Here is a 56,390-nt window from a genome sequence, read left to right on the forward strand (position 1 = left end):
ACTACCCCCGGTACCCGATATCCGCACCGGTCGGTACTCGATACCGCCCTACCGGTACTAAATAGCGTCGCGCGTCAAAACAGATCCCGGTTCCGCAGGTAATTCTTTAAGAGCTTTCTCGGAGCAATTGAAATGGCTCTACGACAGTCTTGCTCGTGAAGCACGAGGCTTTGAAGCCCAAGAAGCTGCAAATAGTAGGGCGATGGATATCGCGGACGCTGGCGGTGAGATTGGCGTTGAATCGATGCCGATTATGGACCAGCCGGAGCCAGGGTATAGCCCGTTTATGTTTACTCCGCCTGTAGTTAACGTCGGCACATCGATTACTAAGCTGGCAACGGACTTGATGTCTACGCAGATTTGGAGCGTATCCGAAGCTAATGCGCGGTGGAAGTCCTTAGGCTCCGAGGTTCGGGAGATCGTTAGTGGGCTTGAAAAAGCCGCGGGATCGTTGGAAAACGAGAATGACAGCGAAACGACGTCGCGAGCGGCAGCGAAGATCCGAGAGGTAGCGGCCTCGGGGAAGCACTTTGTAGCCAATGCGGAAGCAATGGGAGAAAAGCTCACTGGTTTCCACTCGCGATTGATGATGATTCAGCCGTCGGCAATGGCAATGGCGATGGATATTATGAAGATTTCTGACCCGGCCGAACGAAAAATCGCAGAGACTGCGGCGTTGGCAAAGCTCCAACCGGATCTTCAAAGGTTTGCCATCGACGCAATGCCTAATCAGCATGCGTTAATGGAACAGTCGCCAGCTTCCGGAGGGGGCGGTATTGATGCCGGTTTGTCTGGTGTGGATGGCGATGGCCAGAAGTATAGAACCGACAGTGTTGCGTGGCCGCGCGCGATTCAGGAAGCTATTGCCCGCGGTGATGTGGGACCGGGAAACTTCGACGTGGCAAATGGTACGGTCCACGATTTGGAGTCGGTGGGCATGACTCCAGAGGAAACCGCTGCGTTCCAAGAGCAATTGCATGCGGACGGCAGAAAGGCTCTTTCCCAACTAGGCGTGGGCGACGGAATGGATATCAGCGGTCGCGATGTCGCAACCAGTGGGGCCTCACTTCCTGGGACGACGGCGCCGCATAGTCAGTTAGGTTCTACGTCAATGGCTGGCGGTGGGCCCGGTGCTACGGGTATGGGCACTGGGGCCGGGTTAGGTCCCGGAACTGGAATTGCAAGTGCCACGGGTACTCCTACCTTCGGCGGGCGAGCTGGAAGTGGAAATCCTGGCGCGCTCCGCGGTGGCGGATTCAATCCACTGACCGGGCTCGGCGGCGGGGCCTTGGGCACGGGTGGAAGGCCTGGTTCTGGAGTAGGCGGAAACATGGGTGCACTCGTAAATTCCGCTCTAGGACTAGGTGCTGGCGGAACCACTGCGCGCGGCGGAGCTGCTTTGCGTGGTGGCTCCGGTGAGAGCGTCGGCGCTCGCGGTGTGGGAGGTGCGCTTCCTCGCGGGGCAGGCGAATCTGCTGGCAATAGCAGCGGCGGTAACGGTAACCGGGGACACCTTGAAAGGGGAGCTGTGCGCGAAGCCGTGGTGCGCGGGGGAGGCGCCATCAATAGCACCGGTGCCAAATCTGGCGCCGCAAGGCCGGCAGCAGGTATGCGAGCCTTTGCGCCAATGATGGGAACCCGGGGTCAGGGAAATGACAAGAACCGGGTGAAGGCGGTAACGACTCAAGTTGAGCGCGATCCTAATAAGCGAGATCTGTTGGGAGAACCACCGGCTGTTGTGCCTGGGGTCATCGGCAATTGGGCGCGAGAATCCTAGGCAGCGAATCGGGAAAGAAAAAGGCTGAGGGATACTATCCTTCAGCCCATTTCTTTTATTGCGGCAGTTGTGTCGCGGTGGCGTTTGGCTGCTGCACAGGTTCCTCGACCCCGTTCTGCAGGCCCTCCGAATCCACCCCGGGTTCGGTGGTGGCAGCAGATGAAGACGTCTCGGCATTCTTCTGCGCCGGCGCCTCGCCGGTGAAGGTCGATGCGTTGTCGATCTTGCCGGATTCAGAATCCTGTTCGTTCGGCGGGTGGCATGCGGCCAAGGAAAGGCCGGCGGTAAAAACTAAACCAGCGGTGGCGAAACGGGAGAATTTCTTCATGGGGATGTGCTCTTTCTCCAGAGTAGTGAAGGCGGTAGTGGGGTGGGAGGAGGAATTTAGGATTCGCGCGGGGTGGCGGCCTTGGCGGAATCGTATGGGGCAGCCGATTCGATGGTTACCGAAATGGTCTTTCCGTTTGGTGCGGAGTACTCGCGGGTTTCACCCTCCTGCGCACCGATGATGGCGGCGCCCAGTGGGGACTGCTCGGAGTAGGTCTCTAGGTCCTTGTTATCGGTCGCAGCGGCGCGGGTACCGATGAGGAAGGTTTCCTTATCGTTCTTGTCGCCGTTGTAGTACACGTGAACAACGCTGCCGGTGTAGGCAACGCCTTCCTGCATAGTGCCACGCTCGGTGGTGGAGTTGGCCAGCAGCTCAGAAATCTGCTTGATGCGGGCCTCTTCCTGGTCCTGCATCTCGCGGGCGGCGTCGTAGCCGGCGTTTTCTTTCAGGTCGCCTTCTTCGCGGCGCTCATTGATTTCCGCTGCCACCTCTGGGCGGTGATCGATGAGTTCCTGCAGCTCGGTCTCGAGCTTTGCCTTGGTTTCTGGGGTGATGTACTGCTTTTGCTGCTCAGCCATTCTAAAACCTTCCGTGCTGTGGAATAGTGGTCAAAGTCCTGCGATGATGGCGGGACCGAAGTTAAGTATGCAACCAGGCAATTGCCCAGTTCTAGGCTGTACAAATCCTAGCACATGGGGCTAGCGACTTTCCGCGTAGTCGGGATTGTCCATATCCAGGTAATCCGGGATATTGCCGGAGCAGCCATAGACTCCACCGGCGACGGCGCGGGCATTGGTGGGGACATCGACGGCAATGCGATGCGTCTCATTTCCGCCAGCGGGAACGGCAAACTCGCGGCGGCCTACCTCGGATTTGGAATAATCGTAAGCCTGCACGATGCAGTAAGCATCCTCATCGGTGTGATTGCGGGTTACGTCGACCCAGACGCGCGTGGTGTCATCGCTCAGAACCTCTTGAGTGACCATAGAAATCTGGGCATTGACGGATTCTTTTTCCCGAAAATACTGGAAGCCGTAGTAGAGAAGGGTGACGAGCATGGCGGCGAAAATCAACACCAGCGCCTTATTGGCCCAGCTACCAGAGTTCTTTTGTGATTTATCGCGCGAGCCGTAGCGCGCGGCGGGGCGAGAATTTCCGGCGGAAGTCATAGCCCTACTTTAACCGAGGAGTACCATTTTCCCATTATCTACTAAGATAGTGATTTGTTCTAAAAGCTAGTTTTAAAGGGGATGGATTTTCAGTGAGCGACTTTCGCCTCCTAGCAATCCACGCACACCCGGATGATGAATCCTCCAAGGGTGCTGCGACAACGGCCCGTTACGCAGCAGAAGGTGCGGATGTAATGGTGCTGACCTGCACCGGTGGTGAACGCGGTGACATTATTAACCCGGCTATGGACCGTCCTGGCGTCAAGGAAAACATGGCTGAGGTGCGCCGCGAGGAAATGGCTAAGGCAGCCCGCGCGCTTGGGGTTCAACACCAGTGGTTAGGCCACGTTGATTCCGGCCTGCCAGATCCTGAGGAAGGCAAGAGCATGGAAGAGCTCTTGCCGGAAGGCTGCTTTGCCCTGATGGGCGATGATGCAGCGGCCCAGGAAATGGTGCGCGTTATCCGTTCATTCCGCCCGCAGGTCATCATTACCTATGACGAAAATGGCGGCTACCCGCACCCAGACCACCTCATGGTTCACCGAGCCTCCATGATTGCGTGGGAAAAGGCCGGTGACGCCTCTTACCACCCAGAACTGGGCGAGCCCTTCGAGCCGCTGAAGCTGTACTATTCGCATGGCTTTGTGTACCAGCGTATGAAGATGTTCCACGATCTTCTCCTTGAGGAGGGAAAGCCCAGCCCGTACGGTCCTATGCTGGCGCGTTGGGACACGGCTTTCGGCGATATTATGGCCCGCGTTACCACGCAGGTGGAGTGCGCCGAGTACTTCCAAAACCGTGATGATGCGCTGCGGGCGCACGCGACGCAGATCGATCCTGCGGGCGCATTCTTGGCAACCTCCGTGGAGGTCCAACAGCGCTTGTGGCCAACGGAGGAGTTTGAATTAGCCAAGACCAGGGTATCGACCTCGCTGCCGGAAAATGATTTATTTGCGGGCATTGAAAAGAACGAGGAGACTTAAAGCATGAGCGTCTATGACTCCCTTTTCTTGGCTGCGCACGATGTCACTGTTCTTGCGCAAGGCACAGAAGGTGTAGAGGGCGGGCCGATGGGTCCCGAGTTTGGTAAAGCCTCGCCCATCGGGCTGCTTATCTTGGCTATCTTGGGCGTTGCCGTGCTGGTAGCGGGTTGGAATTTCCACCGTCGCTTTTCGCGCTTCCGTCGGCGCACTATGTTCGCTGAAGACCACGGAATCGATCCATTCGACGAAGAGGCAGTGGATGCGGCGCTCAAGGAAGCTGGCCTTTACGATAACCGCAAGAAGTCGATTTTCTAGCCGGCTGGAGTAATCAACGTGACATTTCTCAAGCGGCTGATGTACCCCTTGTATGAAGCACGCCTCGTGCGGCTTATCAAGGGCAGACCGCAGCCGAAGCACGTGGCGATCATGGCTGACGGCAACCGCCGCTGGGCGCGGGAAGCCGGTTTTACGGATATCAGCCACGGTCACCGCCAGGGGGCGAAGAAAATTGGGGAGATGATCGCGTGGTGCCGTGATACCGATATTGAGGTAGTCACCATCTACCTCTTGTCCACGGAGAACTTGAAGCGCAGCCAGCAGGAAGTGCAGCTGCTTTTTAACATCATCTCTGATGTGGTCACGCATTTGTCCCAGGGGGATTTGGATTGCCAGGTGCGCCTTGTGGGTAACTTAGATTTATTGCCCGCGCCGGTAACCCAGCGCATGGTTGACGCCGCTGAGGAAACCAAGGATAACCAAGGCGTCATCGTCAATGTGGCCGTGGGCTACGGTGGGCGCCAAGAAATCGTTGATGCCGTTCAGAAGCTGGTGCGCAGCGAGGCCGAAAAGGGCACGAGCGCGGCCGAGATGGCGGACCGAGTCACCGCGGATTCGATTACGGAACACCTTTATACCAAGGGCCTGCCGGACCCGGACTTGGTGATCCGCACCTCCGGTGAGCAGCGACTTTCCGGATTCCTCCTGTGGCAAGCAGCCTATTCAGAAATTTGGTTCACCGATACCTATTGGCCGGCGTTCCGGAAGGTAGATTTCCTGCGCGCGCTGCGTGATTATTCGCAGCGTTCGCGCCGCTTTGGCAAATAGCGGCTAGATTTTTCGCATCCGCACCTTTTCGACGAGGTGATGCGAGCCCTTTTTCAATACCAGGGATGCGCGCACGCGGGTGGGCAGGATATTTTCCACCAAATTTGGCAGGTTAATGGATTGCCAAATCTCGCGGGCTTGGGCGCGCGCCTGCTCATCGTTCATATCGGCATAAGCAGCGAAGTGAGCATTGGGCCTGCGGAATTCGGTGTGGCGCAGCGTGAGGAAGCGGTCGATGTACCACTGCTCAATATCGTCCGTGCGGGCATCGACGTAGACGGAGAAATCAAAAAGATCCGCGATGGTTAAGGTGGGGCTGGTTTGGAGGACGTTGAGGCCTTCCAAGATTAAGATATCCGGCTGGTTGACCTCTTGATAGCGATCTTTGACGATGTCATAGGTGATATGCGAATACAGCGGCGCTTTAACCACGGGTTTTCCGGATTTGACGTCGGTAACAAAGCGCATAAGTGCGCGGCGGTCATAGGATTCGGGGAAACCCTTGCGCTTCATCAGTCCGCGGTCTTTAAGCGTTTGGGTGGGAAAGAGGAACCCGTCCGTGGTCACCAGGTCCACCTTCGGGTGAGAGTCCCAGCGCTGTAGGAGCACTTGGAGGAGGCGGGCGGTGGTGGATTTACCAACGGCCACGGAACCGCCTACGCCGATGACGAAAGGCACGTGCGTGGGAGGGTTGCCCAAGAAGGCTTCGGTGGCGGCGGTGAGTTGTTGCCGGGCGGTGACCTGCATGTGGATAAGGCGGGAGAGGGGGAGGTAGACGTCTGCCACCTCGTCCAAATCAATGCGATCGCCGATGCCGCGTAGCTCTTCTAGTTCGTTTTCTGTCAACACCTGTGGCATGGATTTGCGAAGATCACGCCAGGTTTCGCGGTCAAAGTCGAGGTAGGGGCTTGAATCCAGGTTGCGCGCCATAGCCTAATTGTCGCACGCGATGATAAGGGAATTAAAATTTTGCCCCCTGTAAGGTAGCCGAAAGGTTATGATATGTAATAGTTCATACTGCTTCCTACCGAGAAGAGGACTAGTCTTATATGGCTTCTTTCAATACTGACCTGCGCGATCTTGACCCCGATGTTTTCGGCGCTATCCAGGGAGAAATTTCCCGCCAGCGCGAAACTCTAGAAATGATCGCTTCTGAAAACTTCGTGCCGCGCGCCGTCTTGCAGGCACAAGGTTCTGTCCTGACCAATAAGTACGCCGAGGGATACCCAGGGCGTCGTTACTACGGCGGCTGTGAGCACGTCGATATTGTTGAGGATCTCGCCCGCGACCGTGCGAAGGCGCTCTTCAACGCGGAATTTGCCAACGTGCAGCCACACTCCGGCGCGCAGGCTAATGCCGCAGTCCTGGCCAGCATCGCGGAGCCGGGCGATAAGATCCTCGGCCTGTCCTTGGCGCATGGTGGACACCTGACCCACGGGATGAAGCTGAACTTCTCCGGCAAGCTTTACGATGTCGCGGCGTATGGTGTGGACCCAGAGACCATGCGCGTGGACATGGATAAGCTGCGCGAACAGGCGCTAAAGGAGAAGCCAAAGGTCATCATCGGCGGTTGGTCCGCTTACCCGCGCACCCTGGATTTCGCGGCCTTCCGCGAGATTGCCGATGAGGTGGGCGCTTACCTGTGGGTTGACATGGCCCACTTCGCGGGTCTGGTTGCCGCAGGCCTGCACCCGAACCCAGTGGAGCACGCCGATATCGTCTCCACCACCGTGCACAAGACCCTGGGCGGTCCGCGATCCGGCATGATCTTGGCCAAGCAGGAATACGCAAAGAAGCTGAACTCCAATGTCTTCCCAGGCCAGCAGGGTGGACCGTTGATGCACGCGGTGGCTGCAAAGGCTATTTCTATGAAGATTGCGGCCAGCGAGGAATTCAAGGAGCGCCAGGAGCGCACCCTTGAGGGCGCCCGCATTCTGGCTGATCGCCTCTTGGCGGAAGATACGCAGGCAGCTGGCGTGGACGTTGTGTCCGGTGGCACTGATGTCCACCTCGTCCTGGTTGATCTGCGCAATTCGCAGCTCGATGGTCAGCAGGCAGAAGACCTGCTGCACCAGGTAGGAATCACCGTCAACCGCAATGCGGTCCCGAACGATCCTCGCCCGCCGATGGTCACCTCGGGCCTGCGCATCGGCACCTCCGCCCTGGCCACCCGCGGCCTTGATGCGGAAGCCTTCACCGAGGTTGCCGATGTCATCGGCACCGCTTTGGCACAGGGCAATAGCGCCGATGTTGAGGCACTTCGCCGTCGCGTCGATAAGATCGCCGAGCACTACCCGCTGTATGAAGGCCTCGAGGACTGGAAGCTAGTTTAGTCCTTATCCTCAGTGGCGTCCTTGTGGACGTCGTGGCCGCGGGCCTGCGCCAACGTGGCGCGGGCTTGCTGCAGCCACTCAGGCTGCTTTTCCAAAAGCTCGCTGATCTCCGCGGTGGTCAGCGGCTTATCCATGTCATTTTTCTTTAATGCGGTGACAGAAATGCCCAGTTTGTGGGCAACTTCCTGCCGGGGGTGGGGGCCTTCGCGGCGCAGCGTTTGCAGCCACTGTGGGGGATTGTGCTGCAATTCGCGCAGTTCTTCGTGGCTTACCGCGCTATTTTGAAATTCTTCGGGCGCGGCGGGCAGATAGATATTCAGCTTTTTAGCGGCGGTCTGCGCGCGCATTGCGGTACCGGACGGTTGCTGTTGGTTATGTTGTTCACTCACGGTTTAACCGTAGCACTTTCAGTAGACTGTGCTCCATGCTGCGCTTAGCCTTTGTTACCGGTACACAACCTGGAAAATGGTTTCAGAGATTTCAGGACAATACTGCGCACGGCGGTTTATCCACCATTGATGCGGATGACAGCATAGCGGAAGTGCTCGCCGGTCACGTGGATGTGGCGCTAACTCGCCTGCCGGATGCGCGCGTGGATGACTCCTTCCATGTGGTCCGCCTCTATGAGGAGGCGCCAGGCATTGCGGTTCCAAAGGACTCAGTCTATGCGGAGGTGGGCGAGGCGCTGGCGCTTGCCGATGTCTCCGATGAGCACCTCAACTACCGCCTCACCGATGCCGGTGAGGTCGATATCGCCGCCGTACGCGAAGCCCTGCAGGTGGTTGCAGCCAATGTGGGGATCGCCATCGCACCGCTGCCGCTATTAAAAATCCTCAGCAAGAAACAGGTGGTCCCGCTCGCGCTGAAGGATAACGAGGTGCCGGTCACCGAAATTGCGTTGGTCTGGAGAAAGGCGGAGGATGGCGAGGCCATCCAGGACTTTGTGGGCATCGCTAAGGGCCGCACCGCCCGTTCCTCCAGGCAGGAAAAACCGAAACGCACAGCCCGCGAAAAAGCTAAAGCCAAACAGTCTCGAAGGATTGTTAACAATCCGTTACAAAAGCAGAAGAAGAGTCCTAAGCAGCGCAAACGGCGATGAACTGAAAGCTGATCCGCTCAATCCCCGGTGCACACAGTGGCGCGGCAGTGCAGATCGCTATACGGTTGGTTGCGCTCGCCACAATGGCGGCTGAAAACTACAGTGAACTAATTTTTCGGCTGAAAAGCGAAAGGTAGATTTAGAAATGCGCAAGATTACTCGTCGTATTGCAGGTGGCTTCGCGGCCGCAACCCTCTCCGTTGCTCTCGTTGCATGCTCGGACGCAGAGGATACCGTTGATGACGCCAAGGATACCGCTGGCTCCGTAGCCGCAGACGCATCGGATGCTGCCGGCTCTGCCGCAGCCGATGCCACCGACGCCGCAGGTTCCGCTGCCGCAGAGGCAACTGGCTCCAAGGACGATAATGCAGAGGGCGCCAAGGGCGATACCCAGACCGTCACTACTGCAAATGGCGAGGAAGAAGTTCCCGCTGACCTTGCAGCCGCCATCGAGGAAAAGCAGGCAGAGTGGGGGGACGTGCAGAGCGTAGAGTCCTCCGATAAGGGCACCTTGGCTACCTTCGAGGGCGGCAAGCACCTGGTCTACTCTGAGGAGACTGGTGCACAGCCGGTCATCGGCAAGATTGCTGAAACCTGGGTAAACGAGGGTGGCCTCGACTCTTCCGTTGGCCTGCCTACCAAGCCAGAGGCTGACGCAACCGAGGCGAACGGCTGGACCCAAGAGTTTAGCAACGGCACCATCTCCTGGACTGAGGGTGAAGACGGCCAATTCAAGGCTGATATTGAGGCCTAAGAGCTAAAAGTCGGCACCCACCCAAACGGTAGGCCGATTATCTCTCGTCACTTTCCCTGCGGGTTGTCCCGCAGGGATTTGTCGTTTTCTTAAAGTTCATCTTCCACCCATGTGATTTCAACCTTGGGTGCTTAGGTTGGGTGGCAGCCCCCAAGAGATCGCAGCACTAGCGGTATTGGGGGACAGACAAGGAAGAACAGCTTTCTACCGTTTCACAAAGGAAGATTCCTGCCACCATGACTCGCCCCTCTGTACTTTCTACTCCACTAGGCACCACCGATAATGACGTCGCTACCAAGACCTATGTCCTCGATACTTCGGTCTTATTATCTGACCCGTGGGCGCTGCGAAAATTCGCTGAACACGAGGTCGTCCTTCCCGTCGTGGTTATCTCTGAATTAGAAGGAAAACGTCATCACCCGGAGCTTGGCTGGTTCGCCCGCCAAGCTCTTCGCTTTTTGGAAGAACTGCGCGCTACCTATGAGGCGCTCGACCAACCCGTTCCGGTTAATGTAGCTGGCGGTACTTTGCGGGTAGAGCTTAACCACCAAGACCAGTCGCTCTTGCCGGCCGCATTCCGCGGGCCGGAAGGGGACCACCGCATCTTGGCCTGCGCCTTGAACCTGGCGCACGAGGGCAAGGACACGGTCTTAGTCACCAAAGACGTACCGCTGCGCGTCAAAGCCGGCGCCGTGGGCGTGCAGGCCGATGAATACCACGCCCAAGACGTCATTTTGACCGGGTACTCCGGCATGGCTACCGCCTATACCACCACAGATGTCATCGACGCCCTCTACAGCGATGGGGAAGTGCTGCTAGACGGGGTTGTCACGGACGATGACACCCCGGTTGAAGACTTGCCGGTGCACTGCGGCATCACCTTGATTGCCGGCGCGCAATCTGCCTTGGGGCGCATCATGCCGGACGGGGCGGTGCGCTTGGTGCGCGGCGATCGCAATGCCTTCGGCGTGCAGGGGCGTTCGGCGGAACAACGCATTGCCTTGGATCTGCTGCTGGATCCGGAGGTTGGCATCGTTTCCATCGGCGGTAGGGCCGGTACCGGTAAATCAGCGCTGGCATTGTGCGCAGGCTTGGAGGCTGTCTTGGAACGCGGGGAGCACCGCCGCATTGTGGTCTTCCGGCCCATGTACGCCGTCGGCGGGCAGTCGCTGGGGTACCTGCCGGGCTCTGAATCAGAGAAGATGAACCCTTGGGCCCAAGCGGTCTATGACACCTTGGAAGGCCTAGTCTCTGACAACGTCCTAGAAGAGATTCACGAACGTGGGCTCATTGAGGTCCTGCCACTGACCCATATCCGTGGCCGGTCCCTGCACGATGCCTTCGTCATCGTGGACGAGGCGCAGTCATTGGAGCGCAATGTTTTGCTCACCGTGCTCTCGCGCTTGGGGGAAGGCTCGCGAGTAGTGCTCACCCACGACGTTGCCCAGCGCGATAACCTGCGGGTGGGCCGCCACGATGGGGTACAGGCGGTCATCGAAAAGCTCAAGGGCCACGAGCTCTTCTCGCACATTACCCTTAAGCGTTCGGAGCGCTCCGCCATTGCGGAACTGGTAACCGATCTATTAGAAGGCAACGACTAAGTGAGGGCCGGATGAAAGCGATTTCGCAGACAGCGAATTTAATGAATTCTTTATAGAAAAAATCACCCAAGACCAGTAATAATGGTGCTTATGAGCGAGAACGCCAAGAAGACGTCTGCGGACGATAAGAAAAAGGATTTCCGTATTCGGCCCTTCACTTCGGCCGATTACCCGCAGATGCGGGAAATCTACGAGCAGGGCCTGCAAACCGGCCATGCCACCTATGAAACCCGATCCTTGACCTACGAGGAGTTTACGAGCTCCAAGATCATGGCCTCGGTGCACGTAGCCGTTGAGGCGGACGATGATTCCAAGGTATTGGGGTGGGTTTCGGCCGCCCCGATTTCCTCGCGCACCGTCTTCCACGGCGTCGTGGAGGATTCCATTTACTTGGGATCTGATGCCCAAGGCCGTGGCATTGCAGGGGCCTTGCTCGATTGCCTCATTGAAGTGTGCAAGGACCTGCACAAGTGGGCCATCCACTCTTGGATCTTCCCGGAAAATGAAGGTTCTGCGGGCCTTCACAAGTCCCGCGGTTTTGAAAAGGTCGGCACCTACTCACACATGGCCAAGATGACCTATGGTGAGTTGGCCGGGCAGTGGCGCAATACCGATGTCTACGAGCTCCTGCTTCCCAAGCCGGAGGAAAAGAACAGTTAAAGGGCACTCAGCCTTTTCGTCACGAAGGCCGTAGCGCTGCCGGGGGGAATAAATCATCCCGGCGGCGCTACGGCCTTTATTTGTTTTTCCCAAGCTAGGCGATCAACCAGGCGGGGGAGCAAAAGTGCGCTCCTAGACTGCGGGTACCTCCCAGCGCCCAAACCAACTCTGTGCTTGGGGCCGCATGGAATCGCTCAGGCGGCTAAAGGGCGGCACTTTGATGCCTTGGCGCTCTGCCAAGGCCACGAGGTAATCGCGGGTGCGCCATACCTCGATGGGGCTTGCCTCAATATCGAGCACCTCCGCGAGGCCGCCAGCCTGGTAGCCGAGGGAGGAGTTGATGGGGGCATCGGCAAGCGGCAGGCTATCGCGCAGCGCATGGAGCTCCCTACTGGTGGCGGCGGTTTCTGCGGGGTTGAGCGACATTAATCGATCGTCTCCTTCAGGCGCTCTTCACGCAGGGGAAGCAGGACCAAGAGGGCGACGATGACGAGCGGGACCATCAGCGCGATGACCGGGGTGAGTCCGTCATTATAGGAATTTAATACTGCCTGCCTGAGCGGCTCTGGCAGGGAAGACACCAAGTCCGGGGTCAGGCTATTGGCATTGCCCTCGCCATTGCCAAACTTCTCGGCATAGGCCGCGCCCTCAGGTCCCAGCTGCTGGATGGCCTGCGGCAGGCGGTTGGCCATCTCATCCTGCATGTTGTTAATGAACATGGAACCGACCAGGGAAGCACCTAGGGCAGAACCGATCTGGCGGAAGAAGTTATTCGCCGCGGTTGCCGTACCCACCTGGGAGAGCGGGAAGGAGTTCTGGACGATGAGAACGAGCACCTGCATGACCATGCCCAGGCCGATGCCGAAGGCGAGGAACTCGAAGCCGAGTTGCGTGAGCGATGTGTCTACCGACAAGCGGGACATCCAAAAGAGTGCACCGGCGGTAATGGCCAAGCCGATAACGGGGTAGATTTTGTAGCGGCCGGTGCGGGCGATGATGAAACCGACGCCGGTGGAGGTGCCGATAAGGCCAATCATCATCGGAATCATCATTAGGCCAGCGTTAGTGGGTGATAGGGTGTGGACCATTTGCAGGTAGGTGGGCATATAGCCCAGCACCCCGAACATGGCCAGGCCCAAGATGACGCCGGATAGGGTAGTCAGGGCCATGTTGCGGTTCTTGAAGAGGCGAACCGGGATAAGCGGTTCGGCAGCGCGCAATTCCACGATGGTGGTAATGATCGCGCCGATGAGGGTAATGGCGCCGAGAGTGAGGATCATGGTGGAATCCCAGTCGTACTCGGTGCCGCCCCAAGTGGTCATGAGGATAAGGGAAGCGGTAGTAATGGCGATGAAGGTGGCGCCGAGCCAGTCAAAGCGCTTCATATCGGCTTGGCCCACGCGCAGGTTGAGCACCAGGATGCAGACCACCATGGCCAGCAGGCCGAGTGGAATATTCATCCACATGCCCCAACGCCAGCCGGGGCCATCAGTAAACCAGCCGCCCAAGACGGGGCCGAGGACGGAGGACAGTCCGAATACGCCACCCATGATGCCCATGAACTTGCCGCGCTCACGGGAGGAGGTGACCTCGGCGATGATGGACTGCGAGGAAATCATCATGAACCCAGCACCGAAGCCTTGCACGGCGCGGGCGATGATGAGAACCGTCATGGAATCGGCAAAACCACCGATGGCAGAGCCCACGACGAAGACGGCGATGCCGCCAATGTAGAGCCACTTGCGGCCCAACATGTCACCCAGCTTGCCGGAAATTGGCATGGCGATGGTCATGGTGACAAGGAATGCGGAGATGACCCAGCTCATGTGGTCAACGCCGCCAAGCTCACCAACGATCGTTGGCAAAGCGGAAGAGAAAATCATTTGGCCCAGCGAGCTCATCAACATGGTGAGCACTAGCGCAGAGAAAATGAGCCCCAGGTTATCCGCCCGCGACTGGCCCTGCGCAGGAGCCTTTTCGGCTGTATCTACCATCGGATTCCTTTCATAACATCATTAATCAACTTCAGTGAATCATTAAGACGCGAACTCAGGGCGTCGCTGCAATCGCTATCAGGGGCGGCGATGGAAAGCCACAGGGCCTCGCGGACTACACCGGCGATGACCATGGCCTCCGTTGCCGCTGAATGGCCCTCGAGGATGCGCAATTCCGGTTCTTGGTTAAGGCGCTCCTCAATGAGCCCAATAAGCTCGATGGATTTCGCACGCTTGCGGCTAATGGAGGCGGCGGCCGCCTCTGGGTCATTAGCAATGCGTTTGCGTCTCTCCCGAATCGTGGGATTAACGTGATGGCCCTCCATGTGCTGTTCCACCAGGTTAAGGACTAATTCCATGATGTTGGTGGTGGGTTCATGGAGGAAATACTCGCGCATTTCCGCGGTGAAGTCAGCACTTGGTGCCCCAAGCACGGCGGATTCCTTCGAATCAAAATAGTTAAAAAACGTGCGCCGAGAAATACCGGCTAGTTCGCAGATCTCTTCAATAGTGACCTCGCCAAAGGAATGCTTGTCCACCAACTCGGTGGCAGCATCCTCGATGCGTAGCCGCGTTTCTAGGCGTTTCTGCTCGCGTAGTGATAGTTCTTCTTGCACAGAATGCAACGTTACACTCGGTGCAAACTTGCACCAAGTGCAAAATGGGTGATTTTGTAGATGTGTACGCCGAATCTATGTTGTAGGTCACAGCATACGCTTGCCGATGCCCCCTTTCTTTACCCGCGCTTACCATGCCTGGCAAGCGCGTCGAGGCATGCGAAAACCCCGCTCAGAGGCGATTTCCGAGCGGGGGTCGTAGCGCTAAACGCGGACTAGATTAAATATTGTCGCGCTCGCGGTTGGTCATGCTCAATACGTCCAAGCGCTTGTCCAGCTCTTCCTCAGTGAGGTTCTCGCCGTCAACAAAGCCCAAGTCGATAACGGCCTGGCGGACGGTGATCTTCTCATTGAGGGCGTGCTTTGCGGCCTTAGCGGCGTTCTCGTAGCCGATGGCGGAGTTCAGCGGGGTCACGATGGAAGTGGAGGACTCCGCGAAGTGCTTCATGCGCTCCTCGTTGGCCTCGATGTGGTCGACGCACTTCTCAGCAAAGACGCGGGAGGAGTTAGCCAGCAGGCGAGCGGACTCGAGCACGTTGCGCGCCATCATTGGGATGAAGACGTTGAGCTCGAACTGGCCTTGCGCGCCGCCGAAGGCAACGGCTGCGTCATTGCCCACAACCTGGCCGGCCACCATGGTGACTGCCTCAGGGATAACCGGGTTGACCTTGCCCGGCATGATGGAAGAACCAGGCTGCAGGTCCTTCAGGTGGATTTCTGCCAGGCCGGTCAGCGGGCCGGAGCCCAGCATGCGCAGGTCATTGGCAATCTTGTTGAAGGATACAGCCACCGAGCGCATGGCGCCGGAGAACTCTACAAGGCCGTCGCGGTTAGCCTGTGCCTCGAAGTGGTTTTCAGCTTCCTTCAGGTTCTCAACGCCGGTGAGCTTCTTGAGCTCCTCGGTTACCTTGCCGCCGAACTCAGCGGAGGTGTTCAGGCCGGTGCCGGTGGCGGTACCACCGATGGCCAGCTCGCCCAAGCGCGGGAGGGTAGCCTCGATGCGCTCGATGCCGAGCTCCACCTGGCGGGCGTAGCCGCTGAACTCCTGGCCCAGGGTGATTGGGGTGGCGTCCATGAGGTGGGTGCGGCCGGCCTTGACAACGTCCGCGAATTCCTTCGCCTTCTTGGACAAGGACTCGTGCAGCACCTTCAGGCCCGGAATGAGGTCATTGACGGCTGCTTCCGTGGCCGCCACGTGGGTAGCGGTGGGGAAGGTGTCATTGGAGGACTGGCCCATGTTGACGTCATCGTTCGGGTGAACCTCTACGCCCTGCTTCTGTGCCAAGGAGGCGATGACCTCGTTGGTGTTCATATTGGAGGAGGTACCGGAGCCGGTCTGGAACACATCGATGGGGAAGGCATCGTTGTGCTTGCCTTCCGCGATTTCCTTCGCAGCGGCGATAATGGCGTCTGCCTTTTCCGCATCTAGGCTGCCGGAGTCCTTGTTGACCTGTGCGCATGCCGCCTTGAGCAGGCCGAGTGCGCGGATTTGCGCATCTTCTAGGCCGCGGCCGGAGATGGGGAAGTTGTCTACCGCGCGCTGGGTCTGTGCGCGCCACAGGGCATCAGCGGGAACTTTAACCTCGCCCATAGTGTCATGTTCGGTACGGTATTCGGTCATGAAAATCACCTCGGTTAATTGATTGTGTGCGTCTACCCCCAGTATGGCGAAAAGCTAAAAACTAGAGCACGAAAAGCCCGAGCCCGCCCCGCCATTTGGGGGTGAGGTTTAGTTCTTGGTGGGGTCCGAGTAGTCCACGACGGAGTATTCCTGCAGCTTTGCCAGCTTGTGGAAGGAATCGACGTAGCGGATGGTGCCGGACTTGGAACGCATGACCAGCGAACGGGTGGAGGCGCCGTTATTGCGGTAGGAAACCCCGCTCAGCATGTCACCGTTGGTCACGCCGGTAGCGGCGAAGTAGCAGTTCTTGGACGAGACCAAGTCATTGGTGCCCAAGACCTTGTCCAAGTCGTGGCCAGCGGCGCGGGCCTTTTCTGCTTCCTCTTCGTCCTTTGGCCACAGCTTGCCCTGGATTTCGCCACCCATGCACCGCATAGCGCAGGCGGTGATGATGCCCTCAGGGGTACCGCCAATGCCCATCATCATATCGATGGAGGTGGAATCCTGGCAGGTGGCGATGGCGCCTGCCACATCGCCGTCCATGATGAGGCGTACCTTGGCTCCTGCCTCACGGATCTCTTGGATGAGCTTATCGTGGCGCGGACGGTCCAATACCACCACGGTGATATCTGCGGTGCGCAGGCCCTTTGCCTTGGCAACAGATTCGATATTCCACTGCACGGACTGGTTGATGTCGATGGATCCGACAGCTTCAGGTCCAACGGCGATCTTTTCCATGTAGAAAACCGCGGATGGGTCATACATGGTGCCGCGCTCTGCAGCGGCGATTACGGAAATGGCATTGGGGCGGCCTTCGGCCATCAGCCGCGTGCCATCTACGGGGTCTACGGCAATGTCCATCGCCGCACCCTCGCCGGTGCCGACCTCTTCGCCGTTGAAGAGCATTGGGGCCTCATCCTTTTCGCCCTCACCAATGACAACAACGCCCTTCATTGCCACGGAGTTAATCAGCTTGCGCATGGCATCGACTGCCGCGCCATCGCCCTCATTCTTCATGCCACGACCAACCCAGCGGCCAGAGGCCAGGGCGGCGGCTTCGGTCACGCGCACCAGCTCCATGGCCAAGTTACGGTCGGGCAAATAAGAAGTATTTTCGGACATGTGTAGTGGTTGCCTTCCATGTTTTCTCACCGTGGGGGTAATTCCCACGCGCTTAGTGTTCTACTTTTCCTATTCTGGCACTTTTTGGTGTCAATAGGTCCGATTTGGGGCCCCTTTTGTGGGGATTTTCCTCTCTCGGGGGAGCATTATCGGCGCGAATGTGCGCACGCGGGAGGCATGTGGCACTTTCACGGCGGCTCATGCGATACTAAGGCGCGTGGCAGCAGAACAAAGACCGAAGATTTTCGAAGGCGCTCGCGACATCATTTTGTCCCTTTCCATAGTGGTCCTCATGATGTTGCTTGTGGTGGGCGCAACCGGGCTTTGCTCGGTGAATCCGGAAACAGCGCAAGGCCCAGTCCAAGAGGTAGACGAGGAGACCTTCCTGGATACGCAGGCCCGCGCCGGTGTTGGCGCCATCCGAGATCCCCAGATGCCCGAAGGCTGGCAGGCCAATGCGGCCCGACGTTCGCAGCTAGGAGGCGAGACAGCCACCGTCGTCAGCTGGCTTACCGCAGATGGAAACTACGTGGAATCCACCCAAACCCAGGTGTCTGCAGAAGACGCGGGCGAAAAATACGACGCTAACTATCGCGGGCTGAACTCCACGCGCGAGGTAGCCGGCCACCAAGTGCGCGTGCTGGCAAGCGACGACGATTCGGTGCGCCGCTTGTGGATCGCCGACCTAGGCGATGCCCGCCTCATCATCTCCGGTGCGGCCCCCGATGAAGAATTCGCCGCCGCGACCGAGGCCTTCATCAAGGCCAAGCCTATAAGCGGAAAGTAACCTCGCTGAGCCCCTCATCGTCTGCTTTCACCGTGATTCCCTCAGTATCACCGGCGGTTTCTTCCAAGGCAGCCGCATCTAGCCCGCTCAGGCGCGTCTTTTCTAGGTAGACGTCCACGCGCTCGCGCTGGGAACGCTGCGGGTAGATGGAGACTTGGACCACCTTGGCATCGGCAAGCAGCAGCACGATGGACTGGGAAAAGTAACTCAGTTCCTCCTCGGTGGTCGAAACCTGGGTGATGGTATGCGCCGGCCCGAAAAATTCCTCCACCAACGCGCGGGAATCGCCGCCCATGATGGAGCCTGCCGATGCCGATTTGGATACGAAATCAATCCTCTTTCCCGGGTAACCATAAATCTGCATTACTCTTCACCCTCCTCGGCCTGCTGCTCGTTGTTTTCCGCCTTTTCGAGGGCATCTTCCACGCGCTTGGAGGCGCCATCCAAGTGGGATTCGCACGTGCGAGCAAGTGCCTCGCCGCGCTCCCAGTACTTCAGGGACTCGTCCAAGCCCATTTGGCCGAGCTCTAGAATCTTGACGGTTTCAATGAGCTCATCGCGCGCCTGCTCGTAGCTCAATTCCTCTACGGGAGTAAAGGCATCCTGGCCCGGCTGGCCGGAACCAATGGTTTCATCTGACATCAGCATTTCTCCTACTATTTCTGGCTAATCGGCGGCCTGGGAGGCCATGGATACGGCGGTGATGGAACCATCGCCCACGCGAATGCGCAATTGCGCGCCGGGCGGTGATTGCTCATAGGAGCTAACTACCTCCGGATCGCTGCCATCTTTGGGCAAGACTTGAACAATAGAATACCCACGGGCAAGCGTCGCCGAAGGGCCTAAAGCAGAAACCCGTGCGCGAAGGGACTCCACGTGCCGGGTCTCGCGGTCTAACAACACCCGCAATTCGCGGCGCATACTCGTACGCATGCGCTCGACTTCTTCACGCCGGGCGCGGATCGGGGTCATCGGATCGGCCAATACCGGCCGGGAACAGATATTATCTAATCCACGGCGCTCGCGTTCTACCCAGCCGCGCAACGCCGCTGCCATGCGGGAACGTGCCTCTGCGATAACCGCCCGTTCCTCTGCCACCGAAGGGACCACGCGCTTGGCGGCGTCCGTGGGTGTAGCCGCGCGCAAATCTGCGACATTATCCAGCACCGGGCTATCCGGCTCGTGGCCAATCGCGGAGACCACCGGCGTGCTGGCGGCCACGACGGCACGTTGCAGGGCTTCTTCAGAAAAAGGCAAAAGGTCTTCGACAGAACCGCCGCCACGGGCGATGATGATGACATCGATCTCCGCATCGGCGTCGAGCTCCTGCAGGGCCGAAACCACTTCGGGGACGGTATTTGCCCCCTGAACCGCGGTATTGATGACGCGGAATTGCACGGCCGGCCACCGGTCGCGGGCGACCGCCATGACATCGCGCTCGGCGGCAGAACCGCGGCCAGTAATCAGGCCGATCTTCTGCGGGAGATAGGGAAGTGGGCGCTTGCGCGCGGGATCAAAGAGGCCTTCTGCGGCGAGCTGCGCGCGTAGCTTTTCGATGCGCGCCAATAAATCGCCGATGCCCACGTGCCGGATCTCTGTGGTCCACAGGGAAAAGGATCCGCGGCCTGCATAAAAGGCGGGCTTGCCGTGCACGATGACGCGGTCGCCATCTTTTAGCGGCGTGGGCAAGTTGTGCAGCATTGAGGACGAGCAGGTCAATTGCACCGACTTTTCCTGCTGCACATCGCGTAGGGTGAGATAAGACAGCTTCCACGTGGGCTTGTAATTGATCTGCGTTAATTGGCCTTCCACCCACAGATATCCAAGGCGCTCGATCCACCCCTTCACCTGGTCATTGACCTGGCCTACAGGCCACGGGGTCTCTGGAGTATTTGCCGGTTGGTTCACGCAGCCACCCTTTCCATCTACAGCACCATACGGTGCCTTTTAGTGTAGGTGCTCCGGACAAGCACCGCCCCGCTTGGGTGGCCTAGATGGGCGCTTTTGCTGCTGGATAGCCCTTACTATTGTTTTGCTTTACCTTTCGATACTCTGGGAGGCATGACTGATGGTAAAAATGTTCTCCTCGCGGCACCGCGCGGTTACTGCGCTGGAGTGGACCGCGCCGTCGAGACTGTAGAAAAGGCGCTAGAAAAATACGGCGCACCCATTTATGTGCGCAAGCAAATCGTCCACAACCGTTATGTCGTTGAATCTCTGGCCAAGCGCGGAGTCATCTTCGTTGAAGAGGCATCCGAAGCCCCAGAGGGTGCTCACCTCGTATTCTCTGCCCACGGCATCTCCCCGGCGGTGCGCAATCAGGCGCAAGAGCGCAAGCAATTGACCCTGGATGCCACCTGCCCCTTGGTTACCAAGGTGCACAAGGAAGCCCAGCGCTTCGAGCGCGATGGTTACCACATCCTCCTCGTAGGTCATGAAGGCCACGAAGAGGTAGAGGGCACCGCGGGAGAGGCCCCCGATGTCACGCACCTGGTCGATGGCGTCGACGGCGTGGACAAGCTGCCAGATTACTTGCAGGATGAAAAACTCATCTGGCTTTCGCAGACCACGCTCTCGGTGGATGAGACCGTCGTCATCGTTAATAAACTGCGCGAGCGTTTCCCGCACCTGGAAAACCCGCCATCAGATGATATTTGCTACGCCACCCAAAACCGGCAAGAGTCCGTCAAGGCCATCGCGCCGAAGTGCGATCTGATGATCGTGGTGGGGTCAAAAAACTCGTCCAACTCGGTGCGCCTCGTAGAAGTCGCACTCGAGGCAGGCGCGCGCGACTCCCACTTGGTGGACTTCGCCGCAGAAATCGATGAATCGTGGTTAGACGGCGTAGAGACCGTTGGTGTGACCTGTGGCGCCTCCGTGCCGGAACTCTTGGTGCGCGAAGTACTCGAATACTTGGATGATCGCGGCTTTAATGACGTGGAGCAAGTAACCACCTCTACGGAATCCATTACCTTCGCGCTGCCGCGTGATCTGCGTCCCGCGCGCACCTAGCGCTGCAACGCCTAAAACAACGATAACCGTGAGCCTGGTGGCCTCTTAAAGAGTGCCGGGGGCTCACGGTTTAGTTTATTCGTAGAGGTTATCGTCCCAACGCTGCTTCTTGGCAGTGTCTTTTATCGAGGAAGTGGGATCTGTTTCGGGGGCCGGTGGTATCACGTCTCCCGCGCGCCGGTTCGGATCGGGCTGCAAGCGATTTTCGCGTTCCGCCTGTTGCTCGCGACGACGCTCTTCTCGGTCGCGGCCGCGGATGCGGTCCTGCGGCTTCTGCGGAGGTTGCGCCTGTGCATGCGATCTGCGGCGAGAGGCGCGTGGGGATGAGGCCTGCGGGTTTTCGGATCTATTACGCGCCATGAGTTCCGCCACGGAAAGCCGCTCAGCGCGGTTCTGACGATCCCGCTTCATGTCCGCGCGCCGCGAGACCCTTTGCTGATTCACAGCGCGCTGTGCGGCCTTGCGGAAGCGAATCCAGCGCAAAACGCCGATTGCCGTCGCGCCGAGAACCGCGATAAGCAACCACACGAAGTTCTGGACCAGCGGATACACCGAGGTGAGCAGCGACGTTTTAGAAAAACTGGTGCCTTCTGGAGCATTGGACTTGGTGATGAAGATTCCCGCTGTCACCACGGTTACCGCGTACAAAATGGGGATGGACGCGATGGACAGGAATAATCCCCGCTCCTCAACGATGAGCGCTATGAGCAGCGAGCTGATGATGAGGAAGGCAAAGTACATCCAGCCTATGGAGCCGGCAAGAATGGAAATCAATGCGCCGGTGAGCAAAAGTGCCGCCAATAGCCCAAGGCCCTTCAGCAGCGAGATGTTCGGCATGCTCAGGCCTTGCGCGGCGGTTGGCTTTCGTTGTTTGGCTAGTGACACGTCGCAAAATCCTACCGTCTGGCGCGGGCCAATGGCTATATCCACGCAGTAAAACTGCCTAGAATTTATGAAGAATTTGTCCCGCGCGGCCACGTATCAATGGGGGAGGGCTCGCGCGGTGCCCTGTTCGTGCGGCCGGGGATCTCCATTTCGTGCAGCTTGCGGGCAGTCACGCCCACGCGCGAATCCAGCGAGGAGAGCGTGGAATTATAGGCTTCTACTGCCTTTTCGAGGTTTTGACCCACCTTGCCGTAGTGCTCCGAAAGGGTATTGAGCCGCGAATAGAGCTCGCGTCCCAAGCGTTGGACTTCTTTTGCCTTGGCGGAAATATCTTCTTGGTGCCAACCCATAGCTACCGTGCGCAAAAGCGCGAAGAGTGAGCTCGGGGTGGCGATGACGACGTTGCGCTCAAAACCGAACTCGATGAGCTCAGGATCGACCGATAACGCAGCATCGAGGAAGGGATCCGCTGGCACGAAGAGCACCACGAATTCCGGGGTGGGTTGGAAGGCCTCAATATAGTCCTTGTGGGACAACGCCTGGATGTGGCTGCGCAGCTGATGCGCGTGGCGGCGCAGGTAGCCGGCGTGTTCTTCTGGATCCTCGGTTTCTAGCGCATCGAGGTAAGAAGAAAATGGGACCTTGGCATCGACGATGATATGCCTGCCACCGGCCAAGTTGATGAGCATGTCTGGGCGCACGATGCGGCCGTTTAAGGGGGCAGAGACTTGAGAATCGAAGTCTACGTGCCGTCTCATGCCGCCGAGTTCGACGACGCGCTCTAGCTGAATCTCGCCCCACCGCCCGCGCACATTGGGTGAGCGGAGGGCCGTAACGAGCTGATCTGTGCGCTCTGTTAGCCGGGACGAGGTGCGGGTCACCGCCTGCACTTGGCTGGACAGGGAGGCCAAGTGGGCGGTGCGATCTTCTTCCAATTCTTGGAGCTGGAATCCAAGCCTATCCATGGCCTTTTCCAGCGGTTGCAGCTCGGCCTGGCGGCGCTGGGATTCTTGCAGCGCCCGGTGCTCCTCGCTCGGCGCGGAGCGGGAAGCGGAATGAGAGTGGGCCAACCATCCCAGAACGGCGCCCAATAGGAGACCGATAAACAGCAGCAGCACGGGCAAAGTGGATGTCATGGAATCCACTATGACACGTGCTGCCGACACAGCACACTATTTTTTCGAATCTCCGTTCCAAAGATTTTCAAAGGCATCCCGCGCCCGGCGCAGGTTGGAGCGCATGCTCGGTTCGTCATAGTCCTCCGGGGTGGAATCGACGTCGACGGAGGCATCGAGCGTGGTGGAATCGCCATCGGAAGCCGCGTCGGCGCCGGCGATATCGGGGTTGGCGTGTTCTGGGACCTTGCGCCATTGCTCGCGCTTGTACTGCGCTTGCTCTTCGGTATAGCGGCCGATGAGATAGCCCGCGACGGTGGAGTAGTTGAGCTCGGAGGAGTGCTTTTCCCCGGACTGCAGCTTCATCATGTCCTGCACGTAGCGATAAGCCACCGCGATCATGGCGGCGGTCGGCACGGCCAAGAATCCACCAATGAGTCCAAAGAGCGCGGAGCCGACGATGACGGAGACCAAAACAATGACTGGGTGCAGGTTCATGGCCTTAGCCTGCAGCCACGGCGAGAGGACATTGCCTTCAAGCTGCTGGACCAAAAGAACGAGACCCAAGACCAACAGTGCTTGGGTAAAGCCCAAAGACACTAAGGCGATAACCACCGCGAGCGCGCCGGAGACAATGGCGCCGACGAACGGGATGAAGCCGGCGATGAAGGTGATGATTGCCAGGGCCATCGCCAAGGGCACGCCGATAAGCACGAGGCCGAGGCCGATAAAGATGGCATCGATAAGCGAGACCACCGCCTGTGCCCGAATGAATCCGCCCAGGGTATTCCAGGCGCGCGTGAGCAATTCCGTGAGGTGCCAGCCGGCACGTCGCCCGGTGGCATCGCGCAGCCACGGCAGGAATTTGGTGCCGTCCTTGAGGAAGAAGAAGGTGAGCACCAAGACAATGAACACCGTGACGAAAAATGAGGTGGCATTGCCGATGCCCGTAAATACAGACCCGGCGATAACGCCCGCACGCTCCTGCAACCAGCCTGCGGCCTCGTCGATATAGGTGCTCATATCGTCGCTATCGAGGTTCAAGGGTGGGCCCTGGGCCCAAACCTGGAGCTGCTGGATACCCGAGACCGTTTGTAAGTAGAGCGACTGGGATTGCCGCATGAAGTCCGGTGCCACCGAGGCGATGAGCCCACCGACGGCGGCTGAAGAGAGCAGGATTGTCACAATCGCTGCCAGGCCCGCGGGTAGTCCCTTTGTTCGCATCCAACGCGCCATGGGGTTAAGCACGGTACAGATAATAAGAGCCAAGAGCACTGGAAGGATGCCCTGCCAGAAGCTACCCAGGACCTGATAGACAGCAAAAAGGAAAACGCCGATTATCAGCAGGCGCACGGCCCACAGGGAGGTCGATTTCACCATCTCGCCCGCGATGACGGAGCGATCGACCTGATTGCCCGGGGGATGCGGCGATACGTCGTCCAATTGGTTGGTGTCGAAGTCACCGTCCATCTTATCGCCCGGGCTCGCCTGTGGCTTTTCGGGTGTTGGTTGCTTATCAGAACTCACCCCACCATCTTGCCTCATAACGCGGTAGGTGCGTTAGGATTAGCCCCGTGAGTCTTACACTAGGAATCGTCGGCTTGCCCAATGTGGGCAAGTCCACTTTGTTTAATGCCCTGACCCGTTCCGAAATCTTGGCGGCTAATTACCCATTCGCCACCATCGAGCCCAACGTGGGCTTGGTGGAGCTGCCGGATCCCCGTTTGGACGCCCTCGCCAAGATGTTCAACTCCGAGCGTATCTTGCCGGCGACCGTGTCCTTCGTGGATATTGCCGGCATCGTCGCAGGTGCCTCGCAGGGCGAGGGTATGGGAAACGCCTTCCTAGCCAATATCCGCGAGGCCGACGCTATCTGCCAGGTGGTCCGCGCCTTTTCTGATGACAATGTCATCCACGTCGATGGCCAGGTAGATCCCGGCAATGACATTTCCGTTATTAATACAGAGCTGATTCTGGCGGATCTGCAGACCATCGAGAAGGCCCTGCCGCGCTTAGAAAAGGATGCCCGGAAGAATAAGGACTTGGCGCCTGTTGTGGAGGCCACCAAGAAGGCGCAGGAAATCCTAGAGGATGACCGCACCCTCTTCGCCGCCGCCAAGACCGGCGAGATTGATCTTTCCCTCGTACGCGAGCTGCACCTGATGACGGCTAAGCCCTTCCTCTATGTCTTTAACTCGGACGAGGCTGTGCTTACCGATGCCACCAAGAAGGACGAACTGCGCCAGCTCGTCGCCCCAGCAGATTGCGTCTTCCTCGATGCACAAACCGAGTCTGAGCTCTTGGAGCTGGATGAGGACGAGGCAAGCGAGCTGCTCGAGGCAGTAGGCCAAGAAGAGCCCGGCTTGGCTACCTTGGCCAAGGCCGGTTTCTCCACCTTGGGCCTGCAAACCTACCTCACCGCTGGTGAAAAGGAAGCCCGCGCGTGGACCATTAAGCAAGGCGCTGCTGCGCCCCAGGCTGCCGGTGTTATTCACACTGATTTTGAAAAGAAGTTTATCAAGGCAGAAATCGTCTCCTTCGATGATCTTGTCGCTGCTGGATCCATGGCCGAGGCGCGCGCCAACGGCAAGGTCCGCCAAGAAGGCAAGGACTACATCATGCACGATGGCGACGTGTGTGACTTCAAGATCGGCGGCTAAATCCTAGCTTGTTGCAGGTCGCGGTAGGGAACGTGGCGAGCACGCGAATTTAGAGTTATCCTATCTGCGTACGCAACAACAATAAGGAGGTCATAATAATGGCTGAGCTAGAAAACAAGACGATTGCAATCATTGCTACGAATGACTTTGAAGACTCCGAGCTGACCTCTCCGCTAGAGGCCGTGCAGAAGGCCGGCGCTACTGTGAAGGTTCTGGCGCCTAAGGCCGGCACCATTACGGGCAAGAACGGTACCGAGATCAATGTTGATGCTACGACCAAGGACTCCGAGGGTGAGACCTTCGACGGCATCATCCTGCCTGGCGGCACCAATAACGCCGACCTCATCCGCCTGGATGAGGCAGCCGTTAGCATCGTGCGCAAGCACATGGGCGAGGACCGCCCCTTGGGCGCTATCTGCCACGGCGGCTGGATTCTAGCCGATGCAGAGTCTCTCAAGGGCCGTACCTTGACGTCCTTCCCGTCCCTGCAGACCGATCTCCGCAATGCAGGTGCTACCTGGGTTGACGAAGAGGTCCACTGCGACCAGGGCTTGGTCTCCTCCCGTACCCCGGATGACCTGCCTGCATTCAACGCTAAGTTGGTCGAAGAGTTCGCAGAGGGTCAGCACTAAATTAGGCTAAAGCCTTAATTACTCCCTACGAGCCAGAGCGTGAGAAACTTTCTGGCTCGTAGGGAGATTTTTCGTCTATATGGGCTCCTCGCGTTCGCTAGGGTGGATCAAGGATTTGGTTGAATGTTTAAGGATTCTCGCCGTCTGCTAACCTGTGAACCTAGAAGGGGAGTAGTTCCTACGGCGCTTACTGCGCCGCGATGACTGGTCGACACACTGGCTTAAAAGGCCCGGCCACTCAGCATCGAGGCATCGATGCGAACGAGACCTTCGGACTGATTCTGGTTGCCGAAGGGAGAGTAGTAGACCTTGTCTTCTTTAAGTACTGAGCAGCGTATTTTAGAGCGCTTTATGATGTTGTCCATCGCCGCGGCGGTGGCGACAATTGTCCTGAAATCCTTGGCGGCGTGGCTGACGGGCTCGGTTGGTTTCTTCTCTGATGCCCTCGAATCCCTCGTGAACCTTGTGGCAGCCATCGCGGGTTATTGCGCCTTGCGTATTGCCGCTAAGCCTGCCGATGATAATCACCACTTTGGCCACGGCAAGGCGGAGTATATTTCCGCGTTGGTAGAAGGAGCGATGATTTTCCTCGCAGCAGGAGCCATCATCTACACCGCAGTCCAACGCCTTTTTACTCCCCAGCCCGTTGAAGAAGGCGGTTGGGGCTTAGCGCTGTCGCTATTGTCCTCGATACTTAATTTGGGCGTCGGTTTGGCCCTGATTAAGGCGGGCAAGCGCTACCGGTCTGCGACGCTAAATGCGGATGGGCACCACCTGATTACGGATGTGTGGACCTCCGCCGGCGTTCTCGTCGGCATGGCTGCGGTGTATCTCACGGGCTGGTTGTGGCTTGATGCGCTTGTGGCCTTGGCCGTTGGCATCAATATCTTGTGGACGGGATTTAAGATTTTGCGCGATTCCGTCAGCAGCCTGCTTTCTGAGGCCCTTCCGCAAGAAGAGCAAGATCAAATTTGGGATCTCTTAGCTGAACTGGAAAAAGAAAAGTCCGTGACTTTCACGGATCGGCGTACGGTAGCCTCCGGCAGGCAAAGAATGGTCTACCTGACCATGGAGGTGCCAGCGGACTGGAGCGTGCTCTACTCACACGAGATTGCCGATGACGTCGAAGTCGCCCTCGACGAGCTTTTCGCCGGATGCAGCGTATTTATCCACGTGGAGCCGGCCGGTGTTGCACATCGCCGCCCACTTCCATTCCGGCAATAAATAAAGGCCCAAGGCGCTGTGCCCTGGGCCTTTATTTTCGTTTATTAAGCCTTGACGCTTACTTCCTCGTCGGAGTCTTCCTCCATGATGTGTTTGACGCCATTTTCGGCTTCATTCCAGACCTCTTGGTTCTGGATGCCCGCGCGCTTGGCGACGACCGTCGCGCACAATGCCTGACCCGTGACGTTGAGTGCCGTACGGCCCATGTCAATGATGGGCTCAATGGCCAGCAGCAAACCAACGCCGGCCAGCGGCAGGCCCAGCGTGGACAGGGTCAGCGTGAGCATGACTGTCGCGCCAGTGGTACCCGCGGTAGCCGCGGAACCAATAACGGAGACGAAAATGATGAGCAGGTATTGCGTGAAGTCTAGGTCCACGCCATAGAATTGCGCGACGAAAATCGCGGCAACAGCAGGGTAGACAGAGGCGCAGCCATCCATCTTCGTAGTAGCGCCGAGTGGCACTGCGAAGGACGCGTACTCGGTGGGAACGCCTAAGGCGCGTTCGCTGAAGCGTTGCGTTGCGGGCATAACACCCATAGAGGAGCGGGTGACAAAGCCCAAGGACGTTACCGGCCAAATGCGCTTGTAGAAGCCCGTGACCGAGATATTGTTGAACTTCAGTACCGCTGGGTAGACCACGGCGAAGACGATTGCCAGGCCCACATACATTGCCAAGACGAATTTGCCCAGGGAGCCAAGTGCGTCCCAGCCGTAGGTAGCAACTGCCTTACCAATGAGCGCTGCGGTACCAATCGGTGCCAGGCGGATAATCCACCACAGGACCTTCTGGATGACCTTGAGGAAGGACTCCGTAAAGTGCAGGAAGGGATCGGCTGCCTTACCGGTCTGTACGGCGGCAATGCCAATGGCCAAGGAGATAACCAGCAGCTGAAGCGCACCGAAGTTCAGCGATATTTCGCCATCGCTGGCAGAGGCGGTAAGGCCAAAGAAGTTTTGTGGCAGGAGCTGCTCAAAGAAGGCAGTCCACGAACCAACGCTTGACGGATCCTCTGCAGCGGATGCATCGACGCTCGTGCCAGCACCGGGCTTCATGACTAATGCCACGACGATGCCCACGATGACGGAGAAGAACGCCGTAATGGCGAACCACACCAACGTAGAAATGGCCAAGGATGCGGCATTGGCAACCTTGCGCAGGTTAGCTACAGAGGTGACCACCGCGGCGAAGATAAGCGGCGGAACCATGACCTTCAATAGCTGGACATAGGCGCCACCGACTCCGCTGAGTAGGTTGGTCAACCACCCTGGATTGTCAGGGTCGGTATCCATCCCAGATGCAATCAGTCCCAGGATGAGGCCGATAATAAGGCCCGCAATGACTTGCGCGCCAAACCCCGTTGCCCAGCTAGGAAGTTTGGAGTGAGAGGAAACTTTTTGTGTCATAGAACGTCCTTTAGAAATAAAATGAACAGGTCTGACTATTTGTTGAGTACGGTTCTGTTCAACTTCAACTAGTTTCACTTTATTCCACGCGTCAAACCGCAAAGAAAAAGGGTCTCGTTTGCAGCAGGAGAATTGCTATGACCGCTTTGTAGATAAAGCGGTTCAGTAACCACTCGTGCTTTCACCTTCAGCTGCGACCTCCATCCCGCCCTTTATCTCCTCCTCCTGCAACGCCGCCCTTCGCGCTCACCGCGAGCATCAGCTCGGTTGGCTCGCCTATCTCCCGTGAGCGCGAAGGGAGGGGTAGGGGAGATGAATGGTCGCCCTCGATTTAATACACTGCCCGTCCGCTCGAATTCGTCTTCCTCACCTTCGCGCTCACCGATAGCGCAGCGCCCCGGTGAAAGCCGCTGCCGGTGAGCGCGAAGGGCGGTTGGGTACTACGCGCAAACTAAGAGAACAGCGCTTAATCAAAGCAGCGGGGTACCGTTAGCTGCCATACTGGAATGATGAAGATTCTGGTAACTGCTTTTGATGCCTTTGGCGGCGAAGAGATTAACCCTACAGAACGTGCGCTGGATAGGCTGCCGGATGAAATCCGCGGCGCGCAGATTATTAAGCACCCTGTGCCAACGGTATTCGGTGAAGCACTGAAACAGGCAATTACTGCGGCCGAGGAAGAAGATGTGGACGCGGTGGTCTGCCTGGGGCAGGCCGGCGGGCGCGGGCATATCACTCCGGAGCGGGTAGGCATCAACTTGGCGGATGCTTCTATTCCGGATAATGCGGGCAACCAGCCAATCGATGAACCAGTGGTTGAAGGTGGCCCAGTCGCATACTTTTCCACTCTGCCGGTGAAGGCGATGGTCGCAGCGATTCAGGAGGCGGAGATTCCGGCACGGGTCTCGACCACCGCGGGAACGTTTGTGTGCAACCACCTGCTTTATGGCCTGCTGCACCATTTCAAAGATACGCAGGTAAAAGCAGGCTTTATCCACGTGCCGTTTATTAAGGAGCAGAATAAAGAAAACAGCCCGCTGCTGGAGCTCGCGGACGTCGTGCAGGGCGTGGAATGCGCGATCAGCGCAGTTGCGAAAAACGCTTAGGGTCACCTTGCTAGAGAAATTTTCCGCCCAAATATAGATTTAAAGTCATGTCTCGCTTAAGTCCTCTCAACTGGCCGGTGGTGCGCCAGCTGCGTAGCGGCGATCCCTTTGGCAGGGATATCAATACGCAGTCTTCTAAGAGTAAGGAAAAGCACGGGCGCACGGTGGAAGCTGACCGCGTGGTGCAATCCGTGTGCCCATACTGCGCCGTCGGTTGTGCCCAGCGCGTATACGTCAAAGATGACCGGGTCATCCAGATTGAGGGCGATCCAGATTCGCCGATTTCGCGCGGGCGTTTGTGCCCCAAGGGCTCGGCGTCGGAGCAGTTGGTCAACTCCGCAACGCGTTTGACCAAGATTAAATATCGCGCACCGCACTCCACCGAGTGGCAGGAGCTGGATGAAGACACCGCGATGGACATGATCGCGGATCGTTTCTTGGAAGCGCGCCGGAAGGGCTGGCAAGACACCGACGACTCGGGGCGGACGTTGAACCGCACGATGGGTGTCGCTGGCCTTGGTGGCGCGACCTTGGATAACGAGGAAAACTACCTCATCAAGAAGCTTTTTACCGCTGCCGGTGCGGTGCAGCTCGAAAACCAGGCGCGCATATGACACTCCGCCACAGTTCCTAGTTTAGGAACTTCGTTTGGCCGCGGCGGCGCAACCCAACCGCTGCAGGATATGGCGAATGCTGATTGCATCGTCATTGAGGGTTCGAATATGGCCGAGTGCCACCCGGTGGGATTCCAGTGGGTCGTAGAAGCTAAAAAGCGTGGTGCCCGCATTATTCACGTGGATCCGCGGTATACGCGTACCTCTGCGTTCTCCAACCGTCACATTGGTATTCGCGGCGGTACCGACGTGGTGCTGTTGGGTGCGGTCATTAATTACATGCTCCAGAATGAACTGTACTTCCGCGATTATGTCGTGGCATATACCAATGCGCCGATGATCATCTCGGAGGACTACCAGGACACCGAGGAATTGGACGGACTGTTTTCTGGCTATGACCCGGAAACCGGCACGTACGTGACCGATTCGTGGCAGTACGTGCAAAAGCCGGAAGGTTCTTCCTGGAATGTGGAGCGAGATGACACCCTGGAGCACCCGAATTCGGTCTTCCAGATTCTCAAGCGCCACTATGCGCGCTATACCCCTGAGCTGGTAGAAGAAACCTGCGGCATCGCGCAGGAAGACTTCTACTACTTGGCGGATTCCATTGCGCAGAATTCGGATCCGGAACACACCACGTGTTTCGCCTATGCCTTGGGCTTTACCCAGCACACCTTGGGCGCGCAGTTCATCCGTACCGCTGCCATTTTGCAGCTCTTGATGGGCAATGTGGGCCGTCCGGGCTCCGGAATCATGGCCCTGCGCGGGCATGCCTCCATTCAGGGATCCACGGATATCCCGACGCTCTTCCACTCCCTGCCCGGCTACCTGCCCATGCCGAGCGTGGAAAAGCAGACGTGGCCGGAATTCGTGGATGAGATCCGGGATGAGTCCCAAAAGGGCTTCTGGCAGATCGGCGAAAATTACGCCGTGTCCTTGATGAAGTCCTACTGGGGAGACGCGGCGACCAAGGAAAATAACTGGGGCTATGACCTCATGCCGCGCATTTCCGGCGCGCATTCCACCTACGAAACCTTGCAAGCCATGCTTAATGGCCAGGTAGATGGCTACTTCGTCTTTGGCCAGAATCCGGCGGTGGCGCAGTCCAATGGTGGCATGCAGCGTCGCGGTTTGGCATCGCTGAAGTGGCTGGTCGTGCGCGATTTCCAGGAAATCGAAACCGCATCGTTTTGGAAGGATGCGCCGGAGATTAAAAACGGCGAGCTGAAGACGGAAGACATCGAAACCGAGGTCTTCTTAATGCCCGCAGCCACCCACGTGGAAAAGGCCGGTACCTTTACCCAGACCCAGCGCATGCTGCAGTGGCGCTTCCAAGCGGCACCGCCGCCAGGCGATGCCAAGAGCGAGCTGTGGTTCTTCTACCAGCTGGGTAAGAAGCTGAAGGAACGCCTGCGCGATTCCACTGATCCGCGCGATCTCCCGCTTCAGAAGGTGACGTGGGATTACGTGGAAAATGAGGAAGGCGAACCGAACTCGGAGGACGTCCTCAAAGAGATCAACGGCTACTACCTGGATGGTCCAAAGAAGGGCGAGCTTTTGCCCACCTTCGTGGAGATGAAGAATGACGGCACGACCTCCGGCGGCTGCTGGATCTACACCGGCGTGTACAAGGACGGCGTTAACCAGTCCGCGCGCAAGGTCCCGGGTTCGGAGCAGAACGAGGTCGCGCCCGAGTGGGGCTGGGTATGGCCTGCTAACCGCCGCATTTTGTACAACCGTGCATCGGCCAAGCCGGATGGCACCCCGTGGTCCGAGCGCAAGAAGTACGTGTGGTGGGACGAGGCCCAGGGCAAGTGGGTAGGCGATGACGTCCCTGACTTCCCGGTGACGAAGTCGCCCGAGTACAAGGCTCCCGCCGATGCCGTCGGTCCGGACGCCCTTGATGGCACGGACGCCTTCATCATGCAGGCGGACGGTCGCGGGTGGCTCTTTGCGCCTTCCGGGCTTTCCGATGGCCCTTTGCCCACCCACTACGAGCCGCAGGAGTCTCCGGTGACCAACGTGCTGTATAAGCAGCAGCAATCACCGACGCGCTTGACCATCAAGCGCCCGGATAACTTGCAGCGTCCAGAACCGGGCATGCCCGGTGCGGAGGTGTTCCCGTTCGTATTTTCTACCTACCGTCTCACGGAGATGTATACCTCGGGTGCGATGTCGCGCCGCCTGCCCTATCTGGCGGAGCTGCAGCCGGGCCTATTCTGCGAGGTGGATAAGGACTTGGCCGCAAAGCGTGGCCTGGAAAATGGCGAGTGGGCAACGATTATCTCGCCGCGCGGCGTGATTGAGGCGCAGGTCTTGGTCACCGATCGCATGCAGATGCTGAAGATTAATGGGGAAGAATTCCACCAGATTGGCCTGCCCTTCCACTACGGCGAGTCCGAGACCACCGCTGTGGCCGGCGACGGGGCCAACGATCTCTTGGGTCTTACGCTCGAGCCGAATGTGTTCATTCAGAACTCAAAGATCGGCGCCTGCGATATCCAACCGGGCCGCAGGCCTAGGGGAGAAGGCCGCTTGAAGCTGCTCAAGCAGTATCAGGAGCGGGCGCAGTTGAGCGTGGATTCCGGCAATGATTTGTTGTCGGTCCCTGACTCGTTTACCTATAACCCCGAGCCCGAAAAGCACAGTCAATCTGGCGCGGATAGTAGTGATGATGAGACGGCAAGCGATGGCGAAGAAGGTAAGTAAATGACTAATCTACTGACCGAGGACGCGGGCCAGCACGGCTATGATTCCTACCGCCGCATGGCCTTTTTCACCGATACGTCCGTGTGCATCGGCTGCAAGGCCTGCGAGGTGGCGTGCAAGGAATGGAACCGCAATCCAGTAGAGGGATATGACGTCACCGGTGATTCCTATGACAATACCGGTGCCTTGGGCGCTAATACGTGGCGGCACGTGGCCTTCGTGGAGCAAAACAATGACCGCATTGAGAAGGCGCGCGAAGAGGGAAAACAGCTTATTTCCCTGGGCATGCCCACCATCGGTGGAAAACCGCACGAGGTCGATACCACTCCGCCGGATACGGATACGTTCCGGTGGTTGATGTCCTCGGACGTCTGCAAGCACTGCACCCATGCAGGGTGTTTGGACGTGTGCCCAACCGGTGCGCTCTTCCGTACCGAGTTTGGCACCGTGGTCGTACAAGATGATGTGTGCAATGGCTGCGGAACCTGCGTTGCGGGTTGCCCCTTCGGCGTCATCGAACGCCGCGATGATGGCGGGGTGTCGTTGAAATACGATAAGACCGCGACGGTGGATTATCAGGATAATTCGCACGCCGGCATCAACGTGCTCAAAAAGCTCAAGCAGCGCAAGCCCTACGGCACGGATCACACGCCGGGTGAGGCAATGCCGATTAAGAATGTGGGCGTCGCCCAGAAGTGCACCATGTGCTACGACCGCCTGAAACAGGGCGAGCAGCCGGCGTGCTCCAAGACGTGTCCCACGGATTCCATCCAGTTCGGTACCTATGAGGACATGCTGGCCGCGGCGAAGGATCGCGTGCGCGTCCTGCACGAACAGGGCTTAACGGAGGCGCGGCTCTATGGAGCCAATGACAACGATGGCGTGGGCGGAACCGGCTCTATCTTCTTATTGCTGGATTCGCCAGAGGTCTATGGCCTGCCGCCGGACCCGCGCGTGCCCACTGCGGATCTGCCGAGCATGTATAAGACCGCGGCAAAGGCCATCGGCGGGATGGCGCTGGCCGTGGCGGGTTCCTTTTTGATTGGAGGGCGCAAATGAGCGGTTTTGATGAGTACCGGCCACCGCAACCGGAGCGGCCGAATCGCTACCGCAATTTCGACGGGCCAAAGCGCAAGAAGAAGCGCAAGCGCCCGGGTGCGGGTGCGCAGGATGGCTCCAAAGAGGAGCGGATGGCAGAAGACTTCGAGTTTTCTTCCTACTACGGCAGGCCTGTGGTTAAGGCCCCGCCGTGGGAATGGCCCATCGGTGGATATTTCTTCTTGGGCGGTATTGCAGGCGGGTCGGGCCTTCTTGCTACCGGTGCACAGGCCGCAGGCAACGCGCCATTGCGCCGGACCACGCGGGTAGCGGCCTTTGGCGCGGCGGCCGCAGGATCGGTCTTTTTGATTTTGGACCTGGGCCGGCCGGAGCGCGCATTGAATATGTTCCGCGTCTTCAAGGTGACCTCGCCGATGTCGCTCGGATCGTGGCTACTCGCCGGCTTTTCCACCGCGGCGGCCATTCCGGCCGCGGTAGAGGTGGATAACGCGACCAAGCGGAAGCTGCCGCTGCCGAAGTGGCTGCGCGCGGGCCTTGGCAAGGCCGCGACTCCGGCCGGGGTGATAACCGGCGTGCTCGGTGGCCCACTGGCCGGATATACGGCGGTATTGCTATCTAATACGTCCAACCCAGTGTGGAATGACATGAAGCGGCACTTGCCCTATGTCTTTGTATCTTCGGCTTCGGCAGCAGCCTCTGGCCTGGCCATGGTGACCACTCCGGTAAAGCACGCCGGTCCCGCCCGTGCCTTGGGAATGGCAGCTGCGGCCAGCGATATCGCGGCGACGAAGGTGCTTGAAAGCAATATGGAGCCGGAGCCGCGCGAGGAATTGCATCACGGCGCACCGGGAAAGCTCATGCGCGCCTCGGAATACTTGATTGCTGCCGGCGGCGTGGGCAGCGCGGTGGCAGCGGCGACGAAGTCCCGCGCCGTGTCTGTGGCCGCGGGCCTATCATTGCTTGCCGGATCCGCGTGCACGCGCTTTGGTGTGCTCAACGCTGGCTTGGAGGCGGTCAAGAACCCGGCCACCACGATGGGGCCGTAAAAACGCCGCGCGGAGCGGCGCCGGCGCGAGCAGGGCCTTGCCACTGACGTGCTCAGCGCAGGTTAGCGCAGGGCCAGCCAGGTTTAGTCGAGGTTGGCGAAGGAATCGGCGAGCTCTTCGCCGATCTCCTGCATGCGCGATTGCTCCGCCTCTAAGGACTCGGAATCGCGGTGGAGGTAATAATTGACGGCGGCGTCATGCACCGTGGTCACGCAGGTGGTCGAGATGGCATCCTCAACCTCCCAAGCAGAGCAATAAAAATGCCGGTCCGCTGCGGTGAAATCGAACGGTTTGTACTCATTTCCCCCGCGGCCTTGGGCGGCATTTTGCTTATCGATGTCCTCATTGACCAGTTCCAAGTAGCGCTCTGCCGCCGCATCTGGGTCATCGGGGCATACGGCCTCGTTATCGGACTCGTATTTCGTGCCCAGTACGCTAACCTTCTCCGGCGAGTCGCCGCCGTAGAGCACGGAGAAGGAGTCATCCTCATCGCTGGTGGAATCGGGATCCTGGTTAGCACCGATGAGGGTATCCGGCAGGGAAGTGCGCAGCTCCGATAATTCAATGGGTGAGCAGCCGCGGTTGGTGCTCCCGTCGGCGCAGGCGACAAGGCTCGCACCGAGGGCGAGGGTGGCAAGGGGCAGGCTAAAAATGCGGTGATTCATCTTAGGAAATGGTGATGTAGGCATCGTTAGAAAGCGGCTTAGTGCGGCCGATGACGGGGTAGCCCGGGACTTCGCCGATGATGAGGAGGCCGCCGGAAGTTTGGGCATCGGCAAGCAGCACTAGCTCTTCCTCCGTAAGGGAGGAGGGGTGCAGGTGCGGGCGGACCCAATCCAGGTTGCGGCGCGAACCGCCCGGGATAAAGCCTTCCGCGAGGGCATCGGTGGCGCCGTCCACGGTGGGCACGGCGGAAAAGTCCAGCTCGGCCGATACGCCGGAGGCGCGGCACATCTTGTACAGGTGGCCGAGCAGCCCGAAGCCGGTGACATCGGTGGCCGCGCGCGCACCGGCGGCGACCGCATCCTGGGCGGCCTGGCGGTTGAGCGCGGTCATGGAATCGATGGCGGCCTGGGATACCTTGCCGGTGGCCTTGTGCTTATTATTCAAAATGCCCACGCCGATGGGCTTGGTCAGCGTAATGGGCAGGCCGGCCTCCGCGGCATCATTGCGCATGAGCTTTTCGGGATCGCCGATGCCCGTCGCCGCCATGCCGTACAGCGGCTCCGGGGCGGTAATGGAGTGACCGCCGGTAATGGAAATGCCTGCCTCGGTGGCTTTATCCATGCCGCCGCGCAGCACTTCGCGCAGGATGTCCAAGCCAAGCTTTTCATTGGGCCAGCCCACGAGGTTGATGGCGGTAATGGGGGTGCCACCCATGGCGTAGACATCAGATAGCGCATTGGCCGCGGCAATCTGGCCCCAGGTATAGGGATCATTGACCATGGGGGTGAAAAAGTCCGCGGTGGAAATCACGGCGAGGCCGTTGTCGATCTTGACTGCTGCAGCGTCATCGCCATCGTCGAGGCCGACCAAGACGTTGGGGTCGGCCTTGCCGATGAGCCCTTCTACCGCCGATTCCAATTCCCCGGCGGGAATCTTGCAGGCGCAGCCGCCGCCGGCGGCGAAAGAGGTTAAGTTAATCTGCTCTGTCATGCTGGTCATTTTACCCGCCGGAAAGTGGTGGGGCGGCGGCGGTGGGGTGCGCGGGGGATCTGTAAAGTAGCCAGGCGGAGGCGTACGTGTCCTGGTGGGCGCCCCGGTCTTCAAAACCGGTGAGGCCGAGCATCTCGGTCTGGCAGGTTCGATTCCTGTCCGTCTCCGCCATACGCGCGCAAGGAGGAAAACGAGTGCCGAGCCATCACGCTGGTCGCCCCGCGAATAATGCCCGTGATCCCCGCCGGAATTTACCCCGCATGGATGAGCTTTTGCGGCTCCCCGCAGTAGAAAGCGCGCGGGAGATAATCGCAGAACACGCCGTCCGCGCAACGATTAAAGGAGTGCTGTCCGCCGCCCGGCGCGGGGAGGTGCCCGTTACCGGCGTAGAAGAAGAAATAGCGCGAAGGCTGGTTGACCACAGCACCCATTCCTTGCAGCCGGTCATCAACGCCACCGGCGTCATCATCCATACAAATTTGGGCCGCGCCCCGCTGCCAGAGGCTGCGATAGCCGCGCTGCAGGACGCGGCCGGATATACCGACGTGGAAATGGACTTAGACACCGGGCGGCGCTCGTCCCGGCGCGGCGCCGGTGCCACCCAGGCCCTATTGGCGGCCTGCCCCGGCGCGGAGGATGCACTGGTGGTCAATAACGGTGCGGCGGCCCTATTGCTGGCCACGGCCGCGTTGGCCCCGGGCAAGGAGATCATCATCTCGCGCGGCGAGCTCATTGAAATCGGCGCGGGGTTCCGCCTACCGGAGCTGATTGAATCCACCGCGACGCGCCTGCGGGAGGTAGGCGCGACCAACCGGACGCACCTCCATGATTATGAACGCGCGCTGGGGGAGGAGACCGGCGCGATTTTGAAGGTGCACCCGTCCAATTTTCGGATTGAAGGTTTTAGCTCCTCGGTGGGTGTGGGCGAGTTGGCGCAGCTGGCGAAGAAACAAGACACGAACCTTATTGTGGATCTCGGCTCAGGCTTGCTCACCCATGATCCGGTCCTGCCGGACGAGCCCGATATTCACGCGCAGCTCAAGGCCGGGGCGGATATTGTCATCGCCTCGGGCGATAAGCTATTGGGCGGGCCGCAGGCCGGGATCCTGTTGGGCACTAAGGACGCGATTGCGGCGGTGAAAAAGCACCCGTTGGCGCGGGCGGTGCGCATCGATAAGCTGCGGCTCAATGCCCTGGAAGCAGCGATCACAACGCCTGCCAATGCGGTGCAGCAGGCGCTCCACCTTGACCCGGCGTGCCACCGCGCGCGCACCGAGGCCATCGCCGCGGCGGTGGGCGGCGAGGTTGTTGACCACGCAGGCCGCGTCGGCGGGGGAGGCGCCCCCGAATACCCGCTGCCTGGCGTTGCGGTATCCCTGCCGGAGGAACTGGCGCCAAAGCTGCGCCAGCACACCCCGCCGGTGATGGCGCGCCAGCACCAGGGCCGCTGCCTCATCGACGTGCGCTGCGTGCCCGAGACCCAGGATGAGGTGCTCATCGCGGCCATCCGGGCGGTGATGTAGGTGTACGTTATCGCGACCGCCGGACATGTCGATCACGGCAAATCCAGCCTGGTGCGCGCCTTAACGGATATGGATCCGGATAGGTGGGCCGAGGAAAAGCGCCGCGGGCTGACCATTGATCTGGGCTTTGTGTGGACGGCGCTGCCCTCTGGTGCGGACGTGGCGTTTGTAGATGTCCCCGGCCACGAAAAGTTCTTTGGCAATATGCTCGCTGGGGTGGGCCCGGCCTCCGTGGTGCTCTTCGTGGTTGCCGCGGACGAGGGCTGGCAGGCCCAATCCACCGACCACCGCGATGCGCTGCACGCGCTGGGTATCGAGCACGGGATTATCGCCCTGACCCGCAGCGACCGCGCCGATGAAAAGCGCCGCGCGGAGGTCGCCGCTCAAGTGCGCACGCAGTTTTCTGCCACGCCGCTTGCCGATGCCCCCATTATCCCCGTCTCCTCCCACACCGGCGAAGGCCTGGCGGAACTGGGCGCGGCGCTGGATGAACTGGTGGCCCAAGTGCCCGCACCCGCGATAGATGCCCCGGTGCGGCTGTGGATCGATCGCGCCTTTAGCGTCAAGGGCGCGGGAACCGTGGCGACCGGGACGCTCAGCGCCGGCACGCTGCGCACCGGCGACACCCTGGTGCTTTCCACCGCGGCAGGGGACAACCGCGTGGAGATCCGCGGCCTGCACAGCGAAAATACCGCGCAGGAATCCCTGGGCCCCGTAACACGTGCCGCGGTCAACCTGCGCGGGGTCGATGCCGCCGATATCCACCGCGGTGACCTGCTGCTTACCCCAGGTGCGTGGCGCGCTATCGATACCGTAGACGTCCACCGCACCTTTGGCACCGCACTTGATGAATTGCCCGATAACCTCGTGGTCCACTGCGGTACCGCCGGGGTAGAAGCGCATTTGCAGCCGCTGTCAGCGGATTTCGCCCGCCTGCGCCTATCGCGCGCTATGCCGCTGATCATCCTGGATCGCCTTGTCGTCCGCAGCCCCGGTGGCCGCCATGTCAGCGCCGGCGTGGAGGTCATCGACGTGCGCCCGCCGGAGCTAGATCGCCGCGGTGCCGCCCGCAAGCGTGCCGAGGCATTGGCGGAGCACACCTCCTTCCGCAATCCTTCCTCCTACCTGCAGCGTGTGGGCTATGCCCGGCGCGCGGACCTGGAACTCGATGGTTATGACACCGATGCCACGCCGTCGGGCATCATTAGCTTTCAACAGTGGTGGATTGCCGCCCGCCAGGTAACGCGCTGGAAAGAAGCGCTGACTACCGCGCTGCAGGAGCACGCCGCGGCCAATCCGCTCGCGCCAGGCATGCCGCGCAAGGCGGCACTCGATGCCTTGGGACTTAAGGAAGAGGGGCTGCTGCGCCTAGCGGTGGCCGCTGCCCACGCGGAAGAATCCGAAGGCCTTATCCGCCTGCCGGGCCACACCGTGGATCTTGGCGCCGCCGAGTCCGCCGTGGCTGAATTAGAGCGCATGTTAGAAAAGGAGCCCTTCGCCGCACCGGAGGTGCACGAGCTTAAAGAGCTGGGACTGAGCGAGAAAGAACTGGCCGCAGCCGAGCGCGCTGAGCGCCTATTACGCCTGAAAGACGGGATCATCCTCTTACCGGACGCGCCGGGCAAGGCACGGGAGCACCTCTCACAACTCGAGCAGCCCTTCACCCTGTCCGCCGCCCGCCAAGCGCTAGGGACCACCCGCCGGGTGGCCATCCCGCTGCTGGAATACCTCGATGCCCACGGCATTACCCGCCGCGGCGAAGGCGGCAAGCGCACACTGCGCTAAGCAAACGCGTCCGACCTATTTGCGGTGATTTCCGCCGCGCGGGCGGGACTGCTCGCGCGCCACGCGCCGGGCACGCACGCGGGCGGATTCGGAAGAAAAGCGGCCCGGTTCCTCCGCGACGGGAAGCGCGCGCCAGCTCAGGTTCTGTGAGCCCGGCATGGACGAGACCAAGTCAGCCAAGCCGCTGCTAGCAGGCGGTGCCGCAGCCTGGTCGCCCTCGTGGGCACGAGGCGTGGGCGGGGCAGCGCCGTCTCCCGGGGCAGCGTCGTTCTCTGGAGCAGTGCTGGGCGTCGTGGGCGAAGCTTCGGCAGGGCCAAGATCCTTGTTGGCACTCGGACTGACCGGGCGCCTCGAGCCGGCGGGAAGATCGCTGGCGATGTCGGCGGACTCCAGCGCGAACTCCCACTCCTCGGGCGGGGCTGGGGTGGCAGGACGGGAGGTGGCACCAGGAAGCGCGGTGCGGCCAGACGGCGCCCGCAGGGGTGGCACCGCCGGGGAGAATAATTCGCTATCTGGGGAATCCGCTGCGGGGATATCGACCGCGATCATCCCACCGGCGCTATACGCACGGGCGGCCATCGTGGTACCGGCTTCTTGCGCCGCCGCATACGCGGTGCGCAGGCCAGGCAACTGGCTCAACGCGCCGCACGGGCCGAGCACAGTATCGCCGCAGGCGGCCACGACGGCATCATCGATGACTTTGAGTGTGACAAAGAACTGCTGCGTTTCAAGGTGAGATAGCTGCGACTCGGTCAGGTCGCCCGCCGCAGTATCAACGACTGCACCGTGGCCGCCGGCGAGCAACGCCGATTCGGCCGGCTGGTCATTGACCGGCACCATCCACGGCCACAGCCCGAGGGAGACGGCAACCTCGAGTTCGCCCTCAACAATGCCGACCGTGGCTAGCGTCTGCGGGGTGGCTTGCGATGCCTTCAACCGGTGCAGGTCCGGATATTCGGCTGCCTCTACCTCATCGAGAAACCCGATGAAGCCAAACTCCGAACGCACCCGCCAGCCGTTGGAGTAGGTATCGGGCTCTAGAGAGACATCGATAAGCGCGGGCTGACTACCCATACCGGGGATGCTGAGCACCGTGCCGGAGATAACATGTTCCAATATAGCGACGTGTTCGACGCCGAAGTAGCTGGTAGCAAGCGGGTAAGGCACCATAGGAAGACAGTAACTCCAAAGCTTCAAAGCGGGGCGTAACGTACGGGTTTCATTTTACGCATGTGGGGGTAAAACATTGCTTAGCCGGTGGTTTTCGGCATTGTTCGTTAACGTGTTAATAATTCCCACAAGTTGAATAGTGAATAATGAAATAGGAGTAGGGCTTTGTCATCTAATTCATCGCCTCGGCCCGATAACGGAACCACCAGTGGGCTGGAGAACGTTAATAATACGGAAGAAAGTCAAAAGCGCGTGCGCGGCGCACAACGCATACTGCACGACACCATCTATCCGCACAATATTCACCCTGCCTTGGTTCCTGGCGTGTCCATTGAGGACCAGAAGGTTAAATACAGCGTGGATAAGACCATCCTGGGCATCGTCGGTGGACTCGTTATCGCCTTCGTAATATGGGGCGTGCTCGCTCCCGAACAGGTTTTTAATACCTCCTCCACCGCCCTGGACTGGGTCATGCGCAACCTAGGCTGGATCTTTACTGCACTGGCCACCTTCCTGATGTTCCTGCTGTTAATCCTCGCCTTTTCCAAATACGGAAAAATCCCACTCGGCGTGGATGGTGAAAAGCCGGAGTTTTCCACGATTAGCTGGGCCGCCATGCTCTTTGGTGCGGGCATCGGCATCGGGCTTATCTTCTTCGGACCCTACGAACCGCTCACTCATTATCTCTCACCGCGCCCAGGAGCCTATGAAGCCGCCAGCAATGAAGCGGTGCTCGGCGCGCTCGCCCAATCGGCCATGCACTGGGGCCTTAATGCGTGGGCCATCTACGCCATCGTCGGGCTGTGCGTGGCCTATGTGTCCTTTCGCCGCGGTCGCGTACCCCTCATGAGCTCCATCTTGATGCCGCTTTTTGGCAACCGCTCCACCGATTCCGCACCGGCGCGCATTATCGATGGCCTGGCGATCATCGCGACGCTCTTTGGTACCGCGGCCACCCTAGGCATTGGCGCGCTGCAGATCGGTCGCGGCGTGGAAATCGTCAGCGGTTGGTCTACCACTGGCAATACCGCAGCCTTGGTCATCATTGTCGTGCTTTCCATCGGCACCATCTTTTCCGCAGTGTCTGGTGTAGCTAAGGGCGTGCGGTGGCTATCCAATATCAACCTGGCATTGGCGCTGGGTATCGCGATCTTCTTCTTCGTCATCGGACCGACTGCTCTCCTGGCCAATATGATGCCTGCGGTCATTATCGAGTACCTCGACAACACTCCCGAAATGTTGTCCGCCAACATGGGAGAGGGCGAAGATATGGTCTCCTTCCTGTCCTCATGGACCACGTTCTACTGGGCGTGGTGGGTATCGTGGTCGCCGTTCGTTGGCGTATTCGTGGCCAAGATTTCCCGCGGGCGCACCATCCGCCAATTCGTCCTTGGCGTGCTGTTTATTCCTTCCGCTATCATCATCGCAGCATTCACCATCTTGGGCGGCACCACCATTTGGCTGCAACGCCGCGATGGCGATATCGCTCCCGATGGGACCATTGATTCCATGCCGGCGGCCGAAGACATCTTCTTCAACGTCTTGGACCATTTCCCCGGATCTAATTGGATGGCACCATTAGTCATCGTCATGCTAGTGGTATTTTTCATCACCACCGCGGACTCGGCCTCGCTGGTCAATTCCCAGCTCACCCAGCGCGGCAACCCGCAGCCGAAAGCCACTGTTACTGTCTTTTGGGTGCTCTGTATGGCGGGCATCGCCGTGGTTATTCTCATGTCCGGCGGCAAAAACGCGCTGCAAGGCCTGCAAAACCTAATCACCATTACGGCGCTTCCTTTTGCCGTCATCATCGTGCTGATGTGCATTGCCCTCATTAGAGAACTGCGCCATGATCCAGCATCGATCCGCCACTATTACGAGCACCAGGCCGTCTCCAATGCTGTCATCCACGGCGTGCGCGATTACGGCGATAATTTTGCCCTGTCTATCGAGCCCACAACGGGAGATTCCGATTACGCTACCGGCGGCGAATTTAATTCCACCGCCGCAGAGGTCACGGAGTGGTACGCGCGCACCGATGAGGAAGGCCATGCCATTGGTTATGACTACGAAGCTGGCCGTTACGTGGAAGATGATCCTTCGGTGGCCGATGGCGAGTTCGTATCCGGCTCCGGCGAAGACGATGCACAGACCCCGCCTTCCCATTAAGGCTTGATAATTATTGTCAGGTACAGTCACAGACTATGACCTTGTCCACGTTCGCCTTCGCCTTTGGACTGGTCCTGCTCTCGGGCCTGTCCACCTCCATCGGCGGGGCATTGGCGGTGGGAAAGCGCCAGCCAGGGCCCGCGTTTATGGCCGCAGCCTTAGGGCTTTCGGCGGGTGTGATGCTCTATGTCTCCTTCATGGAAATCCTGCCGGAAGGCATAGAGCAGCTTAGCGATGCCCTCGGGGGCGAAAAACCCGGCACCTGGGCCGCGGTAGGTTCCTTCTTCGCTGGCATTGCGGTCATCGCGATTATTGACCGGATGGTGCCAGAAGAGATCAACCCGCACGAACCAGGCACGACGGAAGAAGACGCCCGCCGCGGCAGGCTGATGAAGACGGGCATATTTACCGCAGTCGCGCTGGGCTTGCACAATTTCCCGGAGGGCTTTGCCACCTTCTTAGCCGGCCTGGAGTCTAAGGAGATTGCTGTTCCGGTGGCAGTGGCGATTGCCATCCATAATATCCCGGAAGGCATCGCCGTCGCGGTGCCGCTGCGGGAGGCGACCGGCTCGCGCAAGAAGGCCTTTTGGTGGGCTACGCTTTCCGGGCTGGCTGAACCGCTGGGCGCACTCATCGGCTTTGGCCTGCTCTTACCGGTATTGGGGCCGGCCACCATGGGCATTAGCTTCGCCGCCGTAGCCGGCATCATGGTGTTTATCTCCCTGGATGAGCTGCTTCCCACCGCGGAAGAAACTGGTGAACACCACTACGCCATCTACGGCCTTATCGCCGGTATGGCCATTATGGCGATATCGCTCATTCTGTTTATGTAATTTAGTGCTGCGCTGCTGAGGTGGCAGACGGTGAGCCGGTCGAGGCCTTGACGGCCACGACGATGCTGGCGATGACAAGTCCGAGGATGAGCCCGCACACCATGGACAGGCCGGTTTCGGCCAGCCAGCTCAGCGCGCCATTGTGGATATGTTCAGTGGCAGCCTCGATAAACCCGTGCGGCTGGTCTACCCCGAATTCGTGGAGTCCCGAGGTGACGATATGCCCGCCTACCCACAACATGGCGGCGGTGCCGATGATGCCGATGATGTCCAGCACGAAGGGCATGCCCTTGACCAAGGCATTGCCTAGCAGGGAGTTTCCATCGCGGCGCTGAGTTAAGGCCAGTCCGATGTCATCCATCTTGACCAGCAATCCCACGGCGCCGTAGACGCCCAAGGTCAAGATGATACCGACGGCGATAAGCGCACCGAGGCGCAGCCAGAAGGGCTGATCGATGACCTCATTTAAGGAAATCACCATGATCTCAGCAGACAGGATGAGGTCGGTGGTAATGGCGGACTTCACCAGGCTATCTTCGGCCTCTGGGCCCTTGTTTTGGACGGCATCGGTGGCCTCGCTAGGGGAGGAGCGGAAGAAGGAGAGGATCTTTTCCGCGCCTTCGAAACACAAATAGGTACCGCCGCACATCAAGATGGGCGTGAGCGCCCACGGCGCAATCCAAGACAGGATCATCGCAATCGGCAAGATGATGACGAGCTTGTTGATGAGCGAACCCTTGGTGATACGCCAGATCATCGGCAGCTCGCGCTGCGGTTTTATGCCCTCGACGTATTGTGGGGTCACTGCGGCATCATCGACGACGACGCCCAGAGACTTCATAGATGTCTTGCCGCCTAAGGCGGCCACATCGTCGACGCTGGAGGCGGCGGCGCGGGCTATTAAGGCGACATCGTCAAGCAGGGCAAAAAGGCCACCGGCCATGGCTTATCCTTCGGGGGCTAAAGTTACGTTTTCTGACCAAGACAAGTCTATGCCGTGGTGGGCAAGCCAGGCCATTGCATCGTCGCCGTGGCGGGTAATTCCCTCGACCGCGTTTAGAGTGGTGTCGATGGCGAGTTCGGCGTCCTCGGCGGAAATGAGGCCAGCGGACGTCGCTGCGGAGAGCTCGTCGATGTCGAGGACAGTAATGGGTTCGCCGGTGGTGGTGACCAAGTCGACGTAGAGATCGCGGGTGGTCCACTCATTGCCTTGGCGCTGGATTTCGGCGACGTCTATATAAAAGTCCTGCTTTACCTCGACGCCGGGGCGGAAGTGGAAGATATTCGCGCGCAGGTTGAGGCTTGGCAGCAGCCACGATTCGAGGTAGCCAAAACGCGGGTGATCGGCACCGCGTGCCATATACAGGCCAAACTCGGTTTCGGTATAGGTATCGACTTGGCGCAGGTAGCCCTTGGGATCGGTATTGGTGAAGGCCGCAGTATTAAAGGTCTCCTGTTTGACTGGGTGGAGATCAACGGCCATTACTTCACCTCTAGGAAGGCGGCGGTGGGGACGAAATCGCAGCGTGCCTCGGTGGTATTAACGGAACCGGAAAGCAGGGCAACGACCAGGCCCTTGCCTGTGTGGGCCGTGCCAGAAAGCGTTGTGGGCCCATCCTGGTTGATGCCGTTATTGTGCAGCGGGGTAATGCCGCTTTGCAGGGTATTGATATTAAACCACTGCACATTCATGCCTCCTTGGTCCGGTGCTGCCGGTGGGGTGCCCAAGGCGGTAAAGAGGAATACGGTTTCGCCCTCGCCGGCGCCGGGGGCGGGAATTTCCGTAGGGCCAGGTACCGCGATGCCAGAGCCGGTGGCGGCGTTGGTGCCGCCGATGCAGTTCGCGGAGACGGTGGGCCAATAAAACTGCCGGAAGTACGGGTTATCGCCCTGCGGCATGGGCACACCGCCACCACCGTCGCCGGTGCCGGCGAAGAAGTCCAAGGCGGACAAGATCGTATTGCGGGCGTCTTCGGGGATCCACGGCTGCGCAGCAAAGGCGCGCACGCGGTCCTGGGTTTCAGGGGTAGGGCGGCCGAGCTCATCCAAGGGGCTGGCGGGCATGTGCTGCTGTGCCAGTGAGGAAAGATCTGGGGCGAAGGCCTGTGCGGGCGCTACCAGGGGAGAGGCGAGGCCAATAAGCGCAGCGGTGGCAGCGGCGATGTAGCCGGTGCGGCCGCTTAGGCGCCAAGAAGTTTGGGCGTGGCTCACGGTATCAGGTCCTTATTGTCTCGCGGGGAAAGTAGTATAGCCCCATTGGTCACAGCAGTAACAGTAATAACTCTAGTAACGATAGTTATCCGCTGGGAAGTGTCAAGTACTAGGTCGTTTCAGGCACGCGAGACGTTACGGGGTGGCATAGGTCGCGTCTTGGCTCCCCAATGCTGCACTATGCCCTGTTAGGGGGTATCGTAGGACGTCGTTCAAGAACATTTCTCGCGCACCAGCGCTTGTAGATCCTCCGAAGGAGAACCCAACTAGTGAGTAATACCGAGTTCCGTAATGTTGCCATTGTCGCGCACGTTGACCATGGCAAGACCACGTTGGTCAACGGCATGCTGGAGCAGTCCGGTGCTTTTGGCGAACACGGTGAGCACACGGACCGCGTCATGGACTCCAACGATCAGGAGCGCGAGCGCGGCATTACCATTTTGGCCAAGAACACGGCCATCCGCCGCCAGGGTCTGGGCAAAGACGGCGCAGACCTCATCATTAACGTCATCGACACCCCGGGCCACGCCGACTTCGGCGGCGAGGTGGAGCGCGGCATTTCCATGGTGGACGGCGTCGTGCTGCTTGTCGATGCCTCTGAGGGCCCCCTCCCACAGACCCGCTTCGTCCTGACCAAGGCGCTAGAGGCCAAGCTGCCGGTCATCGTCTGTGTGAACAAGACCGACCGCCCCGATGCCCGCATCGACGAGGTTGTCACCGAGTCCCAAGACCTGCTGCTGGAAATCGCCGCTGGCCTCGAGGATGAGGAAGCCGCAGCAGCAGCTGAAGAGTTGCTCGATCTCCCGGTTCTGTACGCCTCCGGCCGCGCCGGCGTTGCCTCCACCGAGAACCCGGGCGATGGCAACGTTCCCGATAGCGAGGACTTGCAGGCGCTTTTCGATGTCATCTACAACGTCCTGCCCGAGCCCTCCGCTACCGTCGATGCCCCGCTGCAGGCGCACGTCACCAACCTTGACGCCTCTGACTTCCTCGGCCGTATTGCGCTGCTGCGCATCTACGCCGGCCGCATCAAGAAGGGCCAGCAGGTGGCCTGGATTCACTACGACGATGAGGGCAACCAGCACACCAAGACCGTCAAGGTCGCCGAACTGCTGCGCACGGTCGGCTTCGAGCGTCAGCCGGCCGAAGAGGCCATCGCCGGCGATATCGTCGCCATCTCTGGTATTTCCGATGTCATGATTGGTGACACCATCGCCGATCCGGAAAACCCAGAAGCCCTGCCGCGCATCACCGTTGACGAGCCGGCCATCTCCATGACCATCGGTGTGAACACCTCGCCGATGGCAGGCCGCGGCGGCGGCACCAAGCTGACCGCCCGCATGGTCAAGGCCCGCCTGGAGCAGGAGCTTATCGGTAACGTCTCCCTGCGCGTGCTGCCCACCGAGCGCCCTGATACCTGGGAGGTCCAGGGCCGCGGCGAGATGGCTCTCTCCGTGCTCATTGAGTCCATGCGCCGCGAGGGCTTCGAGCTGACCATCGGTAAGCCGCAGGTAGTTACCCAGCAGATCGATGGCAAGACCTATGAGCCCTATGAGATCCTCACCATCGACTCCCCGTCGGAGCACCAGGGTGCCATCACCCAGCTGCTTGCTTCCCGCAAGGGACAGATGCAGTCCATGGACGTGCGCGAGGGCGACTGGGTGCGCATGATCTTCCGCGTTCCCGCCCGTGGCCTCATCGGTTTCCGTACCCAGTTCATGACCGAGACCCGCGGTGCCGGCATCGCCAACTCCATCTCCGATGGCATCGATGTCTGGGCCGGCGAGATTAAGTCCCGCGCCACCGGCTCCTTGGTGGCTGACCGTACCGGCCAGATCACCCAGTACGCACTGATGCAGCTGGCTGACCGCGGCAACTTCTTCGTCGAGCCAGGCGCAGAGGCCTACGAAGGCATGGTCGTGGGTGCCAATAACCGCGATGAGGATATTGACATCAACATCACCAAGGAAAAGAAGCTGACCAATATGCGCTCTGCCACCGCAGACGCCACGGTCACCCTGGCCAAGGCCCACACGCTCTCGCTGGAAGAGGCACTGGAATTCTGTGGCAACGACGAGTGCGTCGAGGTAGCCCCAGACGTGCTGCGCGTGCGCAAGCTGGAGCTTTCCGCCACCGACCGCAAGCGCGCTGCTTCCCGCGCTAAGCAGATGAAGAAGTAATCTGCCTCGGTCTAAGTGGTGGCTGCGGTTGATGCCGCAGCCGCCGCGATAATCGCCGTCGTCTCCTGCAGTATGGTTTTTACCGCAGAGGCGGCGGCATCGTCGTATTCCACCTGTTGCTTTAATTCTTTGATGCGGTTGCGCATCTCCCGGCGTTTCATTTCGGGCGCATCCTCCTTGAGCAGGGGATAGGCCCCTTTAATCTCGCGGAGAATATCCAAGATAATCATGTCTTTGGCACTTGGTTTTTGGGTGCCGTTAAGCACCGCCGCGAGCCTCTCGCGCACCTCATCTTCTAGCGACGTATCCGTCATGATGTAACGGTCGCCGCCCAGCTGCCACCACGCGGCATCCTCAATCTCCAATTGGCCGCGGTCCTGAAAATCCTGGGCAATCTTCTCGCGCGGGGAGAACCACCCCGCCTGCAGCAGTGTCTTGACCGAGCTGGTCCGGTGCTCGTGCAGGCTATCCCATGCCCAAGAAAGCACCGGGTGCTCTGGCTTTTTTATCCGTGGCGTGCACCTTATTCTTTGCAGTTATGGCAACTGCTTCGCACAGGAGCAAATCGCTAAAAAGGCCGGCGCGCAGGGCGGTCTCGTTATTGGAAAGCACCTCCTTTTTACCGTTGTCCTTGGTAAGCAGGAGGAACATTTCTTGGCAGATGAGCGTGGTGAGGAGATCCCTTCAATGGTGATTTCGTACGAGTTTAGCGCGCAGAATCTTCGTGGGGCGGGAAGAAGGTACTAAAGTAGTCCGCGATGAAAAATAGTCTCAAGGCCCGTGCACTTGCTGCCGCTGCCGCCATCGGCCTCGCGTTTGTCAGCGGGTGTTCGGCCAATCCTGGCCCACCGCCGGTGGTAGAAGACTCGGACGAACATGAATCTACCGCCCAGGAAACGTCATCAACGACGACCGCGACGGACGATGAGCCGCCGCGCGCGGAGGAAGATAAGTCGCGGCCCACCATTTCCATCGGTGTCGATCCGCTGCGAGCCGGCCTCAACCCGCACCTGGTGGCCAATAACTCCGAGCTAGTAGATCAGATTGCGGAGCTAGTTTTGCCCTCAACGTTCCACTGGGGACGCATGGATACGGACGTCCTGGAATCTGCCGCGGAGGTCACCGCGCCGGAGGGCGTGGCCCAGCGGGTGCGCTACGTTATTGCCTCTCCCGCGCAGTGGTCCGATGGCACCCCGATTTCCGGCGCGGATTTCAGCTACTTGTGGAAGAAAATGACCACGACCGCAGGCGTTAAAGACCCTGCGGGCTACCGCGCCATTTCCGCGGTGACCACATCCGATGGCGGACGTGTGGTCACGGTAGATTTTGCAGAGCGGGTTAAGGATTGGAAGCAGCTATTCAATCAGCTCCTTCCCTCGCACCTGCTGCAAAATTCCGATTTTGATTCGGTACTGGCCAATGACATCCCCGCCTCCGCCGGCCGCTTCTCGGTCGATAGCGTGGACCGCAGCCGCGGGGTCATCACGCTCAACCGCAATGACCGCTTCTGGGGCGCCGATCCAGCTCATATCGACGTCGTCCAGCTGCGCGAGGTGCGCGATAGTACCCAGGCGCTCAATATGCTGCGCTCTGGCCAGATTGGGTTCGCGGACTTTACCCCGGGTCAAACCTCGCAGGAAGCGCTCGGCCTGCTGGGACATGTGAGCGATAAGACGGTTACCCGCCCGCGCCAGCTGCGCTTGCACATGTCCACCGAGCAAGGAGCCTTGGAGGACGCCGCCGCGCGGCGCGGGGTGGCCTCGCTTATCGATACCGAACAGGTCGCCCGGCTCGCCACCGGCCGCGCGTCCAACCTGAAAGCCGGGCATAATCCGGTCTCAGGGGAGGCAAACCTGACGGCCCTGCGCGAACGCGCCAGCAAGAAGCCTATCCGCTTCGCCGTCGATCCGACCAGCCCCACGGCTTTGGCTGCGGCAAATACGCTTTACGATGTCCTCGAGGCCCACGGCATCCCCGCTGAGGTCACGACCGACCGGCTCACCACCATTACCTCTAAGCTGCTTCCTGAAGGCAAGGTGGATGCGGTGGTGACCTGGGAGGATATCACCCTAACCTCGCTCTCGGCCGCGAATGTCTTCACTTGCGCCGAAGACCAACCGCTCGCCGGGGACCTCTCCGGGTTCTGCCCCGACAATGCCGCCGAAACACGCATGGACATTCTCTCCGGAAAGATAAGCCCTTCCACCGCGCTGGGGCGAATCCGCGAGATCAATGCCCAGGACGTGTTATACGTCCCGCTCTTAGATGAAACGCGTGTGCACGCGCTAGGGGAGGGTATTGTAGGCCCCGGCCAAAGTATTGATGATTGGGATAAAGGACTGGTCACAGCGCCGGTTTGGAGGATAGATGAGGACTAAGGACTTGGCGGGCTACCGCGTTGTTGCAGTGCACGCGCACCCTGATGATGAGACGCTATTTACCGGCGGCACCCTCGCCACCCTGGCCGCGCGCGGTGCGCAGGTCACGGTCATCACCCTTACCCTCGGCGAGGACGGCGAGATCATCGGTGCGCCTTACCAAGGCCTGGCCGAGCACCACCAGCTCGGTGGCTTCCGCGCCCGCGAATTGGCCTGCGCCCTCTCCGCTTTAGGAGTGGAGGGTATCCAACTGGGAGGATTCGGCCACTTCCACGATTCCGGCATGGTGGGATCGCCCTCCCACGGCAACCCCCGCGCGCTGGTCAATCGCTTGGATGAGGCGGTAGATCTGCTCCGCGCGGAATTAGATGTACTCAAACCACACGCCATCTTGACCTATGGACCAGACGGCGGCTATAACCACCCGGACCACGTTGCGGTGCATAGGGTGGTGGAAAAGGCGGCATCGGCAAGCACGCGCATTTGGTGGGCGATTTTTGACCGCGCCGCCAATTACGCCGGCCTGGAGACCCTCGACGCGCCCGCGGGCTGGCGCAAACCCGGTGCCGCGTACCTGGATAATTTCACCACCGCCGGCGCCGACCTAAGCTTTGCGCTTGACGATGCCGCCCTCCACGCCAAACGCGCCGCCATGCGCGCCCACGCCACGCAAATCTGGCTGGCCGATGGCAGCACCACCGCCACCAACCCCGAGGCCGCCGTCGCCGCTGTCCACGACCCCGCCGCGGTGCCCGGGGCCTACTGCCTGTCCAATAGATTGCTCATGCCGTTGCTGCGTGCCGAATACTTCCAACTCGGCCGGGGCGAGCCCGCAACCGACCTCCTGGGGGAGCTGTAATGCGCGCTGATTTTAGCCGCGGCGAGCAGGTTACAGGCCTTATCTGGCTTTCTCTCGGCGCCCTGCTATCGCTATTTCTGGAGGTCATTTACCTCACCGCCCGGATTCCGCTGGCTGATGGTGCGAGCATAGCGTTTCCCATCACCATCCTCATCGCCGCGGCCTTCAACGTGGTGCTAACCCGCACCGCGCGGCTGTGGAGTGATCGTACTTACATCACGGCCATCCCCACCATCGTCTGGGGCCTGGGATTTTTCGCGCTTATGCTGCTGGTTCCGATTACCGGTGATGTCATCGTGGGCAATAATATTCTCAGCTTGCTCCTGCTTTTGGCCGGAATCGGCGGCGGCGTTTGGCCTTTCCTAAAGCAGAAGTGACATACTATATTTCATCCCCAAACCCATGAAATCAGGAAGATTCAAGGATTCTCCATGACTTATACAATCGCTCAACCTTGCGTTGATGTAATGGACCGCGGCTGTGTTGAGGAATGCCCCGTCGATTGCATTTATGAAGGCAAACGCATGCTCTACATCCACCCAGATGAGTGCGTGGACTGCGGTGCCTGCGAGCCCGCATGCCCGGTAGAAGCCATCTTCTACGAGGATGACGTTCCCGATGAGTGGATCGATTACAACGATGCCAACGCAGCATTCTTCGATGACTTGGGCTCTCCCGGTGGAGCGGCAGCCCTCGGCCCGCAAGATTTCGATGCGTCAATGGTAGCCGCGCTGCCCCCACAGAATCAGGAGTAATTCATGGCCCGCACACCGCTAGGACAATCGCTTCCGGATTTTCCCTGGAACTCGCTGGCTGGCGCCAAAAAGAAGGCACAGGCGCATCCAGATGGAATCGTTGACCTTTCGGTGGGCAACCCCGTAGATCCGGTTGCCCCCGGCGTGCAGCTGGCGCTGTCCTCTGCCGCCGAGGCCCCCGGATACCCGCAAACGCAGGGCACACCCGAGCTGCGCGAAGCCATCGCCTCCGCCCTGCGCCGCCGCTACCGCATGGACGTGGACCGCGTCCTGCCCGTAGTGGGCACGAAGGAGGCCATCGCGTGGCTGCCCACCCTGTTGGGCATGCGCGGCGAGACCGTCGCCTTCCCCTCGGTGGCCTATCCCACCTACGAGGTCGGCGCCCTTCTCGCCGGGGCCACTCCGCTGCGCGCTGACGACGACTTTCAGGATGCCTCCCTGGTATTCATCAATTCCCCGTCCAACCCCACCGGCCGCGTAGCTGGGGTAGAGGAGCTGCGCCGCATCGTGGCCTGGGCCCGCTCGACCGGCGCAATCATCGCCTCCGACGAGTGCTACATGGGCTTGGGCTGGAATGACGACAACCCGCCGGTATCCATCCTGGATCCGCGCGTGACCGACGGCGATAATACCGGCCTTATCGCCATGCATTCGCTGTCCAAGTCCGCGAATATGGCCTCCTACCGCGCCGGATTCTTCGCCGGCGATAACGATCTCATCACGGAGCTCTTGGAGCTGCGCAAGCACGCCGGGCTCATCGTGCCAGGCCCGATTCAGGCAGCGATGGTGGCCGCGCTTGACGATGACCCCACCGAAGCCCTCCAGCGCCAGCGCTACGCTGCGCGCCGCGCCGAATTGATGCAGGCGCTTATCAAGGCGGGCTTTACCATCGACCACTCCGATGCTGGCCTGTACCTCTGGGCCACCCGCGGCGAAGACTGCCGCGAGACCATCGACTGGTTGGCTTCCCTGGGCATCCTCGCCGCACCTGGCGATTTCTACGGCCCCTCGGGCGCACAACACGTGCGCATTGGCTTAAACGGCACCGACGAGCGGGTGCGCGCCGCCGTCGAACGCCTCGCCAGTGCCTAACTCGCCTCGCGCCTTTCGCCCGCCTGCGCGGGAGGGGATTTCTTCCCGCAAGGTGGTTCTGCGCGAACGCGTTCCGCGCGAGGGCGACTACTGGGCCGCCCGCGCGGGCGATTCGCCCTTTCCAGAGGGAACGCTTCTTCCCGCGGGCGCGGTTCTTTCGCGCCCCATCCCCGCGTGGTATCACCCCTCCGTCCCGCCGGAGGAGCCGATTCCCTTTGACTACTGCGTAGTCCACGCGGATGAAGATATCATTGTTGCCGATAAGCCGCACTTTCTTCCCACCACTACGAATGGCCGCTTGCAGCGCGAAACCCTGCAAACCCGGCTGCGCGTAGACTTCGGCGAAGACGATATCGTGCCGCTTCACCGCCTCGACCGCCTCACCGCCGGCCTTGTCATCTGCTCGCGCAATCCCGCCACGCGGGCTGCCTACCAGCGCATTTTCCTGGAGGGGAGGGCGGTGAAGAGGTATAGGGGCATCGTCAAGCAGCCGCTTTTCTGTGACGAGGAAATTCAGCTGCCCATGTACAAGCCGCGGGGCAGCAGGCAGGTGCTCGTGGCCGATAATGGCACGCCTACCTCGACGTATGTGCGCGCTGCGGGGCGGGAGGTGACTATGTGGCCGCGGACTGGGCATACGCACCAGCTGCGGGTGCTGCTGAATCATCTTGGGCATCCGCTCATCGGCGATGACACATATCCCGCGCCGCGCCCACTCGACCTCTATGACTTCTCCCGCCCGCTTTACTTGCTGCACGAAACTATATCTTTTATAGATCCTTCATCACATTCGGAGCGTCAGTTTTTCAGTTCGCGTGGCTTAGGAACTACAATCAGGTAATTACTAATCTCCGGCAAGAAAGGCGGCCCATGGCAGACCTCAGCGTTGCGCGCTTTGCGTCCAATTTTGGGCAATTCCTCAAGTTTGGTCTTGTCGGCGGCTCGGGAACCGCGGTCAACCTCTTCGTGTATTTCCTCGCGCAGAAACTCTTTGGCGCGGCGGATATCTTTGCCGAAGATCCCTTCATGAACCTCTTCGGTTCTGCATTCCACATTCGCTGGTACCACGTCTTTGCCACCATCTCCTTCCTCGTAGCCAATACCTGGAACTACCAGCTCAACCGCATGTGGACCTTCCGTACCGTGTCCAAGGTGTCTTGGATTCGCGGTTTCTTCCCGTTCCTTTTGGCGGGAATCGGGGCGTTTATCGTCAGTCAGGTCATCCTGACGTTGCTCATGAACCCCAACTCGCCCGTGGGTCTGCCCACCGATGTCTTCGATAACTCCACCGGATTGCGCACCAAGTCCTATTGGGCGCAGACCATTTCCATTGTCGTTGCGATGCCCATCAACTTCATTATCAACAAGCTCTGGACGTTCCGCTCCAAGCCGAATAAACCCGTCGTCGTCGACGAGGTCGCGCCGGTTTAACCCCCGCTCTTGGCTCGGCCCGCCGCCCCGCTCTGGCTTTGGCGGGGCAGCTTCCGTCCCAGCCGCCCTTCGCGCTCACCAGCGTGGGCTGCTGGGGTCTTTTTATGCCGCCGGTGAGCGGCAAGGGCGGGGAGGGGCATCGCCAAGCAAGTGCGCCCGCGACACTCATCCCTTCGCGCTCACGCTGGAGTACTGTTCATCGACGCCATGTTTGCTCGGTGAGCGGCAGGGGAGCGTTCGCCCTTCGCGCTCACCGGCAATAGTTACCGCCGGCGACACCTCTTGCTCGTGAGCGCGAAGGATGGGGAGGCTGGGAGCTGCTGACGCCGGGCCCCCTTCGCGCTCACGGGGAGCAGCATACGAAGACCACCCGCCGTCCGCGGTGAGCGCGAAGGGCGGGTGGCGGTGTCCCCGAAGGTGGGAGGTGGGGGACTAGTCCTCGAGGTTAGCGTCGTGGCGGCATCGGAAAGCGCGAAGGCGTGGTAGGCAATGCCGGCGAAGTAGAGGAACATCGGGATGAGGTAGAGGGGCGGTTACCGTTCGGTTGGGGTGGTGATGTGCCTGCGCATCCAGGTGGTGCTGTGGGAAGTGCCGGCGATGGAGGGGATGATGGTGAGCAAGGCGAGGAGCCTGAGGCGGCCGGGAGCACCATGCGAGGATGTCGCGCTCGATTTGGTTGAGGGACATGCTGGCGATGGCGTTAATCATGTTGTCCAGCTCCAAAGATTTCTTCGACTGTTTTGTCTAGCTCGTAGCAGATGTCCAGCGCGAGGTGCACGGACGGGGAGTTGTTGCCGTGTTCGATATTTGCGATAGTTTGCCGGGAGACGCCGACGCGCACTGCTAGTTCGCCTTGCGACCATTCGCGCCAGCGCCGCCACTTGCGGACCATGTTGGGTTGTCCGGCCACATCATCACCTCTCTTGTCATG

At 59.7% G+C, this 56,390-nt stretch carries 55 protein-coding genes, 1 tRNA gene and 1 pseudogene; 31 read left to right on the top strand and 26 right to left on the bottom strand.

Annotated features, from left to right (window positions below):
* Positions 1-202 precede the first annotated feature (202 nt).
* Positions 203-1,777 carry a hypothetical protein gene (locus tag ABRP88_RS06125; RefSeq protein WP_349836629.1) on the top strand — a complete coding sequence of 525 codons (1,575 nt, stop codon included), beginning with the start codon at positions 203-205 and terminating at the stop codon, positions 1,775-1,777.
* A 55-nt stretch (positions 1,778-1,832) separates the two neighbouring features.
* Here ABRP88_RS06125 and ABRP88_RS06130 read toward each other — a convergent pair whose 3' ends face one another.
* The 3 genes from ABRP88_RS06130 to ABRP88_RS06140 all read right to left on the bottom strand — a co-directional run bounded on the left by ABRP88_RS06130 (position 1,833) and on the right by ABRP88_RS06140 (position 3,274).
* On the bottom strand, positions 1,833-2,105 hold the full coding sequence (locus ABRP88_RS06130; RefSeq protein WP_284852202.1) for a thiamine biosynthesis protein X: 273 nt from the start codon (positions 2,103-2,105) through the stop codon (positions 1,833-1,835).
* Positions 2,106-2,161: 56 nt separating this feature from the next.
* Positions 2,162-2,683: a transcription elongation factor GreA gene (greA, locus tag ABRP88_RS06135; RefSeq protein WP_284769952.1), complete on the bottom strand. Its 522-nt coding sequence runs from the start codon at positions 2,681-2,683 to the stop codon at positions 2,162-2,164.
* 120 nt (positions 2,684-2,803) lie between these two features.
* Positions 2,804-3,274 (bottom strand): DUF4307 domain-containing protein, encoded by a 471-nt coding sequence (locus ABRP88_RS06140; RefSeq protein ID WP_349836630.1) that lies wholly within the window; start codon positions 3,272-3,274, stop codon positions 2,804-2,806.
* Positions 3,275-3,366: 92 nt separating this feature from the next.
* Between ABRP88_RS06140 and mca the strand changes: the two genes are divergently transcribed.
* The 3 genes from mca to ABRP88_RS06155 are packed head-to-tail and all read left to right on the top strand — an operon-like array spanning position 3,367 to position 5,361.
* On the top strand, positions 3,367-4,257 hold the full coding sequence (gene mca, locus ABRP88_RS06145; protein ID WP_349836631.1) for a mycothiol conjugate amidase Mca: 891 nt from the start codon (positions 3,367-3,369) through the stop codon (positions 4,255-4,257).
* A gap of 3 nt (positions 4,258-4,260) precedes the next feature.
* Positions 4,261-4,572, top strand: a complete 312-nt coding sequence (locus ABRP88_RS06150) for a hypothetical protein (RefSeq protein WP_349836632.1) — start codon at positions 4,261-4,263, stop codon at positions 4,570-4,572.
* An 18-nt stretch (positions 4,573-4,590) separates the two neighbouring features.
* Positions 4,591-5,361 (top strand): isoprenyl transferase, encoded by a 771-nt coding sequence (locus tag ABRP88_RS06155; protein ID WP_284782455.1) that lies wholly within the window; start codon positions 4,591-4,593, stop codon positions 5,359-5,361.
* Between the two features lie 3 nt (positions 5,362-5,364).
* Here ABRP88_RS06155 and coaA read toward each other — a convergent pair whose 3' ends face one another.
* Positions 5,365-6,291 carry a type I pantothenate kinase gene (gene coaA / locus ABRP88_RS06160; protein ID WP_284769949.1) on the bottom strand — a complete coding sequence of 309 codons (927 nt, stop codon included), beginning with the start codon at positions 6,289-6,291 and terminating at the stop codon, positions 5,365-5,367.
* Positions 6,292-6,410: 119 nt separating this feature from the next.
* Here coaA and glyA point away from each other — a divergent pair, with 119 nt between their 5' ends.
* On the top strand, positions 6,411-7,694 hold the full coding sequence (gene glyA, locus ABRP88_RS06165) for a serine hydroxymethyltransferase (protein WP_284782456.1): 1,284 nt from the start codon (positions 6,411-6,413) through the stop codon (positions 7,692-7,694).
* Here the strand turns inward: glyA and ABRP88_RS06170 are convergent.
* On the bottom strand, positions 7,691-8,083 hold the full coding sequence (locus tag ABRP88_RS06170) for a DUF5997 family protein (RefSeq protein WP_502879867.1): 393 nt from the start codon (positions 8,081-8,083) through the stop codon (positions 7,691-7,693). The genes glyA and ABRP88_RS06170 overlap by 4 nt on opposite strands.
* A gap of 35 nt (positions 8,084-8,118) precedes the next feature.
* On the opposite strand from ABRP88_RS06170, the gene ABRP88_RS06175 reads away from it, so the two are divergent.
* The 4 genes from ABRP88_RS06175 (at position 8,119) to ABRP88_RS06190 (ending at position 11,808) form a co-directional block, all read left to right on the top strand.
* Positions 8,119-8,793 (top strand): LysR family transcriptional regulator substrate-binding protein, encoded by a 675-nt coding sequence (locus ABRP88_RS06175; protein WP_349836633.1) that lies wholly within the window; start codon positions 8,119-8,121, stop codon positions 8,791-8,793.
* Between the two features lie 145 nt (positions 8,794-8,938).
* Positions 8,939-9,547: an LGFP repeat-containing protein gene (locus tag ABRP88_RS06180; protein WP_284769948.1), complete on the top strand. Its 609-nt coding sequence runs from the start codon at positions 8,939-8,941 to the stop codon at positions 9,545-9,547.
* A gap of 236 nt (positions 9,548-9,783) precedes the next feature.
* Entirely contained in the window at positions 9,784-11,148 is a 1,365-nt protein-coding gene (gene phoH2, locus ABRP88_RS06185) for an RNA 5'-3' helicase PhoH2 (protein WP_284796291.1), read from the top strand.
* Between the two features lie 81 nt (positions 11,149-11,229).
* Entirely contained in the window at positions 11,230-11,808 is a 579-nt protein-coding gene (locus ABRP88_RS06190; RefSeq protein WP_349836634.1) for a GNAT family N-acetyltransferase, read from the top strand.
* A 132-nt stretch (positions 11,809-11,940) separates the two neighbouring features.
* On the opposite strand, the gene ABRP88_RS06195 is transcribed toward ABRP88_RS06190, so the two are convergent.
* The 5 genes from ABRP88_RS06195 to glpX form a co-directional block, all read right to left on the bottom strand.
* Positions 11,941-12,234, bottom strand: coding sequence for a DUF2316 family protein (locus tag ABRP88_RS06195; RefSeq protein ID WP_284853461.1), 294 nt, complete (start codon positions 12,232-12,234; stop codon positions 11,941-11,943).
* Positions 12,234-13,802, bottom strand: a complete 1,569-nt coding sequence (locus ABRP88_RS06200; RefSeq protein ID WP_349836635.1) for an MDR family MFS transporter — start codon at positions 13,800-13,802, stop codon at positions 12,234-12,236. Before ABRP88_RS06200 ends, ABRP88_RS06195 begins: the two co-directional genes overlap by 1 nt.
* Positions 13,796-14,419, bottom strand: a complete 624-nt coding sequence (locus tag ABRP88_RS06205) for a TetR/AcrR family transcriptional regulator (RefSeq protein ID WP_296089932.1) — start codon at positions 14,417-14,419, stop codon at positions 13,796-13,798. Before ABRP88_RS06205 ends, ABRP88_RS06200 begins: the two co-directional genes overlap by 7 nt.
* Before the next feature lie 220 nt (positions 14,420-14,639).
* Positions 14,640-16,040: a class II fumarate hydratase gene (locus ABRP88_RS06210; RefSeq protein ID WP_349836636.1), complete on the bottom strand. Its 1,401-nt coding sequence runs from the start codon at positions 16,038-16,040 to the stop codon at positions 14,640-14,642.
* Between the two features lie 108 nt (positions 16,041-16,148).
* Positions 16,149-17,162: a class II fructose-bisphosphatase gene (gene glpX / locus ABRP88_RS06215; RefSeq protein WP_284853463.1), complete on the bottom strand. Its 1,014-nt coding sequence runs from the start codon at positions 17,160-17,162 to the stop codon at positions 16,149-16,151.
* A gap of 217 nt (positions 17,163-17,379) precedes the next feature.
* Between glpX and ABRP88_RS06220 the strand changes: the two genes are divergently transcribed.
* The gene (locus tag ABRP88_RS06220) at positions 17,380-17,949 is read left to right on the top strand and encodes a DUF4245 domain-containing protein (RefSeq protein WP_284769940.1); all 570 of its coding nucleotides are present in this window, start codon (positions 17,380-17,382) and stop codon (positions 17,947-17,949) included.
* Here ABRP88_RS06220 and ABRP88_RS06225 read toward each other — a convergent pair.
* From ABRP88_RS06225 to xseA, 3 genes are read right to left on the bottom strand one after another with little or no spacing between them, the layout of a single operon-like run.
* Entirely contained in the window at positions 17,933-18,313 is a 381-nt protein-coding gene (locus ABRP88_RS06225) for a hypothetical protein (protein ID WP_349836637.1), read from the bottom strand. The two genes, ABRP88_RS06220 and ABRP88_RS06225, sit on opposite strands and share 17 nt — an antisense overlap.
* Positions 18,313-18,591, bottom strand: coding sequence for an exodeoxyribonuclease VII small subunit (locus ABRP88_RS06230; RefSeq protein ID WP_005280052.1), 279 nt, complete (start codon positions 18,589-18,591; stop codon positions 18,313-18,315). The genes ABRP88_RS06225 and ABRP88_RS06230 overlap by 1 nt, the downstream gene beginning before the upstream one ends.
* 24 nt (positions 18,592-18,615) lie before the next feature.
* Positions 18,616-19,857: an exodeoxyribonuclease VII large subunit gene (gene xseA / locus ABRP88_RS06235; RefSeq protein WP_349836638.1), complete on the bottom strand. Its 1,242-nt coding sequence runs from the start codon at positions 19,855-19,857 to the stop codon at positions 18,616-18,618.
* 153 nt (positions 19,858-20,010) lie between these two features.
* Between xseA and ABRP88_RS06240 the strand changes: the two genes are divergently transcribed.
* A complete protein-coding gene (locus tag ABRP88_RS06240; RefSeq protein WP_284850342.1) occupies positions 20,011-20,961 on the top strand; it encodes a 4-hydroxy-3-methylbut-2-enyl diphosphate reductase in 951 nt (316 codons plus the stop codon).
* A 75-nt stretch (positions 20,962-21,036) separates the two neighbouring features.
* Here the strand turns inward: ABRP88_RS06240 and ABRP88_RS06245 are convergent, their stop codons facing one another.
* The 3 genes from ABRP88_RS06245 to ABRP88_RS06255 all read right to left on the bottom strand — a co-directional run bounded on the left by ABRP88_RS06245 (position 21,037) and on the right by ABRP88_RS06255 (position 24,506).
* Positions 21,037-21,846 carry a DUF6542 domain-containing protein gene (locus ABRP88_RS06245; protein WP_349836639.1) on the bottom strand — a complete coding sequence of 270 codons (810 nt, stop codon included), beginning with the start codon at positions 21,844-21,846 and terminating at the stop codon, positions 21,037-21,039.
* A gap of 65 nt (positions 21,847-21,911) precedes the next feature.
* The gene (locus ABRP88_RS06250; protein ID WP_284782467.1) at positions 21,912-22,982 is read right to left on the bottom strand and encodes a DNA recombination protein RmuC; all 1,071 of its coding nucleotides are present in this window, start codon (positions 22,980-22,982) and stop codon (positions 21,912-21,914) included.
* A gap of 36 nt (positions 22,983-23,018) precedes the next feature.
* Positions 23,019-24,506 (bottom strand): AI-2E family transporter, encoded by a 1,488-nt coding sequence (locus ABRP88_RS06255; RefSeq protein WP_296089924.1) that lies wholly within the window; start codon positions 24,504-24,506, stop codon positions 23,019-23,021.
* Positions 24,507-24,535: 29 nt separating this feature from the next.
* Here ABRP88_RS06255 and ychF point away from each other — a divergent pair, with 29 nt between their 5' ends.
* From ychF to ABRP88_RS06270, 3 genes are all read left to right on the top strand, one after another.
* Positions 24,536-25,621, top strand: coding sequence for a redox-regulated ATPase YchF (ychF, locus tag ABRP88_RS06260; RefSeq protein ID WP_284769933.1), 1,086 nt, complete (start codon positions 24,536-24,538; stop codon positions 25,619-25,621).
* Between the two features lie 98 nt (positions 25,622-25,719).
* The gene (locus ABRP88_RS06265) at positions 25,720-26,253 is read left to right on the top strand and encodes a type 1 glutamine amidotransferase domain-containing protein (RefSeq protein WP_349836640.1); all 534 of its coding nucleotides are present in this window, start codon (positions 25,720-25,722) and stop codon (positions 26,251-26,253) included.
* A 309-nt stretch (positions 26,254-26,562) separates the two neighbouring features.
* Positions 26,563-27,477 (top strand): cation diffusion facilitator family transporter, encoded by a 915-nt coding sequence (locus ABRP88_RS06270; protein ID WP_502879869.1) that lies wholly within the window; start codon positions 26,563-26,565, stop codon positions 27,475-27,477.
* Positions 27,478-27,521: 44 nt separating this feature from the next.
* Here the strand turns inward: ABRP88_RS06270 and ABRP88_RS06275 are convergent, their stop codons facing one another.
* Complete coding sequence (locus ABRP88_RS06275) at positions 27,522-28,883, bottom strand: dicarboxylate/amino acid:cation symporter (protein ID WP_349836641.1); 1,362 nt, start codon at positions 28,881-28,883, stop codon at positions 27,522-27,524.
* Between the two features lie 509 nt (positions 28,884-29,392).
* On the opposite strand from ABRP88_RS06275, the gene pcp reads away from it, so the two are divergent.
* The 4 genes and pseudogenes from pcp to nrfD all read left to right on the top strand — a co-directional run bounded on the left by pcp (position 29,393) and on the right by nrfD (position 35,483).
* Entirely contained in the window at positions 29,393-29,989 is a 597-nt protein-coding gene (gene pcp / locus ABRP88_RS06280; RefSeq protein ID WP_349836642.1) for a pyroglutamyl-peptidase I, read from the top strand.
* Positions 29,990-30,036: 47 nt separating this feature from the next.
* Positions 30,037-33,312, top strand: coding sequence for a formate dehydrogenase-N subunit alpha (fdnG, locus tag ABRP88_RS06285; protein ID WP_349836643.1), 3,276 nt, complete (start codon positions 30,037-30,039; stop codon positions 33,310-33,312).
* On the top strand, positions 33,313-34,371 hold the full coding sequence (locus ABRP88_RS06290) for a 4Fe-4S dicluster domain-containing protein (protein WP_349836644.1): 1,059 nt from the start codon (positions 33,313-33,315) through the stop codon (positions 34,369-34,371). It begins immediately after the preceding gene.
* A pseudogene (gene nrfD, locus ABRP88_RS06295) lies at positions 34,368-35,483 on the top strand (NrfD/PsrC family molybdoenzyme membrane anchor subunit). Before ABRP88_RS06290 ends, nrfD begins: the two are co-directional and overlap by 4 nt.
* Before the next feature lie 17 nt (positions 35,484-35,500).
* Here the strand turns inward: nrfD and ABRP88_RS06300 are convergent.
* Both ABRP88_RS06300 and selD read right to left on the bottom strand, forming a co-directional pair.
* On the bottom strand, positions 35,501-36,082 hold the full coding sequence (locus ABRP88_RS06300; protein WP_349836645.1) for a hypothetical protein: 582 nt from the start codon (positions 36,080-36,082) through the stop codon (positions 35,501-35,503).
* Position 36,083: 1 nt separating this feature from the next.
* Positions 36,084-37,073, bottom strand: a complete 990-nt coding sequence (selD, locus tag ABRP88_RS06305) for a selenide, water dikinase SelD (RefSeq protein WP_349836646.1) — start codon at positions 37,071-37,073, stop codon at positions 36,084-36,086.
* Between the two features lie 76 nt (positions 37,074-37,149).
* Here selD and ABRP88_RS06310 point away from each other — a divergent pair.
* The 3 genes from ABRP88_RS06310 to selB all read left to right on the top strand — a co-directional run bounded on the left by ABRP88_RS06310 (position 37,150) and on the right by selB (position 40,381).
* Positions 37,150-37,244: transfer RNA gene (locus ABRP88_RS06310), tRNA-Sec, on the top strand.
* Between the two features lie 23 nt (positions 37,245-37,267).
* Positions 37,268-38,596, top strand: a complete 1,329-nt coding sequence (gene selA / locus ABRP88_RS06315) for an L-seryl-tRNA(Sec) selenium transferase (RefSeq protein ID WP_349836647.1) — start codon at positions 37,268-37,270, stop codon at positions 38,594-38,596.
* Positions 38,597-40,381 carry a selenocysteine-specific translation elongation factor gene (selB, locus tag ABRP88_RS06320; protein WP_349836648.1) on the top strand — a complete coding sequence of 595 codons (1,785 nt, stop codon included), beginning with the start codon at positions 38,597-38,599 and terminating at the stop codon, positions 40,379-40,381.
* A gap of 15 nt (positions 40,382-40,396) precedes the next feature.
* Here the strand turns inward: selB and ABRP88_RS06325 are convergent, their stop codons facing one another.
* A complete protein-coding gene (locus ABRP88_RS06325; protein ID WP_349836649.1) occupies positions 40,397-41,551 on the bottom strand; it encodes a hypothetical protein in 1,155 nt (384 codons plus the stop codon).
* 252 nt (positions 41,552-41,803) lie between these two features.
* Here ABRP88_RS06325 and ABRP88_RS06330 point away from each other — a divergent pair, with 252 nt between their 5' ends.
* Together ABRP88_RS06330 and zupT are read left to right on the top strand one after the other, a co-directional pair.
* Complete coding sequence (locus tag ABRP88_RS06330) at positions 41,804-43,720, top strand: BCCT family transporter (protein WP_502879873.1); 1,917 nt, start codon at positions 41,804-41,806, stop codon at positions 43,718-43,720.
* Between the two features lie 35 nt (positions 43,721-43,755).
* Positions 43,756-44,553, top strand: coding sequence for a zinc transporter ZupT (gene zupT, locus ABRP88_RS06335; protein WP_349836650.1), 798 nt, complete (start codon positions 43,756-43,758; stop codon positions 44,551-44,553).
* Position 44,554: 1 nt separating this feature from the next.
* Here the strand turns inward: zupT and ABRP88_RS06340 are convergent, their stop codons facing one another.
* Genes ABRP88_RS06340 through ABRP88_RS06350 form a run of 3 tightly spaced genes read right to left on the bottom strand, consistent with a single transcriptional unit; the run spans position 44,555 to position 46,764 of the window.
* Positions 44,555-45,496: a DUF808 domain-containing protein gene (locus ABRP88_RS06340; protein ID WP_284782487.1), complete on the bottom strand. Its 942-nt coding sequence runs from the start codon at positions 45,494-45,496 to the stop codon at positions 44,555-44,557.
* Positions 45,497-45,499: 3 nt separating this feature from the next.
* A complete protein-coding gene (locus ABRP88_RS06345; RefSeq protein ID WP_296090247.1) occupies positions 45,500-46,036 on the bottom strand; it encodes a ribonuclease FAU-1 family protein in 537 nt (178 codons plus the stop codon).
* The gene (locus ABRP88_RS06350) at positions 46,036-46,764 is read right to left on the bottom strand and encodes an Rv1157c family protein (RefSeq protein ID WP_284769918.1); all 729 of its coding nucleotides are present in this window, start codon (positions 46,762-46,764) and stop codon (positions 46,036-46,038) included. Before ABRP88_RS06350 ends, ABRP88_RS06345 begins: the two co-directional genes overlap by 1 nt.
* Positions 46,765-47,033: 269 nt before the next feature.
* Here ABRP88_RS06350 and typA point away from each other — a divergent pair, with 269 nt between their 5' ends.
* A complete protein-coding gene (typA, locus tag ABRP88_RS06355) occupies positions 47,034-48,944 on the top strand; it encodes a translational GTPase TypA (RefSeq protein WP_284769917.1) in 1,911 nt (636 codons plus the stop codon).
* Between the two features lie 11 nt (positions 48,945-48,955).
* Here the strand turns inward: typA and ABRP88_RS06360 are convergent, their stop codons facing one another.
* Positions 48,956-49,432 (bottom strand): GPP34 family phosphoprotein, encoded by a 477-nt coding sequence (locus ABRP88_RS06360; protein WP_349836651.1) that lies wholly within the window; start codon positions 49,430-49,432, stop codon positions 48,956-48,958.
* The gene (locus ABRP88_RS06365) at positions 49,410-49,595 is read right to left on the bottom strand and encodes a hypothetical protein (protein WP_349836652.1); all 186 of its coding nucleotides are present in this window, start codon (positions 49,593-49,595) and stop codon (positions 49,410-49,412) included. Before ABRP88_RS06365 ends, ABRP88_RS06360 begins: the two co-directional genes overlap by 23 nt.
* A 107-nt stretch (positions 49,596-49,702) precedes the next feature.
* Between ABRP88_RS06365 and ABRP88_RS06370 the strand changes: the two genes are divergently transcribed.
* Genes ABRP88_RS06370 through ABRP88_RS06400 form a run of 7 tightly spaced genes read left to right on the top strand, consistent with a single transcriptional unit; the run spans position 49,703 to position 55,459 of the window.
* On the top strand, positions 49,703-51,322 hold the full coding sequence (locus ABRP88_RS06370; protein ID WP_349836653.1) for an ABC transporter family substrate-binding protein: 1,620 nt from the start codon (positions 49,703-49,705) through the stop codon (positions 51,320-51,322).
* The gene (locus tag ABRP88_RS06375) at positions 51,312-52,181 is read left to right on the top strand and encodes a PIG-L family deacetylase (RefSeq protein ID WP_349836654.1); all 870 of its coding nucleotides are present in this window, start codon (positions 51,312-51,314) and stop codon (positions 52,179-52,181) included. The genes ABRP88_RS06370 and ABRP88_RS06375 overlap by 11 nt, the downstream gene beginning before the upstream one ends.
* Positions 52,181-52,558, top strand: a complete 378-nt coding sequence (locus ABRP88_RS06380; protein ID WP_284769912.1) for a hypothetical protein — start codon at positions 52,181-52,183, stop codon at positions 52,556-52,558. The genes ABRP88_RS06375 and ABRP88_RS06380 overlap by 1 nt, the downstream gene beginning before the upstream one ends.
* Positions 52,559-52,612: 54 nt before the next feature.
* A complete protein-coding gene (gene fdxA, locus ABRP88_RS06385; protein WP_023017724.1) occupies positions 52,613-52,936 on the top strand; it encodes a ferredoxin in 324 nt (107 codons plus the stop codon).
* A 3-nt stretch (positions 52,937-52,939) separates the two neighbouring features.
* Entirely contained in the window at positions 52,940-54,028 is a 1,089-nt protein-coding gene (gene dapC, locus ABRP88_RS06390) for a succinyldiaminopimelate transaminase (protein WP_349836655.1), read from the top strand.
* A gap of 52 nt (positions 54,029-54,080) precedes the next feature.
* Entirely contained in the window at positions 54,081-54,869 is a 789-nt protein-coding gene (locus tag ABRP88_RS06395; protein ID WP_349836697.1) for a pseudouridine synthase, read from the top strand.
* 29 nt (positions 54,870-54,898) lie between these two features.
* Positions 54,899-55,459 (top strand): GtrA family protein, encoded by a 561-nt coding sequence (locus ABRP88_RS06400; protein ID WP_349836656.1) that lies wholly within the window; start codon positions 54,899-54,901, stop codon positions 55,457-55,459.
* 700 nt (positions 55,460-56,159) lie between these two features.
* On the opposite strand, the gene ABRP88_RS06405 is transcribed toward ABRP88_RS06400, so the two are convergent.
* Positions 56,160-56,369 carry a helix-turn-helix transcriptional regulator gene (locus ABRP88_RS06405; RefSeq protein WP_349836657.1) on the bottom strand — a complete coding sequence of 70 codons (210 nt, stop codon included), beginning with the start codon at positions 56,367-56,369 and terminating at the stop codon, positions 56,160-56,162.
* Between the last annotated feature and the right edge of the window lie 21 nt (positions 56,370-56,390).

The organism is Corynebacterium sp. KPL2734 (genome assembly GCF_040225595.1).
Lineage (GTDB): Bacteria > Actinomycetota > Actinomycetes > Mycobacteriales > Mycobacteriaceae > Corynebacterium > Corynebacterium rhinophilum.

What these genes read in the sequence shown, in the direction of transcription:
- ABRP88_RS06255 (WP_296089924.1), bottom strand. Translation starts at nt 24,506, where the DNA reads ATGAGGCAAGATGGTGGGGTGAGTTCTGATAAGCAACCAACACCCGAA.
- ABRP88_RS06370 (WP_349836653.1), top strand. Translation starts at nt 49,703, where the DNA reads ATGAAAAATAGTCTCAAGGCCCGTGCACTTGCTGCCGCTGCCGCCATC.
- dapC (WP_349836655.1), top strand. Translation starts at nt 52,940, where the DNA reads ATGGCCCGCACACCGCTAGGACAATCGCTTCCGGATTTTCCCTGGAAC.
- pcp (WP_349836642.1), top strand. Translation starts at nt 29,393, where the DNA reads ATGAAGATTCTGGTAACTGCTTTTGATGCCTTTGGCGGCGAAGAGATT.
- ABRP88_RS06250 (WP_284782467.1), bottom strand. Translation starts at nt 22,982, where the DNA reads ATGACATCCACTTTGCCCGTGCTGCTGCTGTTTATCGGTCTCCTATTG.
- ABRP88_RS06180 (WP_284769948.1), top strand. Translation starts at nt 8,939, where the DNA reads ATGCGCAAGATTACTCGTCGTATTGCAGGTGGCTTCGCGGCCGCAACC.
- ABRP88_RS06240 (WP_284850342.1), top strand. Translation starts at nt 20,011, where the DNA reads ATGACTGATGGTAAAAATGTTCTCCTCGCGGCACCGCGCGGTTACTGC.
- ABRP88_RS06345 (WP_296090247.1), bottom strand. Translation starts at nt 46,036, where the DNA reads ATGGCCGTTGATCTCCACCCAGTCAAACAGGAGACCTTTAATACTGCG.
- ABRP88_RS06400 (WP_349836656.1), top strand. Translation starts at nt 54,899, where the DNA reads ATGGCAGACCTCAGCGTTGCGCGCTTTGCGTCCAATTTTGGGCAATTC.
- ABRP88_RS06365 (WP_349836652.1), bottom strand. Translation starts at nt 49,595, where the DNA reads ATGTTCCTCCTGCTTACCAAGGACAACGGTAAAAAGGAGGTGCTTTCC.
- ABRP88_RS06290 (WP_349836644.1), top strand. Translation starts at nt 33,313, where the DNA reads ATGACTAATCTACTGACCGAGGACGCGGGCCAGCACGGCTATGATTCC.
- ABRP88_RS06130 (WP_284852202.1), bottom strand. Translation starts at nt 2,105, where the DNA reads ATGAAGAAATTCTCCCGTTTCGCCACCGCTGGTTTAGTTTTTACCGCC.
- ABRP88_RS06380 (WP_284769912.1), top strand. Translation starts at nt 52,181, where the DNA reads ATGCGCGCTGATTTTAGCCGCGGCGAGCAGGTTACAGGCCTTATCTGG.
- selD (WP_349836646.1), bottom strand. Translation starts at nt 37,073, where the DNA reads ATGACAGAGCAGATTAACTTAACCTCTTTCGCCGCCGGCGGCGGCTGC.
- ABRP88_RS06150 (WP_349836632.1), top strand. Translation starts at nt 4,261, where the DNA reads ATGAGCGTCTATGACTCCCTTTTCTTGGCTGCGCACGATGTCACTGTT.
- ABRP88_RS06210 (WP_349836636.1), bottom strand. Translation starts at nt 16,040, where the DNA reads ATGACCGAATACCGTACCGAACATGACACTATGGGCGAGGTTAAAGTT.
- ABRP88_RS06195 (WP_284853461.1), bottom strand. Translation starts at nt 12,234, where the DNA reads ATGTCGCTCAACCCCGCAGAAACCGCCGCCACCAGTAGGGAGCTCCAT.
- ABRP88_RS06225 (WP_349836637.1), bottom strand. Translation starts at nt 18,313, where the DNA reads ATGCAGATTTATGGTTACCCGGGAAAGAGGATTGATTTCGTATCCAAA.
- ABRP88_RS06140 (WP_349836630.1), bottom strand. Translation starts at nt 3,274, where the DNA reads ATGACTTCCGCCGGAAATTCTCGCCCCGCCGCGCGCTACGGCTCGCGC.
- ABRP88_RS06275 (WP_349836641.1), bottom strand. Translation starts at nt 28,883, where the DNA reads ATGACACAAAAAGTTTCCTCTCACTCCAAACTTCCTAGCTGGGCAACG.
- ABRP88_RS06265 (WP_349836640.1), top strand. Translation starts at nt 25,720, where the DNA reads ATGGCTGAGCTAGAAAACAAGACGATTGCAATCATTGCTACGAATGAC.
- ABRP88_RS06375 (WP_349836654.1), top strand. Translation starts at nt 51,312, where the DNA reads ATGAGGACTAAGGACTTGGCGGGCTACCGCGTTGTTGCAGTGCACGCG.
- ABRP88_RS06325 (WP_349836649.1), bottom strand. Translation starts at nt 41,551, where the DNA reads ATGGTGCCTTACCCGCTTGCTACCAGCTACTTCGGCGTCGAACACGTC.
- greA (WP_284769952.1), bottom strand. Translation starts at nt 2,683, where the DNA reads ATGGCTGAGCAGCAAAAGCAGTACATCACCCCAGAAACCAAGGCAAAG.
- ABRP88_RS06230 (WP_005280052.1), bottom strand. Translation starts at nt 18,591, where the DNA reads ATGTCAGATGAAACCATTGGTTCCGGCCAGCCGGGCCAGGATGCCTTT.
- ABRP88_RS06190 (WP_349836634.1), top strand. Translation starts at nt 11,230, where the DNA reads ATGGTGCTTATGAGCGAGAACGCCAAGAAGACGTCTGCGGACGATAAG.
- glpX (WP_284853463.1), bottom strand. Translation starts at nt 17,162, where the DNA reads ATGTCCGAAAATACTTCTTATTTGCCCGACCGTAACTTGGCCATGGAG.
- ABRP88_RS06340 (WP_284782487.1), bottom strand. Translation starts at nt 45,496, where the DNA reads ATGGCCGGTGGCCTTTTTGCCCTGCTTGACGATGTCGCCTTAATAGCC.
- ABRP88_RS06200 (WP_349836635.1), bottom strand. Translation starts at nt 13,802, where the DNA reads ATGGTAGATACAGCCGAAAAGGCTCCTGCGCAGGGCCAGTCGCGGGCG.
- ABRP88_RS06175 (WP_349836633.1), top strand. Translation starts at nt 8,119, where the DNA reads ATGCTGCGCTTAGCCTTTGTTACCGGTACACAACCTGGAAAATGGTTT.
- ABRP88_RS06125 (WP_349836629.1), top strand. Translation starts at nt 203, where the DNA reads ATGGATATCGCGGACGCTGGCGGTGAGATTGGCGTTGAATCGATGCCG.
- coaA (WP_284769949.1), bottom strand. Translation starts at nt 6,291, where the DNA reads ATGGCGCGCAACCTGGATTCAAGCCCCTACCTCGACTTTGACCGCGAA.
- glyA (WP_284782456.1), top strand. Translation starts at nt 6,411, where the DNA reads ATGGCTTCTTTCAATACTGACCTGCGCGATCTTGACCCCGATGTTTTC.
- fdxA (WP_023017724.1), top strand. Translation starts at nt 52,613, where the DNA reads ATGACTTATACAATCGCTCAACCTTGCGTTGATGTAATGGACCGCGGC.
- zupT (WP_349836650.1), top strand. Translation starts at nt 43,756, where the DNA reads ATGACCTTGTCCACGTTCGCCTTCGCCTTTGGACTGGTCCTGCTCTCG.
- phoH2 (WP_284796291.1), top strand. Translation starts at nt 9,784, where the DNA reads ATGACTCGCCCCTCTGTACTTTCTACTCCACTAGGCACCACCGATAAT.
- ABRP88_RS06300 (WP_349836645.1), bottom strand. Translation starts at nt 36,082, where the DNA reads ATGAATCACCGCATTTTTAGCCTGCCCCTTGCCACCCTCGCCCTCGGT.